General features: G+C 43.4%; 67 protein-coding genes (1 of these 67 cut by a window edge). 50 read left to right on the top strand and 17 right to left on the bottom strand.

Annotation, left to right across the window (positions count from 1 at the left end):
- A protein-coding gene (locus P20311_RS08435; RefSeq protein WP_008111711.1) for a hypothetical protein crosses the window boundary here: on the bottom strand, window positions 1–63 show its beginning. The gene continues 234 nt to the left of window position 1, outside the view; 63 of the gene's 297 nt are visible here — the first part of the coding sequence; its start codon is at window positions 61–63; its stop codon lies off the left edge, out of view.
- A gap of 96 nt (window positions 64–159) precedes the next feature.
- On the opposite strand from P20311_RS08435, the gene P20311_RS08430 reads away from it, so the two are divergent.
- The 10 genes from P20311_RS08430 to P20311_RS08385 all read left to right on the top strand — a co-directional run bounded on the left by P20311_RS08430 (window position 160) and on the right by P20311_RS08385 (window position 6,520).
- A complete protein-coding gene (locus P20311_RS08430) occupies window positions 160–435 on the top strand; it encodes an AlpA family transcriptional regulator (protein WP_008111708.1) in 276 nt (91 codons plus the stop codon).
- A 10-nt stretch (window positions 436–445) separates the two neighbouring features.
- On the top strand, window positions 446–718 hold the full coding sequence (locus tag P20311_RS08425; protein ID WP_008111706.1) for a hypothetical protein: 273 nt from the start codon (window positions 446–448) through the stop codon (window positions 716–718).
- Between the two features lie 2 nt (window positions 719–720).
- The gene (locus tag P20311_RS08420) at window positions 721–1,113 is read left to right on the top strand and encodes a hypothetical protein (RefSeq protein ID WP_008111705.1); all 393 of its coding nucleotides are present in this window, start codon (window positions 721–723) and stop codon (window positions 1,111–1,113) included.
- Window positions 1,110–1,700 (top strand): hypothetical protein, encoded by a 591-nt coding sequence (locus P20311_RS08415; protein WP_008111703.1) that lies wholly within the window; start codon window positions 1,110–1,112, stop codon window positions 1,698–1,700. The genes P20311_RS08420 and P20311_RS08415 overlap by 4 nt, the downstream gene beginning before the upstream one ends.
- 32 nt (window positions 1,701–1,732) lie before the next feature.
- Window positions 1,733–2,008, top strand: a complete 276-nt coding sequence (locus tag P20311_RS08410) for a hypothetical protein (RefSeq protein ID WP_008111702.1) — start codon at window positions 1,733–1,735, stop codon at window positions 2,006–2,008.
- A gap of 2 nt (window positions 2,009–2,010) precedes the next feature.
- On the top strand, window positions 2,011–5,148 hold the full coding sequence (locus P20311_RS08405; protein ID WP_008111701.1) for a replication endonuclease: 3,138 nt from the start codon (window positions 2,011–2,013) through the stop codon (window positions 5,146–5,148).
- Between the two features lie 8 nt (window positions 5,149–5,156).
- Entirely contained in the window at window positions 5,157–5,423 is a 267-nt protein-coding gene (locus P20311_RS08400) for a hypothetical protein (protein WP_008111700.1), read from the top strand.
- Window positions 5,420–5,689, top strand: coding sequence for a hypothetical protein (locus tag P20311_RS08395; RefSeq protein WP_008111699.1), 270 nt, complete (start codon window positions 5,420–5,422; stop codon window positions 5,687–5,689). The genes P20311_RS08400 and P20311_RS08395 overlap by 4 nt, the downstream gene beginning before the upstream one ends.
- 2 nt (window positions 5,690–5,691) lie before the next feature.
- On the top strand, window positions 5,692–6,078 hold the full coding sequence (locus P20311_RS08390) for a hypothetical protein (protein ID WP_008111698.1): 387 nt from the start codon (window positions 5,692–5,694) through the stop codon (window positions 6,076–6,078).
- 97 nt (window positions 6,079–6,175) lie between these two features.
- Entirely contained in the window at window positions 6,176–6,520 is a 345-nt protein-coding gene (locus P20311_RS08385) for a hypothetical protein (RefSeq protein ID WP_008111697.1), read from the top strand.
- 55 nt (window positions 6,521–6,575) lie between these two features.
- Here the strand turns inward: P20311_RS08385 and P20311_RS08380 are convergent, their stop codons facing one another.
- Window positions 6,576–6,821, bottom strand: coding sequence for an ogr/Delta-like zinc finger family protein (locus P20311_RS08380; RefSeq protein WP_008111696.1), 246 nt, complete (start codon window positions 6,819–6,821; stop codon window positions 6,576–6,578).
- A 342-nt stretch (window positions 6,822–7,163) separates the two neighbouring features.
- Between P20311_RS08380 and P20311_RS08375 the strand changes: the two genes are divergently transcribed.
- A complete protein-coding gene (locus P20311_RS08375; RefSeq protein WP_008111695.1) occupies window positions 7,164–7,409 on the top strand; it encodes a PapB/FocB family fimbrial expression transcriptional regulator in 246 nt (81 codons plus the stop codon).
- On the opposite strand, the gene P20311_RS08370 is transcribed toward P20311_RS08375, so the two are convergent.
- Genes P20311_RS08370 through P20311_RS08355 form a run of 4 tightly spaced genes read right to left on the bottom strand, consistent with a single transcriptional unit; the run spans window position 7,410 to window position 11,036 of the window.
- The gene (locus P20311_RS08370; protein WP_008111694.1) at window positions 7,410–7,868 is read right to left on the bottom strand and encodes a hypothetical protein; all 459 of its coding nucleotides are present in this window, start codon (window positions 7,866–7,868) and stop codon (window positions 7,410–7,412) included. It lies immediately after the preceding gene.
- Window positions 7,868–8,194 carry a phage holin family protein gene (locus P20311_RS08365; RefSeq protein WP_008111693.1) on the bottom strand — a complete coding sequence of 109 codons (327 nt, stop codon included), beginning with the start codon at window positions 8,192–8,194 and terminating at the stop codon, window positions 7,868–7,870. Before P20311_RS08365 ends, P20311_RS08370 begins: the two co-directional genes overlap by 1 nt.
- Complete coding sequence (locus tag P20311_RS08360) at window positions 8,191–9,255, bottom strand: phage portal protein (RefSeq protein WP_008111692.1); 1,065 nt, start codon at window positions 9,253–9,255, stop codon at window positions 8,191–8,193. The genes P20311_RS08365 and P20311_RS08360 overlap by 4 nt, the downstream gene beginning before the upstream one ends.
- Window positions 9,255–11,036, bottom strand: a complete 1,782-nt coding sequence (locus P20311_RS08355; protein ID WP_008111691.1) for a terminase large subunit domain-containing protein — start codon at window positions 11,034–11,036, stop codon at window positions 9,255–9,257. The genes P20311_RS08360 and P20311_RS08355 overlap by 1 nt, the downstream gene beginning before the upstream one ends.
- Window positions 11,037–11,227: 191 nt before the next feature.
- On the opposite strand from P20311_RS08355, the gene P20311_RS08350 reads away from it, so the two are divergent.
- From P20311_RS08350 to P20311_RS08245, 22 genes are all read left to right on the top strand, one after another.
- Window positions 11,228–12,109, top strand: coding sequence for a GPO family capsid scaffolding protein (locus P20311_RS08350; protein WP_008111690.1), 882 nt, complete (start codon window positions 11,228–11,230; stop codon window positions 12,107–12,109).
- 42 nt (window positions 12,110–12,151) lie between these two features.
- On the top strand, window positions 12,152–13,189 hold the full coding sequence (locus P20311_RS08345; protein WP_008111688.1) for a phage major capsid protein, P2 family: 1,038 nt from the start codon (window positions 12,152–12,154) through the stop codon (window positions 13,187–13,189).
- Between the two features lie 87 nt (window positions 13,190–13,276).
- A complete protein-coding gene (gene gpM / locus P20311_RS08340; RefSeq protein WP_008111686.1) occupies window positions 13,277–14,020 on the top strand; it encodes a phage terminase small subunit in 744 nt (247 codons plus the stop codon).
- Between the two features lie 108 nt (window positions 14,021–14,128).
- Window positions 14,129–14,566 carry a head completion/stabilization protein gene (locus P20311_RS08335; RefSeq protein ID WP_008111684.1) on the top strand — a complete coding sequence of 146 codons (438 nt, stop codon included), beginning with the start codon at window positions 14,129–14,131 and terminating at the stop codon, window positions 14,564–14,566.
- Window positions 14,563–15,036: a phage tail protein gene (locus P20311_RS08330; protein ID WP_008111682.1), complete on the top strand. Its 474-nt coding sequence runs from the start codon at window positions 14,563–14,565 to the stop codon at window positions 15,034–15,036. The genes P20311_RS08335 and P20311_RS08330 overlap by 4 nt, the downstream gene beginning before the upstream one ends.
- Entirely contained in the window at window positions 15,029–15,661 is a 633-nt protein-coding gene (locus tag P20311_RS08325) for a phage virion morphogenesis protein (RefSeq protein WP_008111681.1), read from the top strand. The genes P20311_RS08330 and P20311_RS08325 overlap by 8 nt, the downstream gene beginning before the upstream one ends.
- Window positions 15,662–15,684: 23 nt before the next feature.
- Complete coding sequence (locus P20311_RS08320) at window positions 15,685–16,785, top strand: DUF2586 domain-containing protein (RefSeq protein WP_008111679.1); 1,101 nt, start codon at window positions 15,685–15,687, stop codon at window positions 16,783–16,785.
- Window positions 16,786–16,795: 10 nt separating this feature from the next.
- Window positions 16,796–17,245 carry a phage protein gene (locus tag P20311_RS08315; protein WP_008111677.1) on the top strand — a complete coding sequence of 150 codons (450 nt, stop codon included), beginning with the start codon at window positions 16,796–16,798 and terminating at the stop codon, window positions 17,243–17,245.
- Window positions 17,245–17,874, top strand: coding sequence for a hypothetical protein (locus P20311_RS08310; protein ID WP_008111675.1), 630 nt, complete (start codon window positions 17,245–17,247; stop codon window positions 17,872–17,874). Before P20311_RS08315 ends, P20311_RS08310 begins: the two co-directional genes overlap by 1 nt.
- A 2-nt stretch (window positions 17,875–17,876) precedes the next feature.
- Entirely contained in the window at window positions 17,877–18,164 is a 288-nt protein-coding gene (locus tag P20311_RS08305; protein WP_008111673.1) for a putative phage tail assembly chaperone, read from the top strand.
- Between the two features lie 168 nt (window positions 18,165–18,332).
- On the top strand, window positions 18,333–21,509 hold the full coding sequence (locus tag P20311_RS08300; RefSeq protein WP_008111671.1) for a phage tail tape measure protein: 3,177 nt from the start codon (window positions 18,333–18,335) through the stop codon (window positions 21,507–21,509).
- Complete coding sequence (locus tag P20311_RS08295) at window positions 21,509–21,835, top strand: DUF2590 family protein (protein ID WP_008111669.1); 327 nt, start codon at window positions 21,509–21,511, stop codon at window positions 21,833–21,835. The genes P20311_RS08300 and P20311_RS08295 overlap by 1 nt, the downstream gene beginning before the upstream one ends.
- Entirely contained in the window at window positions 21,825–22,964 is a 1,140-nt protein-coding gene (locus P20311_RS08290; protein ID WP_008111667.1) for a baseplate J/gp47 family protein, read from the top strand. The genes P20311_RS08295 and P20311_RS08290 overlap by 11 nt, the downstream gene beginning before the upstream one ends.
- A gap of 1 nt (window position 22,965) precedes the next feature.
- On the top strand, window positions 22,966–23,676 hold the full coding sequence (locus P20311_RS08285) for a hypothetical protein (RefSeq protein WP_008111665.1): 711 nt from the start codon (window positions 22,966–22,968) through the stop codon (window positions 23,674–23,676).
- Complete coding sequence (locus P20311_RS08280; RefSeq protein WP_008111663.1) at window positions 23,673–24,251, top strand: phage tail protein; 579 nt, start codon at window positions 23,673–23,675, stop codon at window positions 24,249–24,251. The genes P20311_RS08285 and P20311_RS08280 overlap by 4 nt, the downstream gene beginning before the upstream one ends.
- Complete coding sequence (locus tag P20311_RS08275) at window positions 24,248–25,465, top strand: SUMF1/EgtB/PvdO family nonheme iron enzyme (protein WP_008111661.1); 1,218 nt, start codon at window positions 24,248–24,250, stop codon at window positions 25,463–25,465. The genes P20311_RS08280 and P20311_RS08275 overlap by 4 nt, the downstream gene beginning before the upstream one ends.
- 66 nt (window positions 25,466–25,531) lie before the next feature.
- Window positions 25,532–25,819: a hypothetical protein gene (locus tag P20311_RS08270; RefSeq protein WP_008111659.1), complete on the top strand. Its 288-nt coding sequence runs from the start codon at window positions 25,532–25,534 to the stop codon at window positions 25,817–25,819.
- The gene (locus P20311_RS08265; RefSeq protein WP_036984996.1) at window positions 25,812–26,441 is read left to right on the top strand and encodes a hypothetical protein; all 630 of its coding nucleotides are present in this window, start codon (window positions 25,812–25,814) and stop codon (window positions 26,439–26,441) included. The genes P20311_RS08270 and P20311_RS08265 overlap by 8 nt, the downstream gene beginning before the upstream one ends.
- On the top strand, window positions 26,438–26,923 hold the full coding sequence (locus P20311_RS08260; RefSeq protein ID WP_008111656.1) for a hypothetical protein: 486 nt from the start codon (window positions 26,438–26,440) through the stop codon (window positions 26,921–26,923). Before P20311_RS08265 ends, P20311_RS08260 begins: the two co-directional genes overlap by 4 nt.
- Window positions 26,920–27,624 carry a hypothetical protein gene (locus P20311_RS08255; RefSeq protein WP_008111655.1) on the top strand — a complete coding sequence of 235 codons (705 nt, stop codon included), beginning with the start codon at window positions 26,920–26,922 and terminating at the stop codon, window positions 27,622–27,624. The genes P20311_RS08260 and P20311_RS08255 overlap by 4 nt, the downstream gene beginning before the upstream one ends.
- Entirely contained in the window at window positions 27,597–28,550 is a 954-nt protein-coding gene (locus tag P20311_RS08250) for a hypothetical protein (protein ID WP_008111654.1), read from the top strand. Before P20311_RS08255 ends, P20311_RS08250 begins: the two co-directional genes overlap by 28 nt.
- 169 nt (window positions 28,551–28,719) lie before the next feature.
- On the top strand, window positions 28,720–29,484 hold the full coding sequence (locus tag P20311_RS08245; RefSeq protein ID WP_008111650.1) for a class II glutamine amidotransferase: 765 nt from the start codon (window positions 28,720–28,722) through the stop codon (window positions 29,482–29,484).
- Window positions 29,485–29,615: 131 nt separating this feature from the next.
- Here the strand turns inward: P20311_RS08245 and P20311_RS08240 are convergent, their stop codons facing one another.
- From P20311_RS08240 to cmoA, 5 genes are all read right to left on the bottom strand, one after another.
- Entirely contained in the window at window positions 29,616–30,413 is a 798-nt protein-coding gene (locus P20311_RS08240) for a DUF3108 domain-containing protein (RefSeq protein ID WP_036985008.1), read from the bottom strand.
- Window positions 30,367–31,014 carry a phosphoribosylglycinamide formyltransferase gene (gene purN, locus P20311_RS08235; RefSeq protein ID WP_008111647.1) on the bottom strand — a complete coding sequence of 216 codons (648 nt, stop codon included), beginning with the start codon at window positions 31,012–31,014 and terminating at the stop codon, window positions 30,367–30,369. The genes P20311_RS08240 and purN overlap by 47 nt, the downstream gene beginning before the upstream one ends.
- Window positions 31,014–32,066: a phosphoribosylformylglycinamidine cyclo-ligase gene (gene purM / locus P20311_RS08230; RefSeq protein WP_008111645.1), complete on the bottom strand. Its 1,053-nt coding sequence runs from the start codon at window positions 32,064–32,066 to the stop codon at window positions 31,014–31,016. The genes purN and purM overlap by 1 nt, the downstream gene beginning before the upstream one ends.
- 195 nt (window positions 32,067–32,261) lie before the next feature.
- Window positions 32,262–33,230, bottom strand: a complete 969-nt coding sequence (gene cmoB / locus P20311_RS08225) for a tRNA 5-methoxyuridine(34)/uridine 5-oxyacetic acid(34) synthase CmoB (RefSeq protein WP_008111643.1) — start codon at window positions 33,228–33,230, stop codon at window positions 32,262–32,264.
- 15 nt (window positions 33,231–33,245) lie between these two features.
- Complete coding sequence (cmoA, locus tag P20311_RS08220; RefSeq protein ID WP_008111640.1) at window positions 33,246–33,971, bottom strand: carboxy-S-adenosyl-L-methionine synthase CmoA; 726 nt, start codon at window positions 33,969–33,971, stop codon at window positions 33,246–33,248.
- 116 nt (window positions 33,972–34,087) lie between these two features.
- Between cmoA and P20311_RS08215 the strand changes: the two genes are divergently transcribed.
- The 3 genes from P20311_RS08215 to P20311_RS18925 all read left to right on the top strand — a co-directional run bounded on the left by P20311_RS08215 (window position 34,088) and on the right by P20311_RS18925 (window position 36,260).
- On the top strand, window positions 34,088–34,771 hold the full coding sequence (locus tag P20311_RS08215) for a DUF3334 family protein (RefSeq protein WP_008111638.1): 684 nt from the start codon (window positions 34,088–34,090) through the stop codon (window positions 34,769–34,771).
- A 170-nt stretch (window positions 34,772–34,941) separates the two neighbouring features.
- Window positions 34,942–35,475, top strand: a complete 534-nt coding sequence (locus P20311_RS18525; RefSeq protein ID WP_008111635.1) for a hypothetical protein — start codon at window positions 34,942–34,944, stop codon at window positions 35,473–35,475.
- Window positions 35,476–35,591: 116 nt separating this feature from the next.
- Window positions 35,592–36,260, top strand: coding sequence for a hypothetical protein (locus P20311_RS18925; protein WP_138922255.1), 669 nt, complete (start codon window positions 35,592–35,594; stop codon window positions 36,258–36,260).
- A gap of 15 nt (window positions 36,261–36,275) precedes the next feature.
- On the opposite strand, the gene P20311_RS08205 is transcribed toward P20311_RS18925, so the two are convergent.
- Both P20311_RS08205 and P20311_RS08200 read right to left on the bottom strand, forming a co-directional pair.
- Entirely contained in the window at window positions 36,276–36,770 is a 495-nt protein-coding gene (locus tag P20311_RS08205) for a M48 family metallopeptidase (protein ID WP_008111632.1), read from the bottom strand.
- A 27-nt stretch (window positions 36,771–36,797) separates the two neighbouring features.
- Window positions 36,798–37,646 carry a DUF72 domain-containing protein gene (locus P20311_RS08200; protein ID WP_008111629.1) on the bottom strand — a complete coding sequence of 283 codons (849 nt, stop codon included), beginning with the start codon at window positions 37,644–37,646 and terminating at the stop codon, window positions 36,798–36,800.
- A gap of 237 nt (window positions 37,647–37,883) precedes the next feature.
- Here P20311_RS08200 and aspS point away from each other — a divergent pair, with 237 nt between their 5' ends.
- The 3 genes from aspS (at window position 37,884) to P20311_RS08185 (ending at window position 40,570) form a co-directional block, all read left to right on the top strand.
- A complete protein-coding gene (gene aspS / locus P20311_RS08195) occupies window positions 37,884–39,662 on the top strand; it encodes an aspartate--tRNA ligase (RefSeq protein ID WP_008111627.1) in 1,779 nt (592 codons plus the stop codon).
- A gap of 109 nt (window positions 39,663–39,771) precedes the next feature.
- Window positions 39,772–39,996 (top strand): hypothetical protein, encoded by a 225-nt coding sequence (locus P20311_RS08190; RefSeq protein WP_008111625.1) that lies wholly within the window; start codon window positions 39,772–39,774, stop codon window positions 39,994–39,996.
- Complete coding sequence (locus tag P20311_RS08185) at window positions 39,980–40,570, top strand: pentapeptide repeat-containing protein (RefSeq protein ID WP_008111623.1); 591 nt, start codon at window positions 39,980–39,982, stop codon at window positions 40,568–40,570. The genes P20311_RS08190 and P20311_RS08185 overlap by 17 nt, the downstream gene beginning before the upstream one ends.
- Before the next feature lie 39 nt (window positions 40,571–40,609).
- Here the strand turns inward: P20311_RS08185 and P20311_RS08180 are convergent, their stop codons facing one another.
- Complete coding sequence (locus P20311_RS08180; protein WP_008111621.1) at window positions 40,610–40,933, bottom strand: hypothetical protein; 324 nt, start codon at window positions 40,931–40,933, stop codon at window positions 40,610–40,612.
- A 129-nt stretch (window positions 40,934–41,062) separates the two neighbouring features.
- On the opposite strand from P20311_RS08180, the gene P20311_RS08175 reads away from it, so the two are divergent.
- A complete protein-coding gene (locus P20311_RS08175; RefSeq protein ID WP_008111619.1) occupies window positions 41,063–41,809 on the top strand; it encodes an alpha/beta hydrolase in 747 nt (248 codons plus the stop codon).
- A gap of 71 nt (window positions 41,810–41,880) precedes the next feature.
- Here P20311_RS08175 and P20311_RS08170 read toward each other — a convergent pair whose 3' ends face one another.
- Window positions 41,881–43,083, bottom strand: a complete 1,203-nt coding sequence (locus tag P20311_RS08170) for a bifunctional alpha/beta hydrolase/OsmC family protein (protein WP_008111617.1) — start codon at window positions 43,081–43,083, stop codon at window positions 41,881–41,883.
- A gap of 310 nt (window positions 43,084–43,393) precedes the next feature.
- On the opposite strand from P20311_RS08170, the gene P20311_RS08165 reads away from it, so the two are divergent.
- Window positions 43,394–44,233 carry an isopenicillin N synthase family oxygenase gene (locus P20311_RS08165; protein WP_008111615.1) on the top strand — a complete coding sequence of 280 codons (840 nt, stop codon included), beginning with the start codon at window positions 43,394–43,396 and terminating at the stop codon, window positions 44,231–44,233.
- Window positions 44,234–44,404: 171 nt separating this feature from the next.
- A complete protein-coding gene (locus P20311_RS08160) occupies window positions 44,405–45,802 on the top strand; it encodes a DEAD/DEAH box helicase (RefSeq protein ID WP_008111613.1) in 1,398 nt (465 codons plus the stop codon).
- A gap of 79 nt (window positions 45,803–45,881) precedes the next feature.
- Here P20311_RS08160 and P20311_RS08155 read toward each other — a convergent pair whose 3' ends face one another.
- Entirely contained in the window at window positions 45,882–46,625 is a 744-nt protein-coding gene (locus P20311_RS08155) for a DUF3307 domain-containing protein (RefSeq protein ID WP_008111611.1), read from the bottom strand.
- Window positions 46,625–47,248, bottom strand: a complete 624-nt coding sequence (locus tag P20311_RS08150; RefSeq protein ID WP_008111609.1) for a hypothetical protein — start codon at window positions 47,246–47,248, stop codon at window positions 46,625–46,627. The genes P20311_RS08155 and P20311_RS08150 overlap by 1 nt, the downstream gene beginning before the upstream one ends.
- Window positions 47,249–47,387: 139 nt before the next feature.
- Here P20311_RS08150 and P20311_RS08145 point away from each other — a divergent pair, with 139 nt between their 5' ends.
- From P20311_RS08145 to P20311_RS08110, 8 genes are all read left to right on the top strand, one after another.
- Window positions 47,388–47,882: an NYN domain-containing protein gene (locus P20311_RS08145; RefSeq protein ID WP_008111607.1), complete on the top strand. Its 495-nt coding sequence runs from the start codon at window positions 47,388–47,390 to the stop codon at window positions 47,880–47,882.
- A gap of 186 nt (window positions 47,883–48,068) precedes the next feature.
- Window positions 48,069–48,995, top strand: coding sequence for an NAD(+) diphosphatase (nudC, locus tag P20311_RS08140; RefSeq protein WP_008111605.1), 927 nt, complete (start codon window positions 48,069–48,071; stop codon window positions 48,993–48,995).
- 3 nt (window positions 48,996–48,998) lie between these two features.
- Window positions 48,999–50,177, top strand: a complete 1,179-nt coding sequence (locus P20311_RS08135) for a cystathionine beta-lyase (RefSeq protein WP_008111604.1) — start codon at window positions 48,999–49,001, stop codon at window positions 50,175–50,177.
- Window positions 50,178–50,320: 143 nt separating this feature from the next.
- A complete protein-coding gene (locus P20311_RS08130; protein WP_008111602.1) occupies window positions 50,321–51,148 on the top strand; it encodes an ABC transporter permease subunit in 828 nt (275 codons plus the stop codon).
- Window positions 51,145–52,053, top strand: a complete 909-nt coding sequence (locus P20311_RS08125) for an ABC transporter ATP-binding protein (RefSeq protein ID WP_008111600.1) — start codon at window positions 51,145–51,147, stop codon at window positions 52,051–52,053. Before P20311_RS08130 ends, P20311_RS08125 begins: the two co-directional genes overlap by 4 nt.
- Window positions 52,053–52,427: a PH domain-containing protein gene (locus P20311_RS08120; protein WP_008111597.1), complete on the top strand. Its 375-nt coding sequence runs from the start codon at window positions 52,053–52,055 to the stop codon at window positions 52,425–52,427. The genes P20311_RS08125 and P20311_RS08120 overlap by 1 nt, the downstream gene beginning before the upstream one ends.
- A gap of 208 nt (window positions 52,428–52,635) precedes the next feature.
- On the top strand, window positions 52,636–53,424 hold the full coding sequence (locus P20311_RS08115) for a putative porin (protein ID WP_008111593.1): 789 nt from the start codon (window positions 52,636–52,638) through the stop codon (window positions 53,422–53,424).
- Window positions 53,425–53,648: 224 nt separating this feature from the next.
- Window positions 53,649–55,925, top strand: a complete 2,277-nt coding sequence (locus P20311_RS08110) for an acyl-CoA dehydrogenase (protein WP_008111592.1) — start codon at window positions 53,649–53,651, stop codon at window positions 55,923–55,925.
- Window positions 55,926–55,975 lie beyond the last annotated feature (50 nt).

The following is a 55,975-nucleotide window of genomic DNA, read 5'->3' as shown; positions in this document are numbered from 1 at the left end:
CAGTACAGCCATTAGGTTTTTAGACAGGTTATTGAATAATTTAATTTTATCAATTTCCGACATAGGTTTTTCCTCTTTGTTTTGGTTTGTGAATATTCGCACTTGCAACATACCAAAACAGAGAGGGATTTTATAGAAATAGGGTAAGGAAGATACAGCATGAGCCAATCAAATATAGCCGATCACTACCGCCGCAATTTACGCGGCGAAGTTATCACCATTAACGACCGCTACTTACGCCCAGCCGATGTAGCACAAAAGTGCGGAATGCACCGTTCATCGTTATACCGGTTGATGGATAAAGGGCAGTTTCCTAAAACACATAAAATATCGAGCGGCCGTGTTGTGTGGCTTGAAGCCGATATTGAAGAGTTTATGCGTTTAGGCAGTGAGAAGTTTCAAGAGATTTACGGCAATAAACAAGTTAATAACTAGGAGCAGGGCAATGAGCACATACCAAGTATTTAGTCGCGAAACGTTAAGCAGTTTTAAAACATTAGCAGAGCAATGCCGCTATTTATTGAGCTGCAAAATTACAACACGCAAAGCCATATTTGGTTTAGACCCAGTGCTTCAGGCGCGCGTTGGCGATTTTGACTTGCCGGTTTATTGCAATGGCGACGAGTACCAAACAATACAAAAAGCCGTGTATTGGTTAAAAACACAAGCAACTAATTACTTAAAAGCAGCCACCCGCAGCCAGCAAGGAGTTAATTAATTATGGCAAACACAGCTATTAACTACCCAAACTCAGCGCCATTAAAAGCCGTAACTGGGCGCCACATACCAAAAGGCCTTGCCGAAATAAAAGCGCTGTTAGGCAGTGAGCGCCACACGCCAGAGTACGTGTATACCAAAGTGCTAAGCGAGCAAGAGCGCACATTAGTGTGTTTTGCAGCAGGCCTAAAGCGCCACCATTTAGAAAGCGGCTTTGCTAATTTTGATGCAGATACTCGCTTAAAAATTCACAAGGCTATTTTGCAAATGGAGCAATTAGTAAAAGCATTTACCGATGCTAACGCCATGGCACCGGCTAAGTTTTTACAAAACGCCCCGCGCGTTGAAGCCAGCACTAACTATTCACATTTAACTATTACAAAGGCGCAAGCATGAGTTCAACTAATCGCGGAACGGTGCGCAATGCAGATGATTACTACGTAACACCGCATTGGCTAATAGAAGACTTTTTAGCAGCGTTTGCTGAAAATAATATTTTGGTTTGTTCACCAGATGAAAACCCAAGAGTACTCGACCCAAGCGCAGGCGGCTGCGACAAGTACCCAATGAGCTACCCAACAGTATTAGAAAAAGAGGGTTTTACAGTAGATAGCTGGGATATACGTGAAGACTCACGCGCTAATTTAACAGGCGTTAACTTTTTAAACGTGCCAAGTTATGAATCACGCAAATACGACATGATCATCACAAACCCGCCATTTAACCAAGCGCAAGCGTTTACCGAGCACGCACTTGAAATGGTTGAAGACAGCTGTTTAGTGATTATGCTGCAACGCCTTAATTGGTTGGGTAGCCAAAAGCGCAAACCAATGTGGCAAAAGCTGCCATTAGCCGCGGTTTATGTGCATAGCAAACGCCCAGGCTTTGACCCCGCAAAACCAAGTAAAACCGACTCAACCGAATACGCTCACTTTGTATTTTGCAAAGGCTACCCAGCCGCCGCTGAAATCTTCGTAATTTAACAACCAATAACAACACCCAAAGGAATACTGAAATGAACGCTATCAAAGACCAAGATCTAACTAAAAAACAGTTAATACTCAATATTGTTTTACACGCCATTGAGCAAGCTAATTTTACTATTCGCAATTTAAACAAGCGCAGCACCATTGGCATGCTAATGCAGTGCGAAGACACGCTAACCGACTTGCTACCAATCGTAAAACTAATTGCCGACGACGACGTTAATTTTGAGCGAGCATACAGCCTAATGAGCATTGCATTACATGCAGTACAAACAGGTGGCGAGCCAATGGAAATAGAGCTGTAACAATGAGCATGTGGCCCATTGTAAGCTTTGATGTTGTAACAGCGGTTTTAACCATGGTTAAAGCCGTTGACGACATTGAACATAGAAATTTTTTAATAAGCGGCCTTGGCCGTTTTACTGCGTACAGCCAATATAAAATGGCTAAGCAATACCTTGCCAAAATTACCCCACCAAGCAACGCCTGGTATAAAGACGAGCCCATAAACCCAAGCGAAAAAGCAAACGCTTGGCTTTATGATGAGCTTAAAGGTATTGAACACCGCATTGATGTAACCAACCTAAAAATTAGCGCACCGGCTAAAGCGGCACTTAAAAAAGTGCATAACAATAATATTCATAATTACATTGTTAAAGACATTGTAGAAAGCAAGCGCGCGCCAAGCATACAAGCTAGCTTTGTGCGCCAAACTGCAAAAAACATGGAGTTTGCACAAAAGCAGCGCAATGTAAAAAAGCAACAACCTGTAACCAGCCAGAATTTACAGCAGCAGGTTGGCGATCAGGTGTCTAAATCGGCCATGTCGGTTATTAATGCGATTGACGATGTTGAAGAAGTTAATTTTATTTACCAATGCCTAAGCAAAGTACCAAAGCCACTGCAAATGCGAGTGGCTAAGCGCTTTATTAATAAATACGACACCAGCTTAAAAAATGCGGGTAAAGGTAAAAACGAAACCGACGAACAATATAAAAGCCGCTTACTTAATATTAGCCGTGGCTTGTACGACTTTAGCGGTAACAGCACTGATCACCAAGCGCCGCAGCTAACAACTAAAGCTATACGTGCACACTACAAAGCGAACGACTGGTTACGCCGCACAGTTAAAACATTAAAGCCCCGCCTTAAAATACTTGAGCAAATTGTTAGCAGCATGCCACTGCCATGGCACATTTTAGCTAATGCCGATAAAACCAAAAAGCACGGCAATGTGCTGGCTATGCAAACGGCCGAAATGATAAACGATTTAGCCAAAGAGCAGCCAACATGGGATGCAACCGACATACACGAAAAAGTAAACGAGTTTGCCGAGCAGTTTACTGTGCAGTTGCAATTTGCTGAAAAGGGCGATTACTTAACTGTGCCAGATGCCGAAGTAGCGCTATTAAAAGCACAAGATCATAAGTGGTGGGCGCGCAAACTTAAAACTATTCGTAGCCGCTACCTAGAGCACCTAGAAATTGCAACGGGCGAAGTGGGCCGCGATTTATTTAACAGCACAGACAAAAAAGGCAATAAAAAAACAGAGCGCCGCGGTATTAGCGCCTATTGCTCAAAACAAGCAGTGGCCGAATACACCACCAACCAAGAGCGCGGCAAGCGTTACCTAGAAAGCCTAGAATTAGTAAACGAGCAAAGTGATGTTATATCGCTAATGAAAGCGGTTGAGGCAGGCGTTGCCAACCCTGAAAATATGCGTAACGAGTTAATGCTACGCATACGCGAAACCGAAGAACTAGCAGACGAAATGGGCTACACCGGTGGGTTTTATAACATTACTGCACCGAGTCGTTTTCATGCAAATTCGCCATCGTGGGATGGGTCAACCCCAAAAGACGCTAGCCTGTATTTAAATAAACTGTATTCACAAGCGCGCGCTAAATTAGACCGCCTTGAAATACCGTATTTTGGTATTCGTGTAGCCGAGCCACATGCCGACGGTTGCACCCACTGGCACATGCTTTTATGGATGCCAGCGCGTTATTACGACAAAGTTAACCACTTACTGCGCCGCTACTTTACCCGCGACGACCGTGATGTATTTTTTCAGCGTTTTAAAAACCGCAAAGCATTACGTGCCCGCTACACAAAAGCGCGACGCATTTGGGGTTTAAATAAATCTAAAGGTGTTTACACCCGCGCACCGCTTAAAAACTATTTTCCGAGTAGCCCACGCTACACCGCAATAAAAATGCTACCGGCTACGGTAGATAAAGACGGTAAAAAGTCAGGCGGCGCTGCGGCCTATGTTGCTAAGTACGTAAGTAAAAATATTGATGGTTTTGCATTGGCAAACGAGTACGACGCAGAAACAGGCGAAAAACTAACCCAAGCAGTTAATCCGGTTAAAGCATGGGCTAGCACGTGGGGCATTAGGCAATTTCAGTTTCAAAAGTCGCCCTCCATTACTATTTGGCGCGAGTTGCGCCGAGTGCGTGAAGAAGTGCAAGGCAATGCCGATTTAGAGCAAGTACGCCAAGCGGCCGACAAGGGCGACTTTAAAGCCTTTGTTACCTTAATGGGTGGCTTTGGCATTGGCCGCGATGCGCGTTTTAAACCTGCCTACCAGCATACCGAATACGGTAACCAATACGCCGAATTTACTAAAACCCTAAAAGGTGTTGAAGACACCTTTGGGCTTTGCACGTTAGTGACTCGCGTTCATACCTGGTCTAAGCAAGCTATAGGCACTGCAGCTAATAACAACACCGCCGTAATTGGTGGGCAGGATGCTAACAACGTCGGCGTAGCCGACCTATCTTGGACTAGTGGGAATAATCGTACGCCTTTAGCTGTAGGGCATACAGACGAATTATTACTAGATATGATCGGGTTTACTTCAAAAGAGATCATTAACGTTAAAAAGGATCTGTTAGCAGGTAGGCGGGTTAAAAATAACGGCCTTATTTACCTAATAAAAGACGGTAATTTAGTGGTACTGGATGAAGTGGCGCAGCAAAAAGAGCAGCGCCAGCACGCTATTGACTATATAGCCAACAGTGAAGCGCAAAAACACGCCCCAAATAACGAACAAACCGCCGCTAAATGTAAAAACAAGCTTAGCGACTTTAGTCCTGCGCAAATTCAAGCGCTAAACCAAGGCGGCAACGTGATCAGCGGCAACCGTGTGTACTACATGCAAGAGCGCGAGCTACACAGTTTTGAGCAGCTAAACATGCAAGCGTCAAAATCGGCTATTAAGCCAACCCCAACCGAAAAACATTATGCATATGCCCGTGAGCTTTACGACTTGGCATTTATGTATGCAGAGCTAGACGGGCGCAGCGAACCGTCGAACACCCAATTTAATAAACACACGGCCGACATTATCGGCGACTTAGATTTAGCTAGATTAGTGCTAGCAGGCGAAGCCACTGCAATCAGTAGTAACGATTGGTGGTCACTGGATTTAATGGCGTAGGAGCAAATATGACGATTCAAATTTCAAAAATACTCATGCCAAAGGCATGTATTAGTTGCCTGGCGTTTTGCCCAAAGGGCTATGCAGAGGATCAGCACAGCCCGTTTATTACAAAATTCGATAGGCCTAAGCCTAAAACTCAATACGGCCAGTGCGGTAAAACAAATAACAGCGTATTTGCTACCGAAATTTGTACCGGCTATCAGCAAGAACCTAACGCCGACGTATTTGCAGTAACTAACAGACCACAACCAAAACAACAGGAGTCACTATGAACACACATCAAGCAGCCGAAAAAATGCTACAAACAGGGCTATTTTATAACCCAATCATGCTGGCCCGTGAATTTGGTGAGTCTGCGCAGCAGGGCGCCCGCTGTTTAAAAAATATATGCGCAAGCGATCGCTACAACACAATAGTAGAAACTTACCCGGTTCAAAAAGTAAAAGTAACGGCTATCGATGGCCGCCGAGTAACAATAGAGCAACTACAAACCACCGCGCTATTATTTAAGCGCCCACGTTTATTAGCAGGAGCGTAACCATGGCCACAGGTAAAGTAAAAGCGGGTGACGTTTTTAATAATTGGACGGTATTAAACGAAGACCGCCGCAACCGAGGAGTGCAGCATTTTATGTGTAAATGCGTATGCGGTACCACGCGCGTAGTACGTAAAGACAACCTAGGCCATGTGCAAGGTTGCGGCTGCGAGCGCAAAGAATACAAAGCCCGCACTAGCCCTGCAAAACCACGCACTAAAAAAGCGCGCATTGCGCAGGCCAAGCCAGTAAGCACACCGGCAAAAATAACGCACCGCGAAAACAAAGAGCCGCGCCCGCACTACCAGCAGCGCAGCAAATCAACCCGCGAACAGCTAGAAGAGCTACTAGCGCAAAAGCAGCTAGAAAAAGAATTAAGCGAATTATGGTGATCAATGAAACCAGCCGTTAAACGCCGCAACTGGGTGTACCACTCAGTTGTAAAACACAAAGCATTAAATAAAACATTAAACAAAAAGGAAGCGCACCATGCACCCACAAAATAAACCACTCGACAAAGGCCGTGTTGCCTGTATTGCTGAAAAATACCAGCAAGGCAACACCACCAAAAATCGCTACGCCACATTAGGCCGCGCCACTAAATGGCCAAGCAACAACCAAGGCGGAACCGACAGTGTAGAGATTGAACTCGATACCATGCCAATTAACCACCAAGGCCCGTTAAAACTATATATATTTTGGGAAAGCGAAAACCAACAAAGCCAAGGTTACGCACCGCAGCAATACCAAAGCCAGCCAGCGCCGCAGTATGATCAGCAGCAATACGCACCCCAACAACCAGCACCCCAGCAATACGGCCAACAGCGCCAGTAACCACCACCCACAAAAAAGGCCGCTAAATTAGCGGCCTTTTTTATGGCTATGTATTTTACAAGCCAACTAACTCTAATTGCTGCTCACGAGATAGATTTTTAATAAGCGATGCGGCTAATTGCTGCGTGCTTTTTACAGGCGGGTTTAAGAAGTGATCAAAAGATTGGGTAATACGAAACGTCGCGCCGCACTCACGAGTGTTAGTACACGAGCAATATAAATTAACCACATGGGCGCTTTGTTTTTCGCGTGATGTAACTGTTGCTTTAGCTTCGCAATTTGGACAAGTAACCCGCGCCATAATAACCACCAATCGTTAATAAAATACACTGTGATTATATACAGTGGCGCACTGTATGACAAACAACCATTTAACTACTGGCTGAGAATCTAAGAGCTAAAAAATTCACTCCTCCTCGCCTTCCGCTTTCGTGCAAAAAATGCGTCAAATTGACAACCTCAGTGACAAGCACTTTTTGGCTAAGCCTTATAATAAAAGGATCTAAAAGAAAGTTTAAAAGGATCGCAATGGCAAAAACGTGACAATGTTAGACACAAAGTGACAATGAAAAGATCAAATAGGTGGCTATTTATTTAATATTGAAATATTATTAAATTATTATCACTTAACCGATAAATATTTATGAACTATTTATTTAAAGGCACGCAAACACCAGAGCGATTAAACTTGCTTTTATCGCTGTGTAAAATTAGCAGTGAAGATATTAAAACTGCGCTCAGCGATTACCTAGTTCGCGGCATTGATAAAAAGTCAGCGGCGCTATTAAACGGAGTTCCTGCGCCTAACTTTTCACGCGCACTTAATCAGCTAAATGCTAAAGCCGAAGTGGTCGAGAAAATAAAAGAAATAGATTGGCAAAAGCGCTAGCTAGTCACTAGCGCTTTTTTTATTGCCGCCTTTACTTCCCCAAAACGCCCTAAACAATCGCATTAACCCAAGCGTTGAAACGGCAATACCCACTATCACAAATTCAAAGTACCAGGGCGCACCTTCATAACCCATGGCTTGCCAGCCTTTTTGCATATACGGCTGCATGGCAGGCATAAAGTGACACACAAACAACCCCAAAAAGAATAAAATAATCACTTCATCCATGATGGTTTTATCGCGGTTCTTTAAAACAAGAAAGTCATAATCGGCGTCGTTTTGCTCGGCCTGCATACAGCGCTTTGCTTTAGCTTCAAACTGGGCAATTTTAAAATTGTTTTCAGCGCGTGCAACATCGGCCGCCATTTCGGCCGCTATGCGTTTACGCTCAACGTAACCACCGGTTAAATCGGCTATTGGGTTTGTGATGAATGAAACCAGTGTTTTAAACCATCCCATTATTTGCCACCTCTAATTAATTTAATAAAACTCTTTGGGTCTTTGCTAAACGTTTCAATAAATTTATTGATCCCCTCCAAAATGTGCGGGGCCGCATACGCAGTTACACCAATAACACCCGTTTTTAAGCTTTCATCAAATTGCCGCCACTCGCAAAACATAGCCGCCAAGTACGCCGCAAAAACAGCAATTAACACACTCATAAAATAATGAAAAAACGTAAACACCTTACGGCTTAAATACATTTGTATAGCCGCCGCTAAAAAGCTCAACATAAGCAACTGCCCCCACTGTTTTATAAATTCAATAATATCTATCCAGCTCATGCGTCTTCCTTGGGTGTTGGGTTGAGGTCAGAATACTCAGGCTCTTTAAACTCAATACGCTGCGCGGCAGGTAAATAATTATTAATGCCTAAAACGTCTTGCTGCAGTGGCACCACTTCATTGTTGTAATAAGCGCGAGTAATTTTATCTAAATCACCAAAGCCAGCACTGTCACCAGACGACTGGCCGCTAAGTGCTTCTTGTGCACGGTGCATACTCAGCATATCGTTAAGCGTAATTTTTTTAATGCGCTCAAATTCATCTTTAGTTGATATATCGCCAACCGGTGTAATGTTTATCGACTTTTCAGCATCGGCTTTATTACTTCTAAAATTAAAAAATAAACTTCTAAAATTACCTACACCCTTGCTGTCACGTATTGCATTTTTAAGCGCGGCCTCATCTTCATTACTTAGGTTCGGATCGGCCATTGAAAATATAAAGCCCATGTGAGCACCGTTCTTGTAGTAACGGCGTCTAAATAAAGTGGCATCTTCATTTAATAATGCCGACTGAATACCCCCGTAATACTGCGGTATACCGTAAATACCTTGGGCGGGGTCGTACTCTTTTACGTGTATAACTTCACCCGCATTAAAATAAATAGGCTCATGGCTGCGGTTACTTAATTGCGCATACACACCGCGCGTACTCGTATAGCGCATAGTCAATGCAGGCAGGTGCCGCAGTTTAATAATTTGCCCAAACGAATTTTTAATAATTTGCAAATAAGCGTTGCCGCTCCACAACAAATCAAAGCCAAACTTACTTAATGCTTGATGGCTTAAAAGCGGGTTTGGCTTATACCACTTTAAAATCATGTTGCGCTTAAAATACAAAATGGGCCCGTGCTGGGCATTAACGCGCAGCAGTTTAATTAAACCCTGCAAACTAATGGGCGGCGCATAAACGCCGTTGCTATCACTAAACACACCAACGTAATCGGTTAGCCGGTTATCTAAACACGGCTCAGGGTCGCCAAAACTAAACGCATCGGTAACCGCTGTTCGTTGGTTATAATTAGGCGCATGGCCGTTGCTTACTTTTAATCGTGGTTTCATTAAGCTGCAATTCCTACAGATGTTTGGCGGCTGTGGGCATTACCGTCCAATGGTTCAAATTTCATGGCATGCATAATCGCCCACGCAATATCGGCATGACCAGTTGTAGCGGTGCGGTTAGTAGCATAGGTAATTTGGTCGCCAACCACTTTACGGCGAATATTAATAAACGAACTGGCAATGTTTACCGCATCCTGGTCAAACTCAAAGCGTCGGTTTTTAATTACGTTAATCGCCTTAATAACCAGCTGGTTTTTAATAATGGGGTTGTAATGTATAGGCTCAGCGTTCGGGTAAAATTTAGTGATCATCTCCCACACACCATAACCAATGCCCGTGGTATCAACACCAACGTGTTGCACGTTGTATTTTTCGGTGAGTAGCTTTATCTCGCTGGCCATGGCTTCAAAGTCATTGCCGCTTAAATCAACCGCTTCAAGTAAGCGGAACTTTTCGCCAGGCTTCATAGGTGCACTTAACACAGCAACGCTTGCTTTGTCGCCAAAACGGGCAGGGTCAAAGCCAATAACCACAGGCTTTAATGCGAATGGGCGCTCGGCATCCAAGTCAAAATCATCCCACTTGGTAGAGTCGCCCACACAGGCCATAAGTTGTTTAAGATTAAACGCACTGTGCGCATCATCAATAAACTTACACATAAACAAGTTATTAAACTCATCCGTGCTGTATTCGTTTTCAAGTACGCCAATATCAATGCGGTCAAAGCCTGAGTTAACCACATCATGCACAGTCAGCATTTGGCGCCAAATGCCATCATCGCAAAGCCTGCCATTTTTTAAGCTTTTATGGCTAACATCAATCGCAAATTCAGGGTCGTTACACGCCTTAGTTTTGCGGTACCATTTACCGTTCCAGTGGTCGTATGCTTCATGGCTAGTAACACTCGGCGTACTAAAATACGTAATACGCAAATGCTTATGCGTTGCCATAGCCTGCGCCAAGCCCCGTAATCTCTTATATTTAGGAATCCAAAAAACTTCATCTATATATAAATCGCCGCTTTCCGACTGAGCAGTACGCGCATTAGTACTTTTAAAAATAAGCTTAACCGTTTTACCACCGGCTAAATTAAGCACCATTGGTGAACCGGTTAGCTCAACATTAAAATGCTCACACACCAGCGCCACAATATTGGCCTTAAATACTTCCGCCTGGTCGCGGCTCGCCGATATAAATATTTTATTGCGGCCATTAATAATTGCATCAACAAAGGCTTCAAACGCAAAGTAAAAAGTAGCCCCAATTTGGCGGGGCTTTAAAATAAAGCGGGTGCGGTGATCTTGGTTTTCAAACCAATGTTTTTGGTGAGGGTAAAGCAGTTTATCTTTAAGCTCGTTGAGCATATCAAGCGTAATGCCAGAGCAATCATTTTTCTTTTTCTTCTTCGACTTTTTGCCGCTGCCACTATTACCAGCGGCCGCATCGTCATTGTTAGCGCGTTGTTTAGGGGCAGGCGCCAGCTTGCTTTTATTAAGCGCACACAGCTGGCGCGTGCAAAAGTCTAGCTCTTTATATTCAGCATCGGTTTTATTGTCTTTATCGGCTAACAAATTAATACGGCGACTAAACGCCATTTCGGCATTATACGTTGGGCACATGTCAGCCCAGTTCTCAGCCTCAGACCAACGCCTAATACTGCGCGCACTGGGCATACCTGCTAAGTCGGCTATTTCTTCATAGGTATAGCCCTCAACAACATACAAATCCTGTGCTTTTTTGCGTATCTCTGGTCCGTAATTAGCCTTCATAGCGCGCCACATTAATTAATCCATGGCGGCAGTGTATTAGTAATAAAGCGCGTAATCTGTCTGTTAAAAACCTGCCCATTCCTAAAAGCTAAATATAGGAATTTCAAAAAGTTAAACCGTTGGAAAGGGTTAAAAAGAGGGTGCAAACTGCAGTTACTTTAAAGCATAAAGCTTAATTAAAAAACATTTAAAAGGTTTGTTATATGCCAGGTCAACTACGTACAAAACCATTATCAATTGCCGCCGTTGGCATGACCGTCGACGGCCGAGAAATAACCGAACAAGACGTAGCCGACATTGTAGAAACCTACAACCCCCGCAAATATGGCGCCCGCATAAATCTCGATCACGAATTCAACTGGTCAGGCTGGGCCGCTAAAAACCTACACAATGTTGATATACCCGGCATGCTCGGCGACGTAGTTAGCGTAGAAGCATACGAAAACGAAGATGGCATAACGTGCTTATACGCCGTACTCGCACCCAATCAAGGGTTTGTAGCATTAAACAAAGCCGACCAAGCGGTTTACTTTAGTATCGAAATTAACCGCGACTTCATGGGCACTGGCAAAACCTACCTAACCGGCCTTGCTGTAACCGACTATCCAGCAAGCTGCTACACCGACCGAATCCATTTCAGTAGTAAGAGCAAAGCAGACGACACGGAAGTCTCTTTATTAACCGTTGACTTAGGGTCATGTGAGCCTATCGACACACCTAAAAAACCCTTTTTTAAACGACTATTCGCAAAGGAAGAACCCGACATGAAACCAGAAGAATTAGCCACCGCATTAAAAGATGCACTCGGCACACCACTTGAGCAGTTTAGCCAAAAGCTAGACGGCCTAACAGCAAAGCTCGATTCGTTTTCAACAACAAAAGTTGACGACGAACAAGAAACCGCCCCGCCAGCCGAAGAACCAGCCGAGCTAACAAAGCTTAAAGAAGAGCTATCAAGCACAAAAACCGCATTGGACGAACTTAACGACAAGTTTGCCAAGGCATTAAAAACACCTGCGGGTGACACAACCAACGCCGACGAAGAACACGAAGGCGACGAAGGCAAATACAGCAACTGCTTGTAATTGCCGCACCCTAAATTAACTTAGCAAAACGCAGGAACGAAAATGAAAACCAGAACAAAACAACTCTTTACCGCAGTACTAGCAGGCATGGCCAGCAACTACGGCGTAGCATCAATGAGCGAGCAATTTAACGTAGAGCCAACAACTGAGCAGCGCCTATACGACGCAACGTACGACTCAGTAGAATTTCTACAATTAATCAACACCGCACTGGTAGACGACATTGTCGGCCAATCGGTAATCATGAGCGTAGACGGTGGCGTAACAGGCCGCGCCGGTGTAGAAACCGACAACACCAAAGAGCGCCAAACACGCGACGTATCAGCACTAAAAAAACGCGAATACCGTTGTTATCCGGTTGAATGTGACATTCACATCACCTGGAACAAAATGGACCAGTGGTCAAAATTCCCAGACTTTCATCAGCGTTACCGTAATCACGTTCGCCAGGCAATTGCACTCGACATTATTAAAATTGGCTTTAATGGTACATCAGCTGCAAACACAACCGACATTGCAACCAATACCATGCTGCAAGACGTAAACATTGGCTGGTTACAGCTGCTACGCCGCGACGCACCCGAGCGCGTAATTACCGAAGGTGCAACCCTTGGTGAAATCCGTATTGGTGCCGGTGGCGATTACGAAAACCTAGATCAAGCCGTGCACGATGCACTGCAAGGTATCCCAGTGCACAAGCGTGTAAACATGGTGGCCATTATTGGTGACGAGCTATTAGCGCAAGATAAAAACAAGCTATACGCCAAGCAAGCACACACGCCAAGTGAAAAAACTAAAATCGAATTGCAGCAAGTTATCGAAACTTACGGCGGCCTAGCTAGCTACAAAATTCCGTTCTTTCCAGAGCGCGGCATTTTAATTACCAGCTTTGAAAACCTAAGCCACTACGTACAAGCAGGCTCAACCCGCACCCACGTAGAAGACAACGCCAAAAAGAAACGCGTTGAAGACTACCTATCACGCAACGATTGCTACTACGTCGAAGACCTTGAAAAAGCAATGTACTTCGAGTCAGCAAACATCAAGTTGCCAAACTCAGCAGGAGACGCCTGGGTATAACCGCCTAATTTATTAGCGCAGCAATTAGCCGCCCTTTTCCCTAGTTTCAGGGCGGCTTTTTTTAACCAAATTAAAGAGTGTTTTTAAATGAGCTTAGTCAAAAAATCATTAGCCAAAGCAGTAAGCAGTGTACCAACTAGCACTGAAAAGCAAGCGCCAACGGCAGCGGCAACAGCCACTCAAGCTAACGCGCCAGCAAACAACACCGAGCAAAACGAGTACCCGTTTTTTGCAGCGGCCATCGAATCAGACTTGGCTCAATTAAAAACATTTGCCGACATTAGCGACAAAGCAACATACAAATCAGAAGCGCTAGAGCGCCAAGACTACCTAACATACATAAACCAATACCGCCTAAGCGGCCAAAACCACCACAACAAAGTGTTGGCGTGGGTGTTTATTTGGCTAGTTGATTTAAAGCGCTGGGATGCAGTAATGGACTTATTGCCATTAATGATCGAGCAAAAACAACCACTGCCAACCGTGTTTAATACTAAGCATTGGGCAGCGTTCGTTATCGACCAGCTCTACGACGACGCAAATTACTACCTTGCCGAATCACACCAACAAGGCCTGTACGACATTGGCTTTATACTGCACCGCTTAATTTACGTAGTTAAAAACCAAGACTGGGCAGGGCTTGAAGTGGTCGGCGGCAAGCTTTACGCCATCGCTGCAAAAGTTAACAAAGCACAGCTTAACTTAGGTAACGCGCTTTACTTTGCCGAAATGGCTCAAAGCATTAACGACAAAGCAGGCGTTAAAACCCTGCTAAAAGAACTGCAAAAAATGATTAAACCAGCGGAGCCAGAACAGCAAACCGCAAACTAGCTCCAACGCCAGCGGGCAACTTAGCACAACGTTAGCATTACTTGCTTAACGCGCGTGACTAAGTGGCGCCCGCACCCCAATTTAATGAGTGTATTTTACAGGTGCAATATGAATTTAAGCGGTATGCCACAAGCAGATTTACAAAGCGTCAATGTAATCATTGAAGCCAGCGGCTATTACCCAGCGCTAAGCACCGCCCATTTTATTGAGCACTACGCAGTTGCCCAAGAATACGCCAGCAAAAGCGAACTACTTGTTGAAAAGCTACGTTACGCGCAGGCCGAAATTAACCAAGAGCTAGCAAACGCAAAGCTTACCAATGGCAAAACGTTAAGCGCCGCGCAAGCGATGTTTTATGAGCGCGCAGTTTACAGCAAAGCAAAAGCCAGTTTGCTGGTATCAAAGCTAGGCAGCACGCACCGCGACAGCGCCACAGCACAAAGCCAAGCGGCAATAGACAACCACGAACACTGGCAAAAACAAAGCATAAACGCCATGCGGTTACTGCAATCGCTCAGCCCTAACTTATCGGTAGAACTACTGTGAGCCAAAGCAAAATAGCGCAGCTTAAACAGCATTTAGCAACGGCCGAATACCAAGGCCGCAACCTCGCGCTAAGCACCCAGTTCGACAGCTGGATAGAGGGTGGTCGCATAGAGCCAAGTAGCAAAACCATTAACGGCAATGGCCTATTAGCCGCGCGGTTTTATTACTCAGGGGTGATCAGCATAAACCCATGCGCCGCACCTGCCGCGCTTATTTGTGCATTTGCATCGTTTTGGTTGCAAAACAACGGCGGCAAATACGACAGCCCCGACATTGAATTTAGCGCCGACATAAACGACGACAACAGCAACGAAGTAGAGCTAACAATAAACCAGCTATGCGAAAACATAGAGCTAATACAAACACCCAACGGCCCGTTTGAATTTAACGGCAACCGTTACGACTTTGGCGAGCAAAGCCTATGGATAGCTGAAGCATTCACGCTTGAGGGTCAAGTAAGCCGTGCTTAACGTCAAGTTTGATCAAGGTCGCAGCAAAGAGCAGCTCGCGCTTTTACAGCTCAAGCCACAAAAGCGCCGCAACATATTGCGCAGCGCAATACGTGCAGCAAACAAAAGCAGTAAAGAGCGCATTACCAGGCAAAGCGATTTAGCGGGTAAAACATGGCAAGCACGTGCCAACGGCAAAAAAAAGAAAATGCTCACCAAGCTAAAGCGCAACATGAAAGTGCGCTACGGCGCAAATAGCGCAGGCGTATATTTTAAAGGGGGCAACAGCGGAAAAATAGCCCGCGCCCATCAAGAGGGCGTAAGCCTAGACGCAGGCAAGCCAAAAGGCAAAGCCGCACAAAATAAAGAAGGGCCAGCCACGCGCAACTTAGCCCGCGCATTAATAGCCGAGGGTTACAAAATACCGCGCGGCAAAGGAAAGGGCGCCAAACGCGCCAGTATTAAATGGATAACAAACAATTTAAGCATTAACCAAGCAGGGTTTTTACTGCGCGAACTAAAGGGCAGCTCAGGCAAGAGCACATGGAAAATTAATTTACCGGCCCGCTCATTTTTAGGGCAAACAGCGGCCGAACAAAAAGAGCAAATGAATTTTATTTTAAACAAAGCTATGCAAGTGGCGTAGCGCAAGCAAAAAAAGGAACGACCATGGCACAAGGTAAAGTATCCGTTGCCGCCATTCAAACAGGCAGTGGCGCTACAAAACAAGTAGAACGCACCGTATTATTTATAGGCCAAGCGCCCGAAAATAACGGCAAAATTCTATCCATAAATGCACAAAGCGACTTTGATGAGTTGTTTGGCGCAGCCGACTCACCATTAAAAACCCAAGTTAAGGCGTGGCAGCGCAACGGCGACGACCTAGTAAGTGGTTATGCAATCGCGCACGCAATCGACGCCGACGTAATGGCACTTATTGACGAAGCAATGGATCAAGACATCAGTCCCGAAATCATTGTTATTTGTACGCCCGTAACAGGCAAAGCAGAAATCGAAAGCCACCAAGCTAAAGCGCTTGAAATTCTATCAAGCCTTGCACGTCGTGTTCGCTTTTTACTTGCCGCACCAGGTTTAACAGCCGAGCAAAACTGGCCTGATTTAGTCACCGCATTACAACCATTAACCGACGGCGTAGTCGCTGATCGCGTAGGTGTAGTGCCATTGCTATTTGGTGACGAACTAGGCGCAGTAACAGGCCGCTTATGTAAAAGTGCAGTCACTATTGCCGATAGCCCAATGCGCGTACTTACGGGTGCAATGTCACTCATGCCGCATCCGGTAGATGCCGCAGGCAAACCGCTAACCAACTCAACCACCGCCGCACTAGACGCACTGCGCTTTAGTTGCACTCAGTTTTACCCAGACTTTGACGGCACATATTTTGGCGACGTAAACATGCTAGATGCCGAAGGTGGCGACTTTCAGCAAATCGAAACAGGCCGCATTGTCGATAAAGCCGCACGCGACGTGCGCATTATTGCCATTCAAAACATTAAAAACCGCCGCCTAAACAACAGCACCAGCGGTATTGAGTTTGGCAAGCGCATTATGGGCAAACCGCTACGCGAAATGGCGCGCTCAATTAACATTGGTGCCGACAAGTTCCCGGGCTTAATCGACACGCCAAAAGACGACAGCATCAACCTAACGTTTATGAACGCAACCACATTGCAAGTAGTACTCAAGGTTAAGCCAATCAACTCACCCAACACCATCATTGTTGGCATCATGTTAGATAACGCAGAATAGGAGCGCGAACATGCAAAAAGTATTAGGCGGCAAGGACTTCGACATATTCATTGGTAACTCAATGGTTCATGTCATTGAAGCAACCGTAAAAATCACCGACGGCCGCACAGTTAAAAAAGTGCGTGGCGTGCCAAAAGGCTTTATTGACGGCGACGTAGAAGCCGAAGTAACCCTAAAGCTCGACCACGAAAACTGGCTAATTGTCCAAGCGCAAGCCGAAAAAGCAGGCAGCTGGAAAGGCATAGAGCCGTTCGACGTAGCTTTTAACGCCGAAGTAGCCGCAGGCAAAAAGAACGTAGAAGCGTTTGGCTGTTTGCCGCAGCTAGACGAAATCCTAAACATTAAAGCCGACGGCGGCGAAGAAGACACAACATCAATTAAGTGTCCGGTTACCAGCCCCGACTTTGTAAAAATTAACGGCGTGCCGTACCTAACATCTGACGAAGTGAGAGACTTGTAATGACCAAAGCCATTCGCAAACTAACTGCCGCAACACTGCTTAGCACCTTAAAGGCCTGCGGCTACCGCGTGTTCGAGGGAGAATTAAACCTAAACATCATAGGTATTCGCCACCAAAACACGCGCGCCAATACCTTTAACGATGTTATTTGCGTGCTGTATCAGCAAGGCGGCGAGTGGCAATTAAAGCAGTACAAAGCGACCACCGACGCCGGCATTTACTGGCGTCAAAACCCAATGAACGTAAGCGGCACAGCGGTCCTAATTGCAGGGCAGCATAAAAGTTTATGGAAGTTGGGTTATCACCAGGGCAAATACCGCGCCCTCGTGCAGCATAAACCTGTTGTTGTCCTACGCGACAACGACAAAAACACCGAGTTAGACACGGACGTCACACCCCAAGCAGTGCTTCAGCAAGGTTACTTTGGCATTAACTGTCACCGCGCAAACAGCAAAACCACATCAACTCAAGTTGATAAATGGTCAGCTGGTTGCCAAGTGCTAGCTAATCCAAGCGACTTTAACGAGCTTATTGCTTTGTGTGATCAGTCAGCAGCCAAGTACGGCCCTTATTTTAGCTACACACTGCTAGACCAAGCAGACATTAAAAAACCAAAAGAGAGTAAATAATCATGGCGTTCGAGAAAAAAATCACATTAGAAACCCCAGTAGGCGAAATTACATTTAACGTAAACGCAAGCGATTACAACAAATACATTAACGCTACGCAGCCAAACAACAAAGTGCAGCCAGCCACTAACTTTGTATTAAACACCGTAGTGCAAGAAGACGCTAAAAAGCTCAAAGACCTAGTGCAACAGCCAGGTGCCGCGCTATTTTTAGTAGGTGCCATTGTTGAAGAATACCAGCCAGAGTTTAATTTCACGGTAAAAAAATCGAAGACCGAGCCAAGCAAATAGGCAAGTCTCGGTTAGATCAGCTACTGGCATACCACGCTAAGTATTTTAGCGATATGCCAGTAACACAAGAGAGCCTAGCGCAAGCGCTATACCTCGAAACGCAGCAGCAAGAAAACTTTGTAGTTGCTGTAAACAACGGCATATGCCAAGCACTTAGCGAGTAAATCAATGGCCACGCTCAGCAAATTAGACAAGCTAACTTATTCAATCGGCATCATCGACAAAGTGACGGGGCCGGTTAATAAAGTCATGGCTAAAATTAATCAGCTGAGCCAGCAAACAGCCGCCGCGCAAGATCAAATGATGCGCGGCGCAGCCACGGCCGTGGGCGGTGGTTATGCACTGGCGCGTTCACTCGCTCCCGCAATTGATCACGTTGCCGCTTTGGGCGAAGTGCAATCTTTGGGCGTTGCCGACGACGCACTGCAAAAGCTAACCAAAACATCCTACGAATTTGGCTTTCAATTTGGCGGCAACTCTGCCGAATTTGTACGCAGTGCCTACGATATTCAATCAGCCATTGCCGGACTAACGGGCGATGAGCTATCAGAATTTACTAAAACATCAAACATACTGGCTACAGCCACAAAAGCCGATGCAGCCACCATTACCAGCTACATGGGCACCATGTATGGCATCTTCGAAAAAACAGCCAAAAAAATGGGCAAGGCCAATTGGGTAAACCAAATAGCAGGCCAAACCGCCACCGCCGTACAACTTTACAAAACCACCGGTGCAGAAATGCAAGCGGCGTTTTCAAACCTAGGCGCAACGGCAACAAATATTGGCCTAAGCTCAGCACAACAATTTGCCCTAGTGGGCGAGTTACAGCTAGTTGCTAAGTCGGGCTCGGTTGCAGGCACACAAGCCGCATCACTATTGCAGGGCATTGGCAAAGCACAAGAGTCGCTAGGCATTCAATTAACCGACGACAACGGCGACATGCTTGCAATAGACGTAGTGCTAGGGCGCATTAATGAGCGGTTATCATCACTCGGTTCTGTAGCGCGTGGCGATGTGCTAACACAAATATTTGGCAAGCAAGGTGCAAAAGCAGTCGACGTGCTCAGCACCAAAGTCGATAAATTAAAAGACGGCATAAACGTTTTTGAAAACGTGCAAGACAACTCAAAAGCGGCAGAAATGGCAAACATCATTGCAAGCCCGTGGGATAGACTAGGCGGCTCATTCAATGCCGCAGCCACCGCAATGGGTAACCGCTTATTGCCGGTGGTTGAACCGTTCGTTGAAATGCTAGCCGCAGGCTTTGCAGGTATTGTCGCGTTAACCGAGCAATTCCCCGTGCTATCAAGCGCCCTTGCAACCGCGGTGGTTGCGGTAGTGGGATTAGTAACAGCCTTTGGCTTAGTTAATTTTTCTATGGGATTATTTAGATTTTCAAGCTTAACGCTCACCCCAATTATTGATGGGCTTAAATATGCAACCGGGCTTTACGCTACCAAAAATAAAGCACTGGCGGCATCGTTGGCAACATCGACCACGGCCACGCAAAGCGCATCACTTGCAAGCACCCTTTATACAGGTGCAACCAACAAAGCACGTATAGCCTACGAGCTATTTAATACCCGTTTGCTAATGCCAACCGGCTTAGTGTTATCGCGTATTAAAGCACTGGGCTTTATTGGCACCATGAAATTAATCCCCACCGTATTGGCCGCAGGCTTTGCAAGCATAAGTAAGTTTGCCATGGGCCTATTTAACGTCACTCGTATTATGGGATTTTTAAATGCCGTTATGCTGGCCAACCCGCTTGGCGTGATCATAGGCTTAGTGGTCTTACTGGCAGCGCTTATATATAAATTCTGGCAACCCATAAAAGCATTTATGAGCGGTTTTTGGGATGGTTTTGTTCATAGTTTTGCGCCAGTCATTGAGGTGTTTAGTGAGCTAGGCGCCGCATTTGCACCTATTATTAACGCCGTTAAAAGCGTGTTTAATTGGTTTGTTTCACTATTTACACCGGTTGAACAATCAAGCCAAGCACTGGCGGGTATAACATCCGCCGGTGAAGTATTTGGCCTAGTATTTGGTGCCGCATTAAACCTAATACTATTCCCAATCAAAGCTGTGATCTGGTTAGTAACCAAGCTTGTTAACGGCATCACTTGGCTAGGTAGTGCAATCGGTAGCATGTGGAACGCAGTGCAATCGCCGCTAAGTAGTTTTTTTGAAATCATCAAAACCATATTTGGATTTACACCAATGGGCATGATGATGAAAGGCTATGGCAAAGCGTTCGACTGGCTCAGCGAAAAAGTAGGCGGCTTAAAAGGTATAGCCGACTCAATAAAAGATTTCTTTAGCTTTGGTGACGACGAAGTAGAAGTAAAGGCAACCAAAGTAACCCAAGCAGTTCAGCCGCAAACCATGGTTATGCAAAGTGCCGACCAAGCTTACAGCCGCGACTACGGGCAAGCAGTAATAAACAAAGCAAACACGCCAGCAACGCAAGCAAGCTCGCAATACATAGCACCAAATAGCACTGTAAATTATGCCGCAACTAAAGTAACAACAATTACTGAAACTAAAGAAATGCGCGCAAAAGCATTGGCAGAGCAGGCAGCAGCAAACGACCCTGTTTATTCAGCGCAGCCAAAAGTAATGACCGAGCGTGAAGCGACAAACGACGCATTTAAATTCACTAACCAGCGTTTACCCGCAGTGCCAACCGACACCACAGCACCGTTAAATTTACAGTCGCAAGCGCGCAGCCAAGCGTTAATAAACAGCGCGTTTTCTAACACGCAAAACAACGCAGTAAATAACAGCGCCACGAGCACAGCTCTAAACAGCGCAGTGGTGAGCAGCACAGCCAACACGGCAGAGAATAACGCGGCAACTTTAGCAGCGGTAAATAACAGCGTAGTTAACACGGCACAAAACAACCCAATAACTAGCAGCGCAGCTAACGCCGTTCAAAACAACTTAGCGCCAGCGGCCATAGCGGCCCAACCAAAAGCAATGACCGAGCGTGAAGCCGCAAACGATGCGTTTAAATTTACTAGCCAGCGTTTACCCGCAGTGCCAACCGACACCACAGCACCGTTAAATTTACAGTCGCAAGCGCGTAGCCAAGCGTTAATAAACAGCGCGTTCCCTGCAGCAAACAACGTAGAGCAGTTAAAAGCAGAACAACAGGCCACTGCATATAAGCCAAAAGCACAAAAGTCGGCTTACTTGCAAAGCCTAACCAACAACAACAGCAACACAAATAACAACAGCAATAGCAGTGATAGCAGCAAGCACATAAGCATTGAAAACGTAAACTTTAAAACAGACGACTTAGCGCAAAGCTTTGAGCAAATGATGGAGCTAGCAGGTTAATGGAATTTGATATAGGACTACACATAGACCTAGAAATACAAGACGGCGACTTTATGCTCAACGACTCGCTAAGCCCTAGCACGCTTAAAAAAGCCGACGTAATAGGCCAAGACATAAAGCACCGCATTTTAGAAAGCGGCTTACTAACCAAGCTTGTTGGCCTGCGCAACAAAAACGGCATAGCGCCCATATTAACCGAGCTAGAACTACTAACCGAGCAAGACAATCGCATAAAGCCGGGCACAATAAAAGTGCACCGCAACGACGATGGCACGCTAAGCATTAACGCGCAAACACGCCAGTACGGGAGCAGCAATGAACTTTAAAACAATGATGCAAAACGCAGGCTTGCCAATGGACGAGCAAGCAGCAGCGGAGCAATGGCAGGCCCAGCTAAAAGAGCAAAACATACAAGTTGCTAATAACTCACCGTTCAGCCCGTTTTGGCGAACCGTTGAAGCGCTAATAACCAAGCCGTTAGTGCAGCTATTAAACTGGGTTGCGCAGCAGCTTATGCCCAACCTATTTATAATGACCGCCAACCGCGACGCACTAATAGAAAAGCACGGCCCCGCGCGCAATGTATTTATTCAAGCGGGCGTAAAAGCGCAAGGCATACTCACGTTCACGCGCCAAGACACCGCCGGAGAAAACTCTATTATCGCCGGTGCGCAAATTGCTACCGACGTGCTAGGCGAACAAGTATATAAATTAACGCTAATGCAAGATGTACATTTTGCAGCAGGTCAAAGCACGGCATACGCATTGGCGCAAGCACAAGAAGAGGGCGCAGCATATAACTTGCCAGCAAACGCATACCGCTACTTTATTGATCAACAAGAAGGCATAACAGTAACTAACAACCAAGACTGGCTAATAAAGCCCGGGGCAAACACCGAAAGCACCGAGCATTACCGCCAACGCATACGCAACGTGTTCGGCACGGCCGCTCGCTGGCACATTAACGCAGTATACAAACAAATAATTGCAAGCTTTGGCGTGCCAATAGATAACATCTACATTCAAACCGGAGCGCCGCGCGGCCCAGGCACAGCAAACGCCTACATATACCTAGACATAGGCGCAGTGCCCACCGCTTTGTTGGGGGCAATTAATCAGCACATAAGAGCTGCAGGGCATCACGGCTTAGGCGACGACTTCATAGTGTATGCAATGGCCACCACTGGGTTTAATGTAACAGCAACATACAAGCTGCACTCGCAAAGCGAAGACATACAAAGCGAGCTCACAACATTTATACAAGCAGCGTTCAGGCAAAATGCAGCATACGCACCCAACCGCGTAGCGCACCAAAGCACATTTAGCATTAGCCAATTAATAGCAGAGTGTCACGCGCAATTTAGCGAACTGCAATCAATCAAGTTCGACATTGACGACATAACCGCTGCCAACTGGCTACCCGTGCTTTCATCACTCACAGTAACCAAGGGCTAAAATGGCTAATCAAATAGCAACATGGCTAAATAAAGGCTACGCAGAAAAACTAGTAAAAGCGGCTACAGGGTATTGGAGCAAGTCGCGCAATTACGTTATGTGGGCTGTGCAGCAAAAAGACGAGCTGCAAAACGAAGAGCCCATCCTAGGCCTGCTCGCGTGGGAGCGGTTAACGCAGCGTTTAAATAGTGAACCACTGGATCTCTACCGCAAGCGCGTACAGCACGCATTGGTCAATACAATTGACGCCGGAGAAATAGCAACCATAAAAGATATTTTTAACCGGCTGGATCTCCAGGTCATAAATGTGCGTGAGCGAATAGAGGGCCGCGACTGGGATATTATTGCAATAGACATGACCGACTCAGCGCTAGCAAGCGCATACGAGCTGTTGCCAGAGCTAATACAGTTGTACGGCCGAACATGCCGCCGGTACGAACTAACAGTGCATAACTTGGCAGCAGTATCGCTAAGCCTTGGCATAACGCATGTGCAATGGGATAACAACTACGTTAGCTCAGCAACAAAAATAAACGCAATAACGGGCATTGATCACGGCGTAGCCCACAGCTTTTTAGGGCTAGACGCACTAACAAGCAACACGCGCCGCCAAGCAATAAACATTGGCGTGCAGCACAACATTACCGCGCACCAGCATTATGGGTTTTTAAGCAAAGACGGCGGCATAAGCACCGCCAAGGAGCAACTATGAATCAGGCAATAACCGGCATAATGACCAATGCTGGCAAGGCATACATAACAACAGCAACGCTGCAAAACAAAGGGCTTGAGGTAACAGAGCTAGTGTTTGCAAACATGCCCGGGCTAAACGAGCAAGCAGCCCGCAACCCAAACGAGAAAATGCCGGGCGGCGCACAAATAGTTTACCGCCGCAACATAGATACGTCAGGCTATGTTGATGCAAACACGGTCGCATGGGCAGTAGTGCTAGAGCAAGATATAGGCGACTTTGATTACAACTGGATTGGCCTAGTTACGCGCGACGGCACATTGCTAGCAGTCGATTACCTACCGCTGCAGCGAAAGCGACAAGGCGTAAACAACGTGCACAACCGCTCGTTCGTTTTAAAGTTTGCGGCAGCCGCAGCCCTAGCCCGCATTACCATTCCAGCGCAATCGTGGATGTTCGACTACAGCCCGCAAATTGACGCGCTAACACTGTTAGCAACCAGCAATGCAACGGCACAAATAAACAACATGCGCCGCACTGTGCGCAATTACTTTTTAAATAAAAACTTCAGCAATTTCAGCAAGGAACTATCATGAGCGTAACGCAAATAAACCAGCTAGTAACCGCAGCCGACCAGCTAACAACAGCAATCGAAAGCAAAGCCGCCGAAATCGACAGCAAAACAACGCAGCTAGACCAGTTCGTAAAAGCCAAAGCAAACGAAATGGCAATCGTTGCATCAGAAGGTTACCGCAACGCAATCGAGCACGCGTCAGGTGGCCGCAACAAAGTCATCATCGACGAGCAAGGCAACCCAAATGTAATGGTAGCAATTGCCCCGTTCACATACGAAGAGTTGGCTGCAAAAATCCAAGAAAAATACAGCGTAGATTTAAATCTAGGCACAGGCATACCAAACATGTTTATGCGCAACGGTGTGCAGTTGGGCGAAGTGTACATTGGTAAATACCTAGCATCAGCCGGAGCAAATGGCGGCTGCAGTGTTATCGGTGGTGTGCAGCCTCGCACAGCGGTTAATTACGACCAGGCAAAAGCACTATGCAATAACAAAGGCGCTGGCTGGCACATGATGAGCATTCACGAGTGGGCAGCAATAGCGCTGTGGTCTTATGCAAATGGCACAGTGCCGCGCGGCAATACAAACTACGGACGCAGCCACGAAAACAAATTAGAAACAGCACGCCGTAGCGACAACGGCTTGCCAGGCGATGGATCAGGACTTCCAAGAACCGATACCGGCAAAGGCCCTGCAACATGGTCGCACGACCACACAGAATGGGGTATCCAAGACCTAGTAGGTAACGTGTGGGAATGGCTAGACCAAATGATGCTAGACGAAGGGCAGATCATTACTACGCTCGACAACAACCCAGCAGTAATTGAAGAAAACTGGAACAAGCACACAGCGTTTTTAGATTCGCCAACGGCAAACACAGAAGGCACCGGCAGCGCTGGATCTCCAAAGCTTAGTAACAGCGTCACAAATCGTAATGGCCCAGTAGGCAATGACGCATATGACAACCCTTATTTAACAAATAGTCATTTTGCAGCAATCGAAAAAGCGCTCGACTACAGCAAAATAGAGCTACTACGCCGCTTGTTAATCGAGTCAGAATCAACCACTACGGTTGGTGGTTACATCTACTGTCGAAATTATGGCAGTCGATTCCCGCTGCGTGGCGGCCACTGGGGCAATGGCTCGGGCGCTGGGCTGGGCGCGCTCAGTCTGGACAGTGCGCGTTCGTATGCGAACAGTAATATCGGTTTTCGTCCCGCTTTCTTTGCGTAATTGGTTATTGAAATTTGAACCCCGCGCGATAGCGCGGGCATAACTAACAATTTAAAAGGTAAAACTATGTTTACGTACATTTACAAAGGCGCAAGCCACAGCAATACAAGCAGCGAATATATGCAATCGCTAGGTATGGAACAAGAGGCAATCGAATCTGTATTAAATCAGCAGCAGTTTGAGCTAAGCCAAAACCTAGAAAAGCGCCAAGCTGCATACACAAAAGAGTCAGACCCGCTATACATGGAGGCGCAGTTCGACGGCACGCCAGAGTCGCTACAAAAATGGCGCGACAAAGTGGCCGAAATTAAAGCGCGCTACCCGCTGCCAGAAAGCACAGCAGAAAATGCATAACATAGCGCTATGCTACCACCAAGCCGCCGCCCCTTGCTCAATGCAAGAGGGCGCGCAGCTGCTTGCATCGGCAATAAGCGACGACTCACGCACAGATAAGCCAGCACAATATAGCGCGCTGCTCTTATCCGTTAGCGCAAATGACCCCGCCGCACTTGCAAGCAAGCTCAGCACAATAAATGAATACTGCCCAATAGCCGAGTTCATCGCCTGCGCGCAATACGGCAAAAGCCAAAGCACGCTAGAGCAAAGTAAGCTGGCAACGTACGAAGGCCAAAGTTTAGAGTGGCAAATAAGCGCCCTGCAAAACCTGCAGCCTTTGCGTAAAAAGCAAATAGCAGCTGAGTTAGTGGCCGCAAACGACAGCGGCAAACAGTTAATAACCACTATCGACGATGCATTAATCAAAGCCGCAGAACTAAAAACCGCTCGCGACCAGCGATTAAATCAAGCACAGTTCGCAGCAAAAAGCAGCGGCGTAGATGTGCAATTAATAACAGCAGGCACCGCAAAACAGCTAGCAGACTCAGTGGCGACTAAAGGCAGCGACCAAACGTATTGGGCAATGTGCGTATTTGTAGGCCAAGCAGCTGAGCTAAATAAAATTAAAGAGGTATTATGAGCATAGCACTCGACGGTTGGAACGTGCCCGGGTTCGAAACCCGCGTAAACGCAGGCGTAAAATTAGCCGGTGGCGATATGTCAGGCCTTGGTAGCTTTTCACTAAGTAGCGACAACGGCGTAAAGTCGGGCACGTTAACTGTAAATACTAAAATCCCATTCAACGAAAGCGCCAGCCTAGCCTTATTAATAAGCAAAGCAAAAGCACTGGACGAAAACGGCGCACGTATCATTTACACCGTAAATAACGAGCTAGCCGCAGCGTATAAAATACGTAAAGCAAAATTCGATGGCGACATAAGTGCCAGCGAAATAGAAAACAAAAAAGGTTGGCAAGTAACATTTAAGCTAGTAGAGGTACAATCTGTATCAGAGCGCGAGCAACAGCAGCTAGACGAGCAAGCAACCGAAAACGCCCAGCCGCAAGCAACAACCAGCAACGACGACGTGCAAAATAAATTTAACGAGGTCGAAGGGCCATGAGCACCCGCCTATCTAACACGCTAACCATTGGCGGCAACACAGTAACCAATATTGTTAGCAAAACCGTGCAGCTAGACATAGCCAGCACCGGTCGCGCAAAATTTGAAGTGGTCGCAGAGCAAGAGCCAAGCGGGTTGGTCGAGCTGCACCTAGGTTACACGCTCGATAATATGATCCCGTATTTTCTCGGTGTAATAGAGTCAAAGCACCAAGCCAACGGCCGCTGGTATTTAACCTGCCGCGAATTACTCGGTGCGTTAAGCTTTCCCGCCCCGCTTGCTATTCGTCACGCAACAATAAAAGCCGTGCTTGATGAGCTAGCAAAGCTAGGCGTTGAGTTTGCAACACCAGAAAACGCAGAGTATTTAAATAAAATAGCCCCCGCGTTTTATCACAGCGGCACAGGCATTGAAGCGCTTAGGCAAATAGGTAAAGTGTGGGGCATTAGCGATTTTATATTTCAGCAGCGCCCCGATGGTAAAATATTTGTTGGCAGCTGGTACGACTCGCGTTGGCCACTCGCAGCAATAAACGACTTTCCAGAGCACACAATAACAGCCAAAAGCTCAACCACCGGCGAGCTAATAGCCATACCAAAATTAAGACCAGGCATAAAACTAAATGGCCGACACATAACCGAAGTAACCTTAATCAACGACAGGATGCACATACGATGGTCAAACAAGCCATTAAACGCCTAATACAGCGCTACTTTCCAGAGCTAAGCGAGCGTAAACACCTGCCGCAATTGGCACGCATTGAAAAAATATACGACCTACCAAGCAGCGGCGCAGCCATCAGCACCGCATTTAGGCCGTTAAAAGCCGCCGACGTACAACTATTAAACCCGCTATCAGGCGAGCCATTAGCCGTGCCCGTATTTCAGCAGGTAACACTCGGCACAGGCCAAGCATCCGACCACGGATTATTAAACGAACCAACGCCAGGCATGCACTGCTTAATACAGTACATCGATGGCCTAAACAGCCATGCCGTGATCACCAGTTTACTGCCATGGCAAAGCCTAGTGCCAGAACACAAACGCACCGACGTAACACTGCAACAAAACAGCCGCAGCAAACTACAAGGCCGCGACGGCAACTGGCACACCACAACCAACGGCGAAATAACCCAAACCAGCGACACAAACAAAACAACAGCACGCAAAAGCGAGCAAAACTACCACGAACGCAGCGCCAACATAGCCACGCACGACACGCTAAAAATAGACGGCAATCAAATTAATGAGGTCATGGGCGCCCTAAAAACAGTGGTCGGTGAAAAAGCATTAATAGTCGCACTTGAAGGGTTACTGCTAGGCAGTAAAAAGCAGGTAGACATTGAAGCGCACGACAACATGAACCTAACCACCCTAAAAACCCTGCACGCCAAAGCCACCGAACTGGCAAAAGTAGAGGGAAAAACCGTGTGGCTCGGCAACAACTCAGTAAACGTAGCGCAAATACTGCTAGATTTAATAAGCCTGGTTAAAGACATAAACCAAAGCCTAGAAAACCACGGCCACAAAGACCAAGGCGCGGGGGAGCCTATTACAAAAGCAGAATTTACAGGCCACAAATCAACAGCCAGCAGCTTAAAAAGCACACTAGAGCCAATAGTAGAGTAGTTAGCCCTTGCCTATAGATCAATCGTGCTTAACAATAGCCCCATTAAAGCCGAAAAATAAATGAAATTGCAGCAAGAAAAAGCCAAAGTGAAACCAAAACTGTGACCACAAAATCAGGTTTAAATATATTCTCTGCTTAACTTGTTGAATTAAAAGAGGTGTTTTTGTTATGTGTGAACTTCTTGGCATGTCAGCCAATGTGCCAACGGATATTTGTTTTAGTTTTTCAGGGTTGTTGGAGCGTGGTGGAAATACTGGCCCGCATAAAGACGGCTGGGGTATTACTTTTTATGAAGGTAAAGGCTGCAGAACCTTTAAAGATCCAGAGCCAAGTTACCAGTCAGAAATAGCAAAGCTGGTAAAAGCGTACCCAATTAAAAGCGTATCGGTTATTAGTCATATTCGCCAAGGGAATCGTGGTCGGGTGTGTCTTGAAAACACTCATCCGTTTACCCGAGAGTTGTGGGGGCGCGAAATAACCTATGCACACAATGGGCAGCTTTCAAATTATCACGATTTAAAACCAGAGTATTATCGCCCTGTGGGAAACACCGACAGCGAGCTGGCATTTTGTTGGTTGCTTGATAAAATTCGCGAAAAATACCCAAAGCGTCCAAGTAATATGGCGTCGGTTTTTAGATATGCCGCCAAGCTTTCGCATACATTGCGTGAAAAGGGCGTATTTAATATGTTATTGACCGATGGTGTATTTGTTTTAGCGTATTGCACTAATAACTTACATTATATAACGCGCCGTGCGCCATTTGGTAAAGCAACTTTGATTGATGCCGACATGGTGGTCGACTTTCAACAAGAAACCACGCCAAACGATGTAGTAACGGTTATAGCAACAAGGCCATTAACTAATGATGAGCGCTGGCAAAAAATGCAGCCAGGAGAGTTTGCGTTATTTAAAATGGGTGAATTAATGTAGCTTGGCTAGCTAGAGTGAAACGAAATCCAACTCAAAGTTTCAAATTGATAAAGTGTATAAGTATTAAAAATGAAAAACCCAAGTTATGGTTGTCACACTTGGGTCTTTCGTCCTGCATCTTGTAAACAAATTTACTCTGGTGTTATTTCGTTTTTAACTTGTGCAGGTAGAGCCGATGGGTTGATCACGGTAAACGATTTCATCTGCACTTCAAACTGCTCAACACCTTTTTCACCTTTCCACATGCGCACTAACATGTAATCCATTTCTGGGGCAAACCAGGCTAAGGCTTGGCGTTTATCGTTATCGTATAAGCGTTTAACTTTTACTGCTTCTACATTACCTATAGGCAAAGAAATCATTTCGGTTTCTACCACTTCAAAGTCGTAGTCACGGCAATTACCTTTTTTATCAACTAACGGAAACGAGAAACTAGTTTTGCCTTTTTTAAGGCCTTCACGAACTTGTACTTGATAAGAAATACCATCTTGGAATTTATCTTCCCATTGGCATTTTAACGGGTAATCGCTGGTGTTACTGGTAACCGTTTTGGTTTGACGGTCAAAGTTAATTTCATACTTTTTGTCAGGCCCTGTGCCTGTGCGGATCATAGCGTATTTAATAGGCTCTACTTTATCATTAATAAAGCTAAAGGTTGATGATTCTTGACGTGAGTCAGAGAAAATCATCCATTCAATATCGCTGTGATAGGTGACTTGATAGTTATCATTATCGAGTTTTTTAAGCGTCCGCTCGGCTGTACCATGATTTGCGCCTTTGCGCAAAATATCATAACTAGCTTGGTACTGGGTTAACTCACCTGCAACCAGGCTGGTAGGAAGTAATAAAGTGCCCGCACATAATAACCAGGCACTTAATTTTTTATTTTGGGTAGTGCGCGCCGTGTGCAGGAAGTTGTTTTTCGTCAAGAACTGCATAATCTGCTTCCATCGTAAGTCGTTGTTCACTGAACCACTTGACCACCAAAGGATAAATTATGTGCTCTTGTGCATGCACACGTTTAGCGAGCGTGTCTGCTGTATCGTCTGCTAATACAGGCACCTTGGCTTGGAGAATAACGGGCCCGCCGTCTAATTCTTCAGTAACAAAGTGAACACTAACGCCGTGAACGTCGTCTTTTGCATCAATTGCTCTTTGGTGGGTATTCAGCCCCTGGTACTTAGGCAACAAAGATGGATGAATGTTCAACATTTTTCCAACATATTTTTGCACTAAGCTAGGAGTTAGAATACGCATAAACCCAGCTAATACAACTAGATTTGGTTCAAAAGAGTCAATTATATGCATTAACTGGGCATCGTATGCTTCGCGGGAGTCAAACTCTTTATGACTCAGTACTTGCGTTGCAATGCCTGCATTTTTTGCACGCTCTAACCCATATGCGTCTGCTTTATTACTAATAACAGCCGCAATATGAGCGTTTATCTCGCCGCTTTCACAGGCATCAATAATGGCTTGTAAATTTGAGCCACTGCCTGAGATCAAAACTACTAGACGAGTGGGTGCCATTACGCAGCACCACCTACAATTTCAACTTGCTCTTCGCCTGCAACCGCATCTTGAATTTCACCAAGGTGCCATGCATTCTCGCCAAGATCTTTTAAAATGTTTAAGCTGTTTTCAAGTTGATCAGCAGGTACAACTAACACCATGCCCACACCACAGTTAAATGTACGGTACATTTCATGAGTGGTAATGTTGCCATTTTCTTGTAACCAGCTAAACACAGAAGGCCATTGCCAGCTATCACCTTTAACAACCGCTTTTGCAGATTCAGGTAATACGCGTGGGATATTTTCCCAAAAGCCGCCACCAGTAATATGCGAAAGAGCATGCACATCTACTTGCTTGAATAACTCAAGTAATGGTTTAACGTAAATGCGTGTTGGTTCTAAAAGATGCTCACCTAAGGTTTTGCCATCAATCACTTGGTTAGTATCAGCGTTAGACACTTCTAATACTTTACGAATTAAAGAGAAACCATTTGAATGAGGACCGCTAGAAGCAAGGGCAATTAGCTGATCGCCTGCGGCTACTTTAGTACCATCAATAATTTTAGATTTTTCTACTACACCGGTACAAAAGCCTGCCATGTCGTAGTCTTCACCATCATACATACCTGGCATTTCAGCTGTTTCACCACCAATTAGGGCACAACCTGAAATTTCACAACCTTTACCAATACCGGTTACTACGTCGGCTGCTGTGTCTACATCTAGTTTACCCGTTGCATAGTAATCTAGAAAAAACAGGGGTTCAGCGCCTTGTACTATTAAATCATTTACACACATCGCAACTAAGTCGATACCTACGGTATCGTGCTTTTTAAGGTCAATTGCTAAACGTAACTTAGTGCCAACACCGTCGGTGCCTGCTACAAGTACGGGTTGCTTATAACCTTCAGGAATTTCGCAAAGTGCGCCAAAACCACCAATTCCGCCCATCACTTCAGGACGACGAGTTTTTTTAACTACGCCTTTAATACGCTCAACAAGTGCATTACCAGCGTCGATATCTACGCCCGCGTCTTTATAGCTTAGAGACTGTTTTTGTTCGCTCACAGGTTTTCCTCAAAATAGTTGTTTTGATGCTTACTTAGAAACGCGCATATTTTACAACAATTGCAAGGGCGCGGCTAGTTGAAATCTGGATTTGATTTTAAAGACAAGGACACTTGTCCGCTAGTTGCTGCATTAGTAAACAAAAAAGCGCCCAATGGCGCTTTTTTAATAATAAAATAAACCTTAATATCGCAATTAGGCTTTAGCTGTGAGTATTGCTCTAAGTGGAGCTGGGTAGCCTTCAATGGTTTTACTGGTGTCATTGGGGTCTAAAAAGTCAACTAAAGATTCGTTTTCCATCCAGTCAGTTTTACGTTGCTCGTCGAGCGTTGTAATAGCACAATCTTTAATTTGCACGTCTTTAAAGCCAACACGTTCCATCCACAGTTTTAATGCCGCAGTGCTTGGAATAAACCATACATTACGCATTTTTGCGTAACGGTCGGTCGGTACCAATACAGTGTTTTCATCACCTTCAATAACCAAAGTTTCAAGTACCAGCTCACCACCAGGGCGAAGCTGTGCTTTTAATTGCGCTAAAAAGTCGATAGGTGAGCGACGGTGATAAAGTACGCCCATTGAAAATACTGTATCAAATGCTTTAAGCTCAGGCAGGGCTTCTACACCTAACGGTAATAAATGCACGTTTTCATCTGGGTTGAAGTGTTTAATTGCCTGAAACTGGCATAAAAATAAGTCAGATGGGTCAATACCCACTACAAACTGAGCACCTTCACCGCGCATACGCCACAAGTGATACCCCGAACCACAACCAATATCTAATACGGTACGGCCTTTTAATGGCTCAATATGCGGCAGGAGTCGATCCCATTTCCAGTCACTGCGCCATTCAGTATCAATGTCGATGCCGTGCACATTAAAGGGGCCCTTACGCCAAGGCATCATTCGTTTTAATAAATGCGTGGTTTGCTTTTGCTCGCCTTCAGTCATTTCGCCAGACGCACCTATTGCTACTTGGCTGACAATATCAACTTGGTTTGTTGATACCTCTGGTAAGTTTTTCAGTACTTTTTGCCATTGAGGTAAATCGCCATGGCTGGCCTCTTGTTGCCAATGCTTTAATTGCGCAGGCAAGGTTTCTAGCCAGTGGCTAAGTGGGCTTTGTGCAATCGCAGCGTAAAATTGGTTAAACCATGCAGACATGTGTCACTCTCTAAATTATTTAATTGCTACCATTGAGCAAAAATTAAAACATTGATACCACACTTGCGTTTGGCTAAAACCAATGTCGCTTAAACGTTGTGTATGGGTGCTAAGTGTATCGGGGCGCATTACGTTTTCAATGGCGGTACGCTTTTGGCTTATTTCAAGCTCAGAGTAGCCATTATGACGTTTAAAGTCGTGGTGCAAGTCTATTAGTAAGTTATCGCATTGCTCGTTTTCGGCTTTAATTTTTTCACTTAATAGCAAAACGCCACCGGGCTTTAAATTAGCGTATATTTTTTCAAGCACCGCTTTGCGCTGCGCTGGTGGAATAAACTGAAGGGTAAAATTCATCGCTACTACTGAGGCATTTTGTATATCAAGCTCGTTAATATCACCTAAAGTAACAGTTACAGGAACATCAGATCTAAACCCTTGTAAATGAACCTTACAACGCTCCACCATGGCTTGTGAGTTATCTACAGCAATAATGTGGCAGCTATCTGTTTGAATATTACGGCGCATACTTAGGGTAACCGCCCCTAACGAGCAGCCTAGGTCATACAAATTTGAATTTGGCTGAGCATACTCACCGGCTAATTTCCCCATAGTACTCACTATGGTGGCGTAACCGGGTACCGAGCGTTGGATCATGTCGGGAAATACTTCAACCACGTTTTGATCAAAACTAAAGTCTTTTACTTGTTGCTCAGAGGCATAAATACTGTCTTTTATACTCACGAAGGCAGTCTCTTTGAAAATAATAGTGCTATTTTAACATTTTATGCTGGATAGTCAGTGATAAATTCAGTAGCTTGACTAGAATTATGAAGAATAAGTATAAAAGAGATTATTAAATGAGCAAAAGTAAGGTTATTAGCACCGACGATATATTAGCAACATTATGCCACTCAGTAACGGGTGTACTTTCATCAGCCAGCGGCAACGAGATCAGCTATTCAGCCATGGTACAAAAAATTACCCGCACCTGTATGCGACCAGACATAGGTTGTTTTGTTTTATTTGACGGGGGCTTTACCGGCTTAGTTGTTACCAACTTTACGGCGCAAGCGGCCATGGAAATTTATGGCGATTACATGCGTAACATGGGTATGCCAGAAGACGAAATTGCACACAGCCACTTATCTGATGACGTTTCAAACGTGATGGGCGAGTTGATGAACCAAATAGTGGGCGACTTCACGTCAAAAGTGCGTGAACAGTTGCATACCTCTATTACTCAAAATCAGCCAAAAATGATGGCCATTAACAAGCAAGTGCAAATATCGGTCGATACCACAATGGATCGCCCGCAAGCACGTCGCGTAACGTTTACTACCCGCAATCAAAATATCTTCTATTTAGAATTAGCGATGGATAAAACAGAGTTTATTAAACTTCACGACTTTGACATTGTAGAAGCGATAGACCCAGACGATATTATCGAAAATGAAGCTAAGCAAAAAGCGGATAAAGAAAAAGCGAAACAGCCAAAGCAAGATGATAGCGACGACGACTTTATGGCCGAACTAGGGCTTTAATTGTAAGTTGGGTGGAGTGAAACGAAACTCAACGAGCTTTTGAGCTGTCAGTTTGTAGCTATCAGTAAATTTTAAAAAACGCGATTTAGTATCGCGTTTTTTGTTTTTTAATAAAATATTAATAAGTGTCCTAAGTTTCAGATATATTTAGGGTTGAAAGGAGTTATAACTTGTCAAATATCGATTTAACTAAGAATGAAGTTGAGGAAGATAAACATCAAGAGGATGAAGTTTTTTTCTCAGTAGATGTCGTTATTAATAACTTTATACATAGAGTGTTAGATATAGAGGATTGCGCTAGTAATTTTATTACGTTAGCAGTAAGTAACTATCAGGCAAATGCGGAGCGTTTAAAATTAGAACTAGCAGAATGTCAGGATCTTCTAAAATCTGAAGAAGAGCAAGAAAAAAAACTCATTGCTGTTAGGCGCTTTCGTCAGTGTGATAGAGAGGTTGAACGGCATAACAACTCTAACCCTGTCGAGGTTTTGGAGAAAAGTTTATTTATTAGCTTATTCTCTGCATTCGATAAATATATCGGAGATTTAATCGCGGTTATTTACTCGATAAATCCAGAATTATACAAAAATATAAATAGAGAAATACAATTATCTGAAGCACTTACTTACAACTCTATAGAAGAGTTGAGGGAAGTTATATTAGATAAAGAAATTGAAACAATAAAAAAGAAAAAGACTACATAGAGCAGTTTAATGACCTTGAAAAAAGATTTTCAATTAAGCTAACTAAATTTGAGGCATGGCCAGTTTTTATAGAAATGTCCCAAAGACGAAATTTATTTACTCATTGTGATGGTATTGTGAGTAAACAGTATCTAGATATATGTAAATCAGTAGGGTATAAGTCGAAAAATATTCCTTCAGTAGGTGAACAATTAAAAATAGGTGGTGAATACTTTTATCACAGTTGTCATATCATGGTTCAAGTTGCAGTTATGTTAGGACAGACACTTTGGAGAAAAACTTCACCGGGATGCATATCTGAAATAGATGAAAGCCTAAATTCATTGATATTTGATTTCTTACATACCGAGGATTGGAGCAAATCAATAACATTATGTAAGTATGCTAAAGATTTGCCAAAAATTTCAGATGATTTAATGGAAAGGATGTTTTCGATTAATTATTCTATTGCGCTTAAAGCAATTGGAGAAAACTCTGCGGCAAAAAAAGTATTAGATACAAAAGATTGGACAGCAACCACTTACGACTTTAGATTAGCGTATGCTGTAATATGTGATGATTTTGAAGAAGCAGGTAACTTAATGTGCCGCATTGGTAAAGAAGGGGATTTGGTTTCTGAAATGGCCTATCATGATTGGCCATTATTTAGAGATTTCAGGGAAAGTACTGAGTTTTTTGAAAATTATGAAAAAGTATTCGGCTATAAATATTCTTCGAAATTAAACTCTATAGTCGATAAAAAAGATTCAGAAATATCTGAGTTAGCAGTGGTTAATGAAAGTTGAGATTTCATATTATTTTCAATAAGGATTCTCACCCATCGCAATGGCCACACAAAAAATCCGTAAATCCAGCTCTAGCTGGTGATACTCTGGCTCCATATGACAGCACAGTTTATAAAAGCCTTTGTTATGGTCTTTTTCTTTAAAATGCGCGAGTTCGTGCACCACTAATGCTTTTAATAATGGCTCAGGGGCGCGCAATAAATCGCTGTTTATTGCTAAATCGTGCTTGCGGGTTTTACCTTGCATACGGTACGTGTGGGTACCGAGCGCATTGGTGACCATATCACCTTGTTTTTTAAACGCAGCGCGTCCAAATGGCGGGGCGTTTTTTAAATACTGCTTTTTAAGCTCAGTGGCGTAGCTATACAGTAACTTATCACTGGTAATACGATGCGCCTGCGGGTACTTTTTAAGTAAATACTCACTTACCTTTCCTGCTTTTATTAGGCTTAATACTTGCTCAACGATATTGGCAGGGTAGCCGGTAAAGTAACGTGCGTATTCACTCATTATTGTCTCTGTATTTTGAATTTATTTTTAAAAAAGTGCTTGCTGGTGGGCTTCTTTTTCGCCACTAAATGGATTGAGTACATTGTGATTATACCCCAAATCTTGGCAAAACTGGCGAGCCAGCAGCGGCGCTTCGCGGTTATCAGCGGTATGAAAAAACACATAAGGACTTTTGCCCTCATCAAGCCACTGGGTTACTTTGCTAAGCCAAGGCTGATAAAAGGTCTTATAATCGTTTTCTAAGTTAGCAATAACGAAGCGCGCCATAGGCTGCGAGCCCGTAGCAATAGCGTGAACTGGTAAATGCGGTTTTTTCTGTTGTGCGTCTATTAGCGCTTCGGTGGTTGGCTTTACTGCAAAGAGCGCCCGAGTATCCATAGCAATACGGTTTATATTATGTGCCATTAAAAGCTGATTAAGTGCGATTTCGGCCTCACCTTTTTTAAAAAAATCAGGGTGGCGTACCTCAACCCCATAGTTTAGCTCTTTAGGAAGTAACTCAATAAAAGCGGCAAGCTTAGCTAAATGTTGTGGCGCAAACGCTTTAGGTAATTGCAGCATTATTTGCCCTGTTTTTTCAAATAGAGGGGCGAATAAATTAAGCCAATTAGTTAGCTCATGTTGCACGTTAGTAAGTTGGAGTTCGTGACTAAAGCGCCGATGAAACTTAAAGGTAAATTTAAACTCATCGGGTACACTGGCAGCCCATCGTAATACAGTGTCAGGCAAGGGATCGGCATAAAAACTGGTGTTACCTTCTACCGAATTAAAATGCTGCGCATATTCGCTAAGCATATCGGCATTTTTACACTGGCGTGAAAATAAATTTCCTTTCCATGCGTTGCTCGACCACTGCGGGCATCCAATATATAGCATACAAACAAAAGCCTTGATATAAAGTGCCGGTAGTGTAACAAATAACAAAACAGTGCGCTGTAAATTCCACCCCGAAAGGTAAACACGCCCTAGCATCTTCAACCGACTTGGGTATAATGCAGGGCTTAATTTGATTATTTTGAATTGCTAGCGGCTTTATTTTCATTTTGGTGTTTATAAAAACTTTTAAAACAACAGTGTTTAACCGCTATATGCCTTTTATCTGACAGGAAAACTATGCGCTCTATATACTGCGGACAGCTAAATAAAACTCACGTAGATCAGGAAGTTGAACTATGTGGCTGGATCAACAAACGACGTGACCTTGGTGGACTTATCTTTGTCGATTTACGCGATAGAGAAGGTTTAGTACAAGTTGTATTCGATCCGGAAGTTGAAGGATTAATGGAAACAGCTAACAAACTTCGTCAAGAATTTTGTGTTCAGTTAAAAGGGATTGTACGCGCTCGCCCAGACAGCCAAGTAAATAAAGACATGGCTACCGGTGAAGTAGAAATTTTAGGCACGGGTTTAACGATTATTAACCGCTCTGAGCCTATGCCACTTGATTTTAACCAAGTGAACTCAGAAGAGCGTCGTTTAAAATACCGTTACTTAGATTTACGTCGTTTAGAAATGAGCGACCGTATTAAATTACGTGCTAAAGCAAGCAGCTTTGTACGTCGCTTTTTAGATGAAAATGGCTTTTTAGATATCGAAACGCCAGTATTAACTAAAGCAACGCCAGAAGGTGCGCGTGATTATTTAGTACCAAGTCGTGTACACAAAGGTAGCTTTTACGCATTACCGCAGTCGCCACAGTTATTTAAGCAATTGTTGATGATGTCGGGTTTTGACCGTTACTACCAAATTGTTAAATGTTTCCGTGATGAAGACTTACGTGCTGACCGTCAACCTGAATTTACTCAAATAGATTTAGAAACCTCGTTCATGAGCTCTGATCAAGTACGTGGTATGACAGAGAAAATGATCCGTGAAATGTGGCAGTCATTACTAAATGTTGATTTAGGTGATTTCCCAATTATGCCTTACTCTGAGGCAATGAGCCTATATGGTTCTGATAAGCCAGACTTACGTAACCCAATGAAGCTTATTGATGTAGCCGATTTAGTAAAAGACGTAGAATTTAAAGTATTCTCGGGTCCAGCAAATGATGAAAAAGGCCGTGTTGCAGTGCTAACTGTTCCAGGTGGTGCATCACTTTCTCGTAAGCAACTAGATGATTACACTAAGTTTATTTGTATTTACGGTGCTAAAGGCTTAGCATGGATGAAAGTAAATGACCGTGATGCAGGCGTTGAGGGCGTGCAATCGCCAATCGCTAAATTCTTAAATGAAGATGTGATCACGCAGTTACTTGAACGTACTAATGCACAAACAGGCGATATCATTTTATTTGGTGCGGATAAACGCAACACCGTAAATGAAGCCATGGGCGCACTTCGTTTAAAAATTGGTATTGATTTAGAAATCACTAATTTAGATAGCTGGGCACCACTTTGGGTTGTTGACTTCCCAATGTTTGAAGAAGATGACGAAGGCACACTACACGCTGTACACCATCCATTTACTGCACCAAAAGATATTAGTGCCAGTGAGCTTGAAGCAAACCCAGCAGCGGCTATTTCAGATGCTTACGATATGGTATTAAACGGCTACGAAGTGGGCGGTGGCTCGGTACGTATTCACAATGCAGATATGCAAGAAGTAGCATTTAGAATTTTAGGTATTGAAGCGCAAGAGCAGCAAGATAAATTTGGTTTCTTACTTGATGCACTTAAATACGGCACACCGCCGCATGCAGGTTTAGCGTTCGGTTTAGACCGTTTAGTTATGTTGCTATGTGGTACTGATAACATTCGTGACGTTATTGCTTTCCCTAAAACCACACAAGCATCGTGCTTATTAACCGATGCGCCTAGCAAAGCCAATGCAGATTCATTGACTGAGCTTGCTATCAACGTTGTTGAAAAAGCTGAAAAACCAGCTGAATAAGTTATTACACCGTGCTTAATTGCACCGACTTTAAAAACCCTTAGGCCTATACCCAAGGGTTTTTTTATGATTTACTTTAAGCTTAACTAATTAATAATAAGGAAATAAAATGTCTTTTAATGCGACCCTTTTAGGTCTTATAGTTCTCGTTTTAATACCGATATTTGGGCTAGTTAGTTATTTCTTAGGAAAGCGTAAAACAACAACTCCTATAATAGTCGGTATTATCGGTGGCTTTTTAGGTTTGGTGCCGATACTTGGGCTTATATTTATTGCTGTATTAGCTTTAAAGAGTGATTTACCTAAAAAGCCGTCTGATGTTTTCACAAAATGATTATTATGAGCACGAATTCTTCAAGGTTAAAGCAACAGCTCAACGTTTTAGTGGCATTGAATTTGAGCAATGCCAATTTATTGAGTGTGACTTTAGCCACAGTCAATTCAGTAACTGTCGTTTTATCGATTGTGAGTTTATCAATTGCAATTTGAGTGATTTAAGTTGGAACTATAGTTCATTAGAAGAGGTGGATTTTAAAGGCTGTAAGCTCAATAGCATAGTTTGGGGACAAGTAAATTGGCCGCAATTAGCGCTAACGTCACCGGTGAGTTTTAAACAGTGTGAGCTGAGCCATAGTTCGTTTTTTGAATTACAGTTAAAAGCGTTAACAATGACGAACTGTTTTGCCAAAGATGTCGATTTTAGACACGCTAACTTAGCTCAAAGCAACTTCTCGGATACTGACTTTAGAGACAGCCTGTTTCATCAAACTAATTTGAGTAAAGTAAACTTTGTTGGCGCAACGCAATTTAATATTGATATAACAAGCAATGATGTGAGTAATGCAAAGTTTGAACGGCTTGAAGCGTTAAATCTATTAACAGGACTTGATATCGAGCTGGTTGATTAGCCGCAAGAGCTTACGGCTAATACGTTATTATATTTACTATTAGCAAGCAGGGCCATTTTTGTTGCGCGCGCTAGCAAGTGCACGGGCTATGCTCAGTAGCTCTGGCGAAATATCATCAGCGCCATCTTTAATCAGTTTAGTTACATCACCTGATGAATATAAGCTATCACGCGGCGATTTAATTCCCAGCTCTCTCACAAAATCTTTGGTTTTACCTGTACTGCCGGTTTCAATGAACTTAAAAATAATCCGTTCATTGTTACTTTTCGGCTCGGCTTGTAACACTTTAATTTCTTCTTGGTAGGCTTCAATTCTGCTTTGGAGAATGTCGATGCGTTGTTCAATGCTGCTATATGATTTCATGAATGGATTCTTTTGCGATAATAGTAAAACAATAATCGCTATTATCGCACAAATTAGCAAAGGCGCGCGCTAACCTTTATAATAAAAATTAATGTTAGTTAAAAATGTATAAGTAATACAAGGGAATACATGTTAAAAATTATAAAAAAGCGTTTAATGTTAAGTGCACTGACTTTAAGCACTATGCTATTTGCATCATCAAGTTATGCCCAAGACGATGCAATCATTGATGAAAGTCGTAATCGCTCTATACCTGTAAATATTACCCTACCAGCTAACCACCTTAAGTGCAGCGCGCAAGTCAAATGCCCAGTGGTATTTGTAAATGCAGGGTATGGCATTAGCCACAATGAATACACTTTTGCGAGTAAGTTATTTAATGCGCAAGGTTATTTAAGCATTGCGGTAGCGCATGAGCTTAAAAGTGACCCTGCACTTAATCGTGCGCAGCCATACCTAACTACTCGTATGGAAAATTGGCACCGGGGTGTTGTAACACTCAAATTTTTAGTTAATGAGCTAAGTGTTAAATACCCTGAGTATGATTTTACAAAACTCACTTTATTTGGCCACTCAAATGGTGGAGATATTTCAGCCTTGTATGCAGCTATTTACCCAAGTGAAGTAAGCCAATTAATTACGCTCGATCACCGCCGCATGTTATTGCCACGCAATAAAAACACACGCGTGCTCACACTTCGAGGTAGTGATTACCCAGCTGATACAAACGTGCTTTTAACCGACCAAGAGTTAACGGTTTATCCCGTTACGCAAACGTTGATAGCAGAATCACGTCATAACGATATGTACGATGGCGGGCCTAAATGGCTGGTGGATAGAATGAGTAAAGAGGTAGCGGCGTTTTTAGAAAATTAAACGATACAGTCAGTTTTTAAATTAAAATCCTAAATATAGCGCAGGGCTTACTGCGCTATTTTAGTTTTAAGTTACTCTACCAGCTCACTAACCACCAAAGGGCTGTTATGTAGCGTTTTATGCACAGGGCATTTATCAGCTATTTCGAGTAATCGATTTCGCTGAGCGTCAGTTAAATCACCTTGTAAGGTTATTTTGCGAGTAATGGCCTCTAGATTGCCGGTTTTTTCACAATCATCACAATCTTGGTTGTAATTGCGGGTATGATTAAGCTCTACTTTTACATGCTCTAACGGTAACTCTTTGCGACTTGCATACATGCGCAGTGTCATTGCAGTACACGCTCCAAGCCCAGCGAGTAAATGATCATAAGGATCTGGGCCTAAGTTTTTACCACCAACATCAGTAGGCTCATCAGCAAGCCATGTATGGCTTTTAGTACTCACGTGCTGAGTGAATTGATGATCTTTTTCTTCAACCAATACACTGCCGTTAGTTAATTTGGCATTGTAAGGTGTTTTATCGTATTCAACATAGCGATTAGCCCATGTAGCAATGACATCGGCTGCGTAGTTAGCGTCTTCTTTATTGCTGAGTAAATGATCGGCGTTATCTAAACTAATAAAGCTTTTTGGATGCTTAGCAGCTGCGTAAATTTTTTCGGCTTCACTAATATTTACTGTTGCATCAATAGGGGAGTGCATGACTAACAAAGCACGCTTAAGCTTGCCTATATGGCTGTTATCGTATTTAGCGATGTCATCTATAAATTGTTTTTTAATCGTAAATTCCCGCCCAGCTAAACACACTTTTGCTTCACCCGATTGGTTTATTTCATCTAAATGAGCAGCAAAATTATGGGTAACGTGCTGAGCATCCGATGGCGCACCTATAGTCGTAATGGCCGATACTTCGGGTATGTGCTCTGCTGCTGCAAGCACCGCAGCACCACCTAAACTGTGGCCTATCAATAACTGAGGTGCTTTAAAGTGTGTTCTTAAGTGATTGGCTGCAGCCACTAAGTCTTGAATGTTTGATGAAAAGTTACTGTTGGCAAAGTCACCATCGCTATTACCAAGCCCAGTAAAATCAAAGCGTAATACAGCAATGCCTTGCTGAGTGAGCGCGCGACTTATTCGTGTTGCAGCCGCTACATCTTTAGAGCAGGTAAAACAGTGAGCAAATAAGGCATAAAATTTCAGTTCACCAGAGGGCTGTTCAAGTTGTCCAGCGAGTTCTAATTCACCGCTTTTAAAAGAAACTTTTTGTCGCATGTAGAGAGCCTTAACAAGTTGATATAGTGTGTGATGCTGATAAGGAATAGATTGGTACGATGGGGTGAAAATTCAATACAAGCGTTATTTTGATCTTGATCAAGGCAGAGAAGGCTTGCTTATTGAGTGCGGACATATGTCCTTATAATTTCAAGGGGGTTTGTCTATCCTCGCACAGCATAAAAATGCAGCCTTTATTACTTGAATTAAGTAGTTAAGCTATATTTGAATGTAATACTAATTTCGTGTAGACCTGTGGCTTAAGCGAATTAGTAAATGGCTTCTAACAACCTACTTACTGGAATGTACCATGCAATTACCTACAGTTGATTATAAAGCGGACGATGCGGCTGCGCAATTTGTTGAATCGTTGAGAAATACTGGTTTTGGCGTATTAAAAAACCATCCTATTCCGCAATCTTTAGTTGAGTCTATTTATAAAAATTGGCAAGACTTTTTTAACTCAGAGCAAAAGCATGAGTTTTTATTTTCAAAAGAAACGCAAGATGGTTATTTTCCACCGTCGGTATCAGAAGTAGCTAAAGGCCATACGGTAAAAGACATTAAAGAGTACTTTCATGTTTACCCTAAAGGCCGTGTTCCTGCACAATTAGAAGCAGATGTTCGTGAGTACTACCGTTTAGCTAATGAATTTGCGGCAACATTATTAAGTTGGGTGCAGGCTGAAGCGCCTGAAGAAGTGCGTGCTAAGTTCTCTATTGATTTAAAAGATATGATTGCCCAGTCTGAGCAAACGTTGTTACGTATTTTACATTACCCGCCAATGACAGGTGATGAAGAGCCTGGTGCTATTCGTGCTGCTGCGCACGGTGATATTAACTTATTAACCGTATTACCGGCGTCAAATGAGCCAGGCTTACAAGTACAAAAAACCGATGGCGGTTGGTTAGACGTGCCATGTGATTTTGGTAGTCTAATTATTAATATTGGTGACATGTTACAAGAAGCATCGGGTGGCTACTTCCCATCAACGATTCACCGTGTAATTAATCCATCGGGTAAAGCAACAACCAAATCACGTATTTCATTACCATTGTTTTTACACCCTCGTCCAGATGTGGTGTTATCTGATCGCTACACAGCAGATAGCTACTTACAAGAGCGTTTACGTGAGTTAGGTGTAAAATAATCTTTTAGTATTTGTAATGCTCAGGTAAATAAAAAGCGGCTGTTTAGCCGCTTTTTTAGTATTTGTGTTTATTGATTTGGCACAAAGTAAATAATGGCATGCATTCTGAGCCACTAAAGGTATAATGCGCGCAACTGGCCACTTTGGCCTAATTTGAAATAGAGAGTTTATATGAGTTTTGATGGTTTAGGTTTATCACAGTCTTTAGTTAATGCGGTTTTAGAAAAGGGCTATGAAACGCCAACGCCTATTCAGGCTCAAGCTATTCCAGCAATTATTGCACGTCGCGATGTAATGGCCGCAGCGCAAACCGGTACCGGTAAAACCGCTGGTTTTACTTTGCCGCTTATTGAGCGTTTATCGTCGGGCACTAAAGCAAAAAGTAATCATGTTCGTGCGCTTATTTTAACGCCAACCCGAGAGCTTGCGTTGCAAGTAAGCGAAAACGTTGAAGAATATGCTAAGCATTCAAACGTGAGTTCGTTTGTTGTTTACGGTGGTGTTAAAATTAACCCACAAATGCAGCGCCTGCGCAAAGGGGTTGATATTTTAGTGGCGACACCAGGGCGTTTAATTGATTTACACAATCAAAACGCGGTTAAATTTGATAGCGTTGAAGTACTGGTTTTAGATGAAGCCGACCGTATGTTAGACATGGGCTTTATCCATGACATTAAACGCCTGATTGCAAAAATGCCTGAAAAGCGTCAAAACTTAATGTTCTCAGCAACGTTTTCGGATGATATTCGCGCGCTGGCAAAAGGGTTAATTAACGACCCCGTTGAAATTTCTGTTGCGGCTAAAAACACTACCGCAAAAAGTGTCACGCAAAGCGTATACGCAGTAGACAAAGCACGTAAAACGGCCCTATTAAGCCATTTAATTCGTAGCAACGATTGGCAGCAAGTACTGGTATTTAGTCGTACTAAACACGGTGCTAATCGTTTAGTTAAGCAACTTGAACGCGATGATATTGTTGGCGCGGCAATCCATGGCAATAAATCTCAGGGCGCGCGCGTTAAAGCACTAGAGGGCTTTAAAAGTGGTGAAGTGCGCGTATTAGTGGCAACCGACATTGTTGCTCGTGGTTTAGACATTGTTGAATTACCGCATGTTGTAAACTACGACTTACCTAATGTATATGAAGATTATGTTCACCGTATTGGCCGAACTGGTCGTGCGGGGGCATCAGGGCATGCTATTTCGTTTGTAACGGTTGACGATGCAGTAGATTTATACGGCATTGAGCGCTTTATTGGCGAGCTAATTCCACGTGCTGAAGAAGAAGGTTTTGAACCGGCTAACCCTGTTGCTGAGCGCGCACTCGATGCACGCCCGTTACCGGCTAAAAAGCCAAAGAAAAAACAACCATTTAATAAGCCTAAATCAGATAGCAGCAAACCTAACAGCAAAAAGCCTAACAATGGTGGCAATGGTACAGGCCCACGTCGTGGTGGCTCTAAAAAGCCAGCAGCTAAAACCGATGATAATCCACAAAACCCATGGGCAAAGCGTCAATCGGTTGGGGGCAGTGGTCAACGCCGTCGTCGTCCAGCAAATAACGACTAATTAGGTTTAGTTCGTTTTAATAAAAAACGCGCTTACTTTTACTGGTAGCGCGTTTTTTAATGCCTATTTTAAAGCTTTACTAACCGATTAAATAATTAACTGCTAATCCTACAAATAAAGTAACACTGACGCTCAGTAACGTTCCTAGCATCACATATTCAGTGAGTTGTTTATCTTTGCTGGCACTTAAGTCGCCAAATCTAAACACCGATTTAGCGGCAATTAAAAACCCAAGCCCTGCAAACTGATCTAATAAAATAAATGTCAGCATAAGTACTCTTTCAAGCATACCAATACTTTGTCCTGCTAAGGGGAGGCTACCATCACTAGAAAAGTGATTAGTTAAACGCTCTAACATCATTCTTATAAATACCGCACTGGGGCTTAAAATAATAAGGTAACCAGCTATAACCCACAGTACTTTTTCGTTGTGCAATAACGCCATTACATTGTCAGTAAATTGCTGATCGTCAGTGAGCCAAATACTTATCGCAATAATGACAGTGATATGTGCAATTTGGTCTAATAAAAAAGGCACTACGCCTTTATTTGAATACGATTTAGCAATATCAATAAAGTAGTGACTGATCATAATAATAACGGTGGCCAGTAATACGCTGCTCAGTTGTTGCCAGCCAAAGCTATATTCCCAAAGTGCAACAACGACTGTACTGGTAACTCCGTGAACCAATATATGGTAGTAAAGTTTTTTTGCTTTAAAATGGCGGCTGTTTCTGTCGTTTACCCAACTCATGGGTTGCCAATAAAAATCAGCCAGTAGATGGCCAATAATCAGTGCGACGAGCAATAGTGAAAATTCCATTAGTCATGTCCTTGCTGTATAGCTTTAAGCCATTGTTGCGCATGTAAAATAAACCGTTCTACCAGCTGGTAGTTAGCAAGATTAAGTAGCTTAGTAACGTTTTCGCGGCTGGTGTTGAGCTCTTTAGCTAAGGCTGCATGGTTGTTATTAGTATGGGTTAAATACACATACAAAGCATTTGCTTGTTTTTGGGTTATTTTACACAGTAATATATCGACAAACGCTAAGTTTAGCTTGAAGCTCTCATCAACCGATTGATCTGCAATAGCAAATGTAAAACGCTGGTTTGTCATTTTATCTAATCCCTGCCCAGAGAGAGTAAACGCTGAGCCTGTAGCGGTTTTTGTACTCGTACCTGGGTTATCTATGTGGCCCAATGCCATACTTTGGCGCAATTCATAGCCGGCAGATTTTAACTGTAGATAAATGAGAATAGCGGTGGTAACTAACTGTTCACTTTTATCGAGTTGCAGTTGAAATGCATCCCCACGGTAAATATCCCAAGATGTTGTTTTATTGCAATTTGCACGTAAACTTTGCTCTAGCTGGTAAAGCATGGCATCGTATTGTTGTTTAGGTATTTTTTGCGATTTAATAATATCGCCGCTGATCACACCAATCATAAAAATCCAGATAGATTATTTATATGTAACTAATTTAGGTTACATTGTTAAATGTAACCTTATTTGGTTACATTGGGTTTGGTAACTAATTTAGGTTACTTAACACGCAATTGCAAGTATTACTCATTAGGACATAAGAATGACCTCACAACCAAGCAGTAAACCTCGTGTAGGTATTTTTGTCGATGTACAAAATATTTATTACACCTGTCGTGAAAGCTACGGTAAAAACTTTGATTACAATGCCTTTTGGCGAATGATGGAGCAACAATACGACATTGAGTGTGCGTTTGCTTATGCAATATACCGAGGTGATGAAAAGCAAAATCAGTTTCAAAATATTTTGCGCGCTATTGGCTTTGAGGTAAAGCTTAAGCCGTTTATTCAACGCCGTGATGGCAGTGCCAAAGGTGACTGGGATGTAGGTATAACCATAGATATGCTAGAGCAGGGGAAAAACCTTGATAAAGTTATTTTACTCTCTGGTGATGGTGACTTTGCGTTATTACTGGGGCATTTAAAAAATCAATATAATGTTCCGTGTGATGTATACGGTGCCGATAAATTAACCGCAGAGGTGCTAAAGCAAAGTGCCGAGCAGTTTCATTTAATAGACAAACAGTTACTACTTTAAAAAATAGTAACACTGCATTCTTTGGTTGATTTTTGAGCAGGATGTGTGCCTTAAACATGAGAGTTTCTAATACAGTGGGTACATAGATTAATTAAGCCTAATTTAGGCTTTTTTTATGGCGCTAATAAATTGGGTTTAGTGGATGAGTATGGTAATTTTAAGATTCAATTAGTATCAAGGAATTACATGCTTAACTACAGTAATATGCCGTTAGACAGAGGCTCAAATGCGCGCAAAGACCTTGCTTGGGTTGACGCAAAAAAAACAGCAGACAGTTTATGGCTTTTAGTTAAAGGCAATCATACCTTATTTGCTAACAGTAGCCCTGAGGTGGTGTACTTAGCTCACCAACAGGTGGCGCATTTAGATGTAACGCAGGCTATTCTTTTAGGCTCAAATGAGCAAGGTAATGCCGTATTTGCACTAGATGTAACTGCACTCGAAGAGTCGTTATTAGTAACTATTATTGGTGATGCCCAGTTTGCAGATATTCGTCAATATGGTACTCAAGTAGCACTTGAAGATGGCTCAAATGCAGCGCTTGCTCGTGGGTTATGTTACTGGCATGCCACTCATAGTTTTTGTGGCCGCTGTGGTACTAAAAATCACTTAGTTGAAGGAGGGCATTCACGTTTATGTGATAACGCAGCCTGTTTGCACCAAACTTTTCCGCGTACTGATCCTGCGGTTATTATGGTAGTAACTAAAACATTTTCTGATGGGGTTGAACGCTGCTTATTGGGTCGCCAAGCAACTTGGCCAAAAGGATTGTATTCATCGCTTGCAGGCTTTGTTGACCCTGGTGAAACCCTTGAACAAACCGTGATCCGAGAAGTAAAAGAAGAGGCGGGTATTACTGTGGAAAAAGCTGAATATATTGCTTCGCAACCTTGGCCGTTTCCTTCGTCAATTATGCTAGGTTTTATTGCCACAGCAAGCAGTGATGAAATAAGCACAGAGCAAGATGAACTTGAAGATGCAAAGTGGTTTTCTCGCGAAGAACTTGCGCAATTTAAAGATTGGCACCATCAAGGGGAGCATTTAAAGCTACCTAGAGCTGATTCAATTTCGCGTTATTTAATTGAATATTGGCGTACTCAGATAGAAGGATGAATCATGTCGAGCAAAAATAAAAATACTCAGTTAGTCTCATCAGGGCGCAAAAAAGCGTACACCCATGGGGTAGTAAATCCAGTGGTACAGCGCGCTTCAACGATTGTGTTTGATTCTGTGAGTGAGCTTAAAGAAGCGGCTAAAACACGTGGCGACAAAACCTTGTTTTATGGCCGAAGAGGGACGACCACTCATTTTGCTCTGCAAGAGGCAATTACCGAACTCGAAGGCGGTGAGGGCTGTGCGTTATACCCATGTGGCGCGGCAGCGATAAGCCAAACGCTGTTATCATTTTTAAAGTCCGGTGATCATATTTTAATAGTGGACACTGTTTACGAGCCAACCCGTGATTTTTGCGACAAGATATTAGCTGGGTTGGGTATTAGTACGACCTATTATCCGCCAATGATTGGCGCAGACATAAAAGAGTACATTCAAGACAATACCAAAATGTTGTTTTTAGAGTCTCCGGGTTCAATTACCATGGAAGTTCAAAACGTTCCCGCCATGGTAAAAGTGGCAAACGATCATAATGTAATGACAGTGCTTGATAACACCTATGGCAATGGCTTGCATTATCGCCCGCTTGAACATGGTGTTGATATTAGTATTCAAGCCGCCACCAAATATATTGTTGGCCACTCCGATGTGATGATGGGGGTTGCTGTAGCTAATAAAAAGTATTGGCCAACACTTCGTGAACACTCTTATTTACTCGGGCAATGCACCAGTGCAGATGATGCGTATTTAGCACTACGAGGCTTGCGTACCATGGCAGTGCGATTAAATCAGCATGAAAAAGCCGCGCTAGAAGTAGCAAAATGGCTTGAGCAACATGCGTTGGTGGATCATATTCGCCATCCTGCGTTTACAACATGCCCAGGCCATGAGTTTTTCAAACGCGATTTTGACGGCAGTAATGGTTTATTTTCGTTTGTAATGAAAGCGGGTAATCAACACGCCATAGATGCTTTTTTAGATAGCTTACAACATTTCAAAATGGGCTTTTCGTGGGGGGGCTTCGAGAGCTTAGTAACGGCAAACCTATCAATGAAAGGGCTGCGCTCGCAAACAGGATGGGAGCATGGACCTGTTATTCGTTTGCACATTGGTTTGGAAGATGTTGAAGATTTAATTGCCGACTTACAGCAAGCATTAGCTATTTATGAGCAACATTTATAATTACTAATTGTTTAAATTACATTATTTGTTACAAAGCCTACCTCTGAGTAGGCTTTTTTTTGCTAGCAATTCAACGTGTTTACACTTAGTGTTGTTAAATAACGCTTATTTTAAATTATGAACAACGTCATTAAGGATAGTCAATGGCAACACCATCACCAGTTAACGTAGGGCGCTTAACCCAAATCGCGGGTTTTGAGCTGGTACGTATGTTTTTAACTAAACGAGGGCTTATTGCACTGGCGGCTTTTGCGCTAGTGTGGCTTGTTATTTTACGTTACCCCATAGGCCAAGCTGTAGGTATAATCAGCTCGCCAGACTTTGAACAAATAGCCCGTGATATTTCCGGCTCTATTGGATTAAGTAAGTTACTTGATTGGCCTGAAGCCGAATTTGCTATGTATTGGCTTATTGCTTTGTATAGTTTTCCTGTTTTTAGCTTATTTATTTGTAGTGATCAAACCGTCGGTGACAGAGAGCGCGGTACGCTAAGGTTTTTATCATTACGCTCAACTCGCTTTGAAATACTCTTTGGTCGATTTTTAGGGCAGTTAGCGGTACTAACCTGTTTAGTTGGCATCACGCTTATAGCGACATTGGCGGTGCTCGGGTTTCGCGAGCCGAGCTTACTTGCTGGTGGCCTTGGTCGTGCTGTTTCAATATTTTTAATACTCATTGTTACTTTTACGCCGTTTGTAGCCTTAATGAGCTTAATTAATACTTTTGCGAGCTCATCTCGCTTATCTATTGTATTAGCTATTTTATATTTCACAGCCGGCGGCATTATTGTTGGATTACTGGAGTGGCAAATACCCGCATTAAGTGTGCTTGATTATTTATTCCCTGGTGTGCAAATAGAGTTATTAGCTGGACAAAACTTACCGTTATTGAGCGCATTAGCTATTCCACTTGGGCAAACAGCGGTGTTACTTGCAGTTGCCCAACGTATTTTTGCAAGGAGCTCATTATGAAATCATTAATAACAGGGCGTAATTTAAGTAAATCATACGGCTCAAAACTGGCTCTTAATAATGTGAATTTTGAGATTCAAAAAGGCGCGCCAGTTGCATTAGTTGGCCCTAATGGCGCAGGGAAAACCACTTTATTTAGTTTGTTGTGTGGCTATATCGCACCTAGCATGGGTGAGCTTGAAATACTCGGCCATAAACCAGGTAGCGCGGCTTTATTTAATAAAGTGAGTGCGTTACCACAAGATGCACAGCTAGATCCGCGTTTTAATATAGATAAACAACTTAGCTTTTATGCCAAGCTACAAGGTATGGGCACCAAGCAAAGCCAAATAGAGGCACTTCGAGTATTAGATTTAGTGGGTCTTAGCGAGGTTGCAAAAAACCGCGCAGGGGACTTATCTCACGGTATGCGCAAGCGTGTAACCATAGCACAAGCATTAATTGGTTCACCGCAAATTGTAATGTTAGATGAAGCCACCGCAGGGCTTGATCCGATTCATGCCAGAGAGGTCAGAGAGCTGGTGTCTGAACTGTCGTCTCAAGCGACGTTTATTTTAAGCTCTCATGATTTAACTGAACTAGAACGACTTTGCTCCCAAGTACTACATTTAGATAAAGGCATATTCAGCGAGCATCAAACTAAAGCGGCGAATACTGATAAGCACTTTTATACCTTAATGCTAAGTGAAGCGTATCAAAATGTGGAGCAACAACTGCAAGCAATTGAGGGTGTGAGTCGTGTTTATATGAGTCAACATAAAGAGTATGTGATTGAGTATCAACCAACTAGCGATTCACTTGACATCGCGCTGTTGCAATTTTGCCGCCAACAGAATTGGCAGTATAGGCAGTTAGTAAATGGTCATACTCTAGAAAATCAAATATTTAAACAGGAGAAACTATAATGGGATTATTTAGTGGTTTAATGGGTAACGCCAGTGAAGTGGATGACGCCGATTTAGAAAAAGTATTGGCTAATACGCTTATTGAAGGTGAGCGAGTTGAAAAGGCGTATAAAGTAGTTCGTGATATGTTTATCTTTACTAATAAGCGACTAATTTTATTAGATAAACAAGGTGTGACTGGTTCTAAAATGGAAATGATCAGTATTGCTTACTCTAAGATAACTAAGTTCAGTAAAGAAAGTGCGGGGCACTTTGATTTAGATGCAGAACTGAAAATTTGGGTTGGATCTGATCCAAATCCTATCAGCAAAGACTTTAAAGCAGGCGATAACATAAATGATGTTTATAGGATAATCAGCCAGTACTCATTATAGAAACAACCAAAAAGCGGTGCAAAATTAAAGTAATTGTTTACAGTTTGTTGCGATTACTTTAACATAAAATTCTCCAACATTTTCTTACAATTTCCCTAACAAATACAATTGCTTGGTTCAGTTTTCGTTCAGTTTCGCAGCGTTAGCATACCCCCACTTTAGCAATGCAGTTAAAGTACAAAAACAATGTACATAGGGATGTTTCATTATGAAAAAATTAGCGATTATTATTTCAGGTATTTTATTATCAAGTGCTGCACACGCTGCAGATAGCTATCAATCAATCAGTAACTTAGGTTATGCAGATACTGATAACAACGATACTATTAGTGTGGACTCAACTTACTACTTCTCTCCTAAAAGCACACTAGGTCCATACGACCAATTTGAATACATCAATAAGCAAAGCAACGTATTTGGCGGCTACGCAGATGACGACTTTGGCGATGTAACTGCTATTGGCGGTGAATACTTCGTTGAAGATTTTATGGTTGGTGCGTCTTACCAAAATGCTGATTACAACTCTAATAACGAGTTCTATACACTTTCAGCTGGTTACTTTTTCAACCCTGACTTACTTGCAAAAGTAAGATTTGTTGATAAAAAAGACGGCGATAACGTTACATTATTTTCTTTAGCATACAACCACATGCTTAACGATACAGATTACGTAGGTATCACTGTTGAATCAGATGATGATTTTGACTCTCGTTCAGTAGCTGCTAAATATTTCATTGATTTACAGCAAGGTAACTACCTAACTGTAGAAGGTACATTTATGAGCCTTGATGAAGCAGATGACCAGTGGAACGTAGAAACAAACTACTACTTTTCAAAAGCGACTTCTGTGTTTGCATCTTATGATAAAGAAGACAACTACACCTTTGGTGCTCAACACTTCATCAATAAAAATATTGGTTTAAAAGTGGGTTACGGCAACAACGCAGATGACTCAGATTACGATGCTTACTTTGCTAACATGCGTTTTCAGTTTTAATTAAGCGTTTAATCGCATAAATTAAACCAGTTAAGTAGTGAAAAGCCCACATTTGTGGGCTTTTTGCTGTGTGTAATAAATGTGTAATCCTACTTATCGTTATATTTTAAATTGCAATTGGCTAGGCTCATCATTTAGTTGCACTCGACTGGCTAGCCATTGTATTTAAATTAAGATCGGTCATAATTAAATCAGTGTTTTTATAACTGTAAAGGAATGTGCTTATGTCAGTATTTATTATATTACTGGTTGTGGTGATCGTGGTGTTTGCGATTAAAGATATCCGCCTTAATTTAATTACCCGACCCACTTTTAAGATGTTTAAAAAAGTATTGCCGCCATTATCGCAAACTGAGCGAGAAGCAATGGAGGCAGGTGATGTGTGGTGGGATGGGGAGCTATTTAGTGGTGATCCTGACTGGCAAAAGTTACATAATTACCCGCGCCCACAGTTAAGTGAGAAAGAAACTACGTTTATTGAAAATCAGGTCGAAGCGTTATTAGCTATGCTTGATGACTATAAAATAGTACAAAAAGATAAAGACTTACCCAAAGAAGTCTGGGATTTTTTAAAAACCGAAGGTTTTTTTGCAATGATCATCCCAGAAAAATTTGGAGGATTAGAATTTTCAGCCATTGCTAACTCTACCATAGTGTCAAAAATCGCCACTAAAAGCTTAACCGCTGCAGTGACGGTAATGGTGCCTAATAGCTTAGGGCCGGGTGAGTTATTACTTCATTACGGAACAACTGAGCAACAAAACCGCTGGTTACCGAGCCTGGCAAAGGGCGACGATGTGCCTTGTTTTGCATTAACCGGTCCAGAGGCCGGTTCAGATGCCGGCAGTATTTCCGATTCAGGCGTGGTATGCAAAGGCGAGCATGACGGTAAGGAAGTTTTAGGGCTGCGTTTAAATTGGTCAAAACGTTACATTACCCTTGCGCCTGTGGCGACAGTACTTGGCCTTGCATTTAAAATGTATGACCCAGACGGCTTGTTAGGCGATGAAAAAGAACTGGGTATTACGTGTGCACTAATACCAACCGATCATCCGGGTGTTAAAACCGGCGAGCGTCATTATCCACTCAATATGGCGTTTATGAATGGTACAACTTACGGTGAAGACGTATTTATTCCGCTTGATTGGATTATCGGTGGTCAGCAAGGGGCTGGGCGCGGTTGGCGCATGTTGGTTGAGTGTTTAAGTGCTGGGCGTGGTATTTCGTTACCGGCATTAAGTACTGCAACAGGGCATTTAGCGGCTAAAATGACTTCGGCTTATTCAGTTGTTCGTCAACAATTTGGTGTGTCAATTGGTCAATTTGAAGGGGTTCAAGAAGGGTTAGCACGTATTGGTGGCTTAACTTATGCGCTGGAATCGTGCCGGTTAATGACAGCTGGCGCCATTGATTTAAAACTAAGTCCATCGGTAGTGACTGCTATTGCAAAATACCATATGACCGAAATGGGTCGAACGGTAATGAATGATGCAATGGACATTCATGCAGGTAAAGGGATTCAGGTTGGGCCTAATAACTATTTAGCACATGGCTATATGGGTATTCCAGTTTCGATTACGGTTGAGGGCGCTAATATTCTTACCCGTAATTTAATGATATTTGGCCAAGGCGCAACTCGTTGCCATCCGTTTGTATTAAAAGAAATGGAAGCGGCAGCAATGGAAGATGATGACGCCGCACTTGAGCAATTTGATGGCCTACTGATGAACCACATTGTATTTGCCATCAGCAATGCAAGTATGGCTTTAGTGCATGGCTTAACTCGCAGCCATTTTGCCAAAGCGCCTGTATGTGGAGAAACCGCAGCTTACTATAAACAATTAGGGAGAATGAGCCGAGGACTTGCGCTTACAACTGATGTTGCAATGCTCATGTTAGGCGGTGAACTTAAACGCAAAGAGATGATATCAGCGCGTTTAGGCGATGTATTAAGTCATTTATATATTGCTTCTACTGTATTAAAGCGTTTTGAAGATGAAGGGCGTCAACAGGCTGATTTACCTTTCGTTAAGTATGCAATAGAGACATCGTTGTATGAAATAGGCCAAGCATTTGATGGCTTCTTTAAAAATTTCTCTAACCCGGTGGTTAACTTTGCCCTCAAACGCATTGTGTTTCCGTTAGGCAATCATTATCACAAACCAAGTGATGCAACTTCACAACGTATTTGTGAGCACATGACGCAACCTGGCGTGTTTAGAAATAGGCTTACTCATTTGTGTTACATCGATGAGAGCGCCGGCACTGGGGTGATGGAAAATGCTTTTTTAGCGATGCACGACATGCAAAATCAATTTAAACAGTTAAAACAGTGGCAACGAAAAGGTAAGGTACCTGCTACTTTTGATATTGAACAAGCTGTTGATTACGCTCTTGAGCATGAATTACTCACTAAGCTAGATGCTGAGGCTATGCATCATGCTAACAGATTGCGAATGCAGGCTATTGCGGTAGATAACTTTAAATCTGAAGATATCTAACCTGATGCCAAAGCAATAAAGAAGATAAAAGTAAAAAAAGCTACTTATTA

Origin of the sequence: Pseudoalteromonas sp. BSi20311, assembly GCF_000239875.1 — a bacterium.
In the GTDB taxonomy this organism is placed as follows: domain Bacteria; phylum Pseudomonadota; class Gammaproteobacteria; order Enterobacterales; family Alteromonadaceae; genus Pseudoalteromonas.
This window is presented reverse-complemented; position numbering and strand designations above follow the sequence as displayed.

Coding starts and splice junctions, on each gene's coding strand:
- P20311_RS08180 (WP_008111621.1), bottom strand. CDS start 40,933: ATGAAATCATATAGCAGCATTGAACAACGCATCGACATTCTCCAAAGC.
- gpM (WP_008111686.1), top strand. CDS start 13,277: ATGAGCTTAGTCAAAAAATCATTAGCCAAAGCAGTAAGCAGTGTACCA.
- P20311_RS08150 (WP_008111609.1), bottom strand. CDS start 47,248: ATGATTGGTGTGATCAGCGGCGATATTATTAAATCGCAAAAAATACCT.
- P20311_RS08260 (WP_008111656.1), top strand. CDS start 26,438: ATGAGCATAGCACTCGACGGTTGGAACGTGCCCGGGTTCGAAACCCGC.
- P20311_RS08115 (WP_008111593.1), top strand. CDS start 52,636: ATGAAAAAATTAGCGATTATTATTTCAGGTATTTTATTATCAAGTGCT.
- P20311_RS08395 (WP_008111699.1), top strand. CDS start 5,420: ATGAACACACATCAAGCAGCCGAAAAAATGCTACAAACAGGGCTATTT.
- P20311_RS08410 (WP_008111702.1), top strand. CDS start 1,733: ATGAACGCTATCAAAGACCAAGATCTAACTAAAAAACAGTTAATACTC.
- P20311_RS08125 (WP_008111600.1), top strand. CDS start 51,145: ATGAAATCATTAATAACAGGGCGTAATTTAAGTAAATCATACGGCTCA.
- P20311_RS08175 (WP_008111619.1), top strand. CDS start 41,063: ATGTTAAAAATTATAAAAAAGCGTTTAATGTTAAGTGCACTGACTTTA.
- P20311_RS08145 (WP_008111607.1), top strand. CDS start 47,388: ATGACCTCACAACCAAGCAGTAAACCTCGTGTAGGTATTTTTGTCGAT.
- P20311_RS08430 (WP_008111708.1), top strand. CDS start 160: ATGAGCCAATCAAATATAGCCGATCACTACCGCCGCAATTTACGCGGC.
- P20311_RS08285 (WP_008111665.1), top strand. CDS start 22,966: ATGGCTAATCAAATAGCAACATGGCTAAATAAAGGCTACGCAGAAAAA.
- P20311_RS08280 (WP_008111663.1), top strand. CDS start 23,673: ATGAATCAGGCAATAACCGGCATAATGACCAATGCTGGCAAGGCATAC.
- P20311_RS08255 (WP_008111655.1), top strand. CDS start 26,920: ATGAGCACCCGCCTATCTAACACGCTAACCATTGGCGGCAACACAGTA.
- P20311_RS08275 (WP_008111661.1), top strand. CDS start 24,248: ATGAGCGTAACGCAAATAAACCAGCTAGTAACCGCAGCCGACCAGCTA.
- P20311_RS08310 (WP_008111675.1), top strand. CDS start 17,245: ATGACCAAAGCCATTCGCAAACTAACTGCCGCAACACTGCTTAGCACC.
- P20311_RS08390 (WP_008111698.1), top strand. CDS start 5,692: ATGGCCACAGGTAAAGTAAAAGCGGGTGACGTTTTTAATAATTGGACG.
- P20311_RS08160 (WP_008111613.1), top strand. CDS start 44,405: ATGAGTTTTGATGGTTTAGGTTTATCACAGTCTTTAGTTAATGCGGTT.
- P20311_RS08400 (WP_008111700.1), top strand. CDS start 5,157: ATGACGATTCAAATTTCAAAAATACTCATGCCAAAGGCATGTATTAGT.
- P20311_RS08350 (WP_008111690.1), top strand. CDS start 11,228: ATGCCAGGTCAACTACGTACAAAACCATTATCAATTGCCGCCGTTGGC.
- P20311_RS08200 (WP_008111629.1), bottom strand. CDS start 37,646: ATGCTATATATTGGATGCCCGCAGTGGTCGAGCAACGCATGGAAAGGA.
- P20311_RS08250 (WP_008111654.1), top strand. CDS start 27,597: ATGGTCAAACAAGCCATTAAACGCCTAATACAGCGCTACTTTCCAGAG.
- P20311_RS08110 (WP_008111592.1), top strand. CDS start 53,649: ATGTCAGTATTTATTATATTACTGGTTGTGGTGATCGTGGTGTTTGCG.
- P20311_RS08420 (WP_008111705.1), top strand. CDS start 721: ATGGCAAACACAGCTATTAACTACCCAAACTCAGCGCCATTAAAAGCC.
- P20311_RS08190 (WP_008111625.1), top strand. CDS start 39,772: ATGTCTTTTAATGCGACCCTTTTAGGTCTTATAGTTCTCGTTTTAATA.
- P20311_RS08290 (WP_008111667.1), top strand. CDS start 21,825: ATGAACTTTAAAACAATGATGCAAAACGCAGGCTTGCCAATGGACGAG.
- P20311_RS08295 (WP_008111669.1), top strand. CDS start 21,509: ATGGAATTTGATATAGGACTACACATAGACCTAGAAATACAAGACGGC.
- P20311_RS08165 (WP_008111615.1), top strand. CDS start 43,394: ATGCAATTACCTACAGTTGATTATAAAGCGGACGATGCGGCTGCGCAA.
- P20311_RS08185 (WP_008111623.1), top strand. CDS start 39,980: ATGTTTTCACAAAATGATTATTATGAGCACGAATTCTTCAAGGTTAAA.
- P20311_RS08270 (WP_008111659.1), top strand. CDS start 25,532: ATGTTTACGTACATTTACAAAGGCGCAAGCCACAGCAATACAAGCAGC.
- P20311_RS08205 (WP_008111632.1), bottom strand. CDS start 36,770: ATGAGTGAATACGCACGTTACTTTACCGGCTACCCTGCCAATATCGTT.
- P20311_RS08315 (WP_008111677.1), top strand. CDS start 16,796: ATGCAAAAAGTATTAGGCGGCAAGGACTTCGACATATTCATTGGTAAC.
- purN (WP_008111647.1), bottom strand. CDS start 31,014: ATGGCACCCACTCGTCTAGTAGTTTTGATCTCAGGCAGTGGCTCAAAT.
- P20311_RS08425 (WP_008111706.1), top strand. CDS start 446: ATGAGCACATACCAAGTATTTAGTCGCGAAACGTTAAGCAGTTTTAAA.
- P20311_RS08355 (WP_008111691.1), bottom strand. CDS start 11,036: ATGTGGCGCGCTATGAAGGCTAATTACGGACCAGAGATACGCAAAAAA.
- P20311_RS08215 (WP_008111638.1), top strand. CDS start 34,088: ATGAGCAAAAGTAAGGTTATTAGCACCGACGATATATTAGCAACATTA.
- P20311_RS08385 (WP_008111697.1), top strand. CDS start 6,176: ATGCACCCACAAAATAAACCACTCGACAAAGGCCGTGTTGCCTGTATT.
- P20311_RS08120 (WP_008111597.1), top strand. CDS start 52,053: ATGGGATTATTTAGTGGTTTAATGGGTAACGCCAGTGAAGTGGATGAC.
- P20311_RS08380 (WP_008111696.1), bottom strand. CDS start 6,821: ATGGCGCGGGTTACTTGTCCAAATTGCGAAGCTAAAGCAACAGTTACA.
- P20311_RS08265 (WP_036984996.1), top strand. CDS start 25,812: ATGCATAACATAGCGCTATGCTACCACCAAGCCGCCGCCCCTTGCTCA.
- P20311_RS08130 (WP_008111602.1), top strand. CDS start 50,321: ATGGCAACACCATCACCAGTTAACGTAGGGCGCTTAACCCAAATCGCG.
- nudC (WP_008111605.1), top strand. CDS start 48,069: ATGCTTAACTACAGTAATATGCCGTTAGACAGAGGCTCAAATGCGCGC.
- P20311_RS08335 (WP_008111684.1), top strand. CDS start 14,129: ATGAATTTAAGCGGTATGCCACAAGCAGATTTACAAAGCGTCAATGTA.
- P20311_RS08155 (WP_008111611.1), bottom strand. CDS start 46,625: ATGGAATTTTCACTATTGCTCGTCGCACTGATTATTGGCCATCTACTG.
- P20311_RS08170 (WP_008111617.1), bottom strand. CDS start 43,083: ATGCGACAAAAAGTTTCTTTTAAAAGCGGTGAATTAGAACTCGCTGGA.
- P20311_RS08320 (WP_008111679.1), top strand. CDS start 15,685: ATGGCACAAGGTAAAGTATCCGTTGCCGCCATTCAAACAGGCAGTGGC.
- P20311_RS08305 (WP_008111673.1), top strand. CDS start 17,877: ATGGCGTTCGAGAAAAAAATCACATTAGAAACCCCAGTAGGCGAAATT.
- P20311_RS08405 (WP_008111701.1), top strand. CDS start 2,011: ATGAGCATGTGGCCCATTGTAAGCTTTGATGTTGTAACAGCGGTTTTA.
- P20311_RS08415 (WP_008111703.1), top strand. CDS start 1,110: ATGAGTTCAACTAATCGCGGAACGGTGCGCAATGCAGATGATTACTAC.
- cmoB (WP_008111643.1), bottom strand. CDS start 33,230: ATGTCTGCATGGTTTAACCAATTTTACGCTGCGATTGCACAAAGCCCA.
- P20311_RS08375 (WP_008111695.1), top strand. CDS start 7,164: ATGAACTATTTATTTAAAGGCACGCAAACACCAGAGCGATTAAACTTG.
- P20311_RS08135 (WP_008111604.1), top strand. CDS start 48,999: ATGTCGAGCAAAAATAAAAATACTCAGTTAGTCTCATCAGGGCGCAAA.
- P20311_RS08345 (WP_008111688.1), top strand. CDS start 12,152: ATGAAAACCAGAACAAAACAACTCTTTACCGCAGTACTAGCAGGCATG.
- P20311_RS08370 (WP_008111694.1), bottom strand. CDS start 7,868: ATGGGATGGTTTAAAACACTGGTTTCATTCATCACAAACCCAATAGCC.
- P20311_RS08365 (WP_008111693.1), bottom strand. CDS start 8,194: ATGAGCTGGATAGATATTATTGAATTTATAAAACAGTGGGGGCAGTTG.
- aspS (WP_008111627.1), top strand. CDS start 37,884: ATGCGCTCTATATACTGCGGACAGCTAAATAAAACTCACGTAGATCAG.
- P20311_RS08245 (WP_008111650.1), top strand. CDS start 28,720: ATGTGTGAACTTCTTGGCATGTCAGCCAATGTGCCAACGGATATTTGT.
- P20311_RS08360 (WP_008111692.1), bottom strand. CDS start 9,255: ATGAAACCACGATTAAAAGTAAGCAACGGCCATGCGCCTAATTATAAC.
- P20311_RS08300 (WP_008111671.1), top strand. CDS start 18,333: ATGGCCACGCTCAGCAAATTAGACAAGCTAACTTATTCAATCGGCATC.